Origin of the sequence: uncultured Draconibacterium sp., from assembly GCF_913060805.1 — a bacterium.
GTDB lineage: Bacteria > Bacteroidota > Bacteroidia > Bacteroidales > Prolixibacteraceae > Draconibacterium.
Window position 1 is genome coordinate 1 of the sequence record NZ_CAJXTC010000042.1, and the last position, 44,798, is coordinate 44,798.

General features: G+C 41.3%; 45 protein-coding genes. 18 read left to right on the plus strand and 27 right to left on the minus strand.

Annotated elements, in window-relative coordinates; translation table 11 throughout:
• Positions 1-210: 210 nt before the first annotated feature.
• Entirely contained in the window at positions 211-558 is a 348-nt protein-coding gene (locus QZ576_RS19285) for a hypothetical protein (protein ID WP_297100178.1), read from the plus strand.
• A 407-nt stretch (positions 559-965) separates the two neighbouring features.
• On the opposite strand, the gene QZ576_RS19290 is transcribed toward QZ576_RS19285, so the two are convergent.
• Positions 966-1,682: a DUF6261 family protein gene (locus QZ576_RS19290; protein WP_297100181.1), complete on the minus strand. Its 717-nt coding sequence runs from the start codon at positions 1,680-1,682 to the stop codon at positions 966-968.
• Positions 1,683-2,244: 562 nt separating this feature from the next.
• On the opposite strand from QZ576_RS19290, the gene QZ576_RS19295 reads away from it, so the two are divergent.
• The 6 genes from QZ576_RS19295 (at position 2,245) to QZ576_RS19320 (ending at position 9,372) form a co-directional block, all read left to right on the plus strand.
• Positions 2,245-3,312: a two-component regulator propeller domain-containing protein gene (locus tag QZ576_RS19295; protein WP_297100183.1), complete on the plus strand. Its 1,068-nt coding sequence runs from the start codon at positions 2,245-2,247 to the stop codon at positions 3,310-3,312.
• Between the two features lie 198 nt (positions 3,313-3,510).
• Positions 3,511-3,888 carry a hypothetical protein gene (locus tag QZ576_RS19300; protein WP_297100185.1) on the plus strand — a complete coding sequence of 126 codons (378 nt, stop codon included), beginning with the start codon at positions 3,511-3,513 and terminating at the stop codon, positions 3,886-3,888.
• A gap of 103 nt (positions 3,889-3,991) precedes the next feature.
• A complete protein-coding gene (locus QZ576_RS19305; RefSeq protein ID WP_297100187.1) occupies positions 3,992-4,216 on the plus strand; it encodes a hypothetical protein in 225 nt (74 codons plus the stop codon).
• A gap of 345 nt (positions 4,217-4,561) precedes the next feature.
• Complete coding sequence (locus QZ576_RS19310; RefSeq protein ID WP_297100189.1) at positions 4,562-7,612, plus strand: beta-L-arabinofuranosidase domain-containing protein; 3,051 nt, start codon at positions 4,562-4,564, stop codon at positions 7,610-7,612.
• A gap of 443 nt (positions 7,613-8,055) precedes the next feature.
• Complete coding sequence (gene tnpA, locus QZ576_RS19315; RefSeq protein WP_297100191.1) at positions 8,056-8,508, plus strand: IS200/IS605 family transposase; 453 nt, start codon at positions 8,056-8,058, stop codon at positions 8,506-8,508.
• A 357-nt stretch (positions 8,509-8,865) separates the two neighbouring features.
• A complete protein-coding gene (locus QZ576_RS19320; RefSeq protein WP_297100193.1) occupies positions 8,866-9,372 on the plus strand; it encodes a hypothetical protein in 507 nt (168 codons plus the stop codon).
• A 124-nt stretch (positions 9,373-9,496) separates the two neighbouring features.
• Here QZ576_RS19320 and nifJ read toward each other — a convergent pair whose 3' ends face one another.
• The 11 genes from nifJ to QZ576_RS19375 all read right to left on the minus strand — a co-directional run bounded on the left by nifJ (position 9,497) and on the right by QZ576_RS19375 (position 22,729).
• On the minus strand, positions 9,497-13,063 hold the full coding sequence (nifJ, locus tag QZ576_RS19325) for a pyruvate:ferredoxin (flavodoxin) oxidoreductase (protein WP_297100194.1): 3,567 nt from the start codon (positions 13,061-13,063) through the stop codon (positions 9,497-9,499).
• 114 nt (positions 13,064-13,177) lie between these two features.
• Entirely contained in the window at positions 13,178-14,359 is a 1,182-nt protein-coding gene (locus QZ576_RS19330; protein ID WP_297100196.1) for an AAA family ATPase, read from the minus strand.
• 147 nt (positions 14,360-14,506) lie between these two features.
• Positions 14,507-15,079 (minus strand): electron transport complex subunit RsxA, encoded by a 573-nt coding sequence (gene rsxA, locus QZ576_RS19335; protein WP_163345682.1) that lies wholly within the window; start codon positions 15,077-15,079, stop codon positions 14,507-14,509.
• An 11-nt stretch (positions 15,080-15,090) separates the two neighbouring features.
• Entirely contained in the window at positions 15,091-15,675 is a 585-nt protein-coding gene (gene rsxE / locus QZ576_RS19340) for an electron transport complex subunit RsxE (protein WP_297100200.1), read from the minus strand.
• 9 nt (positions 15,676-15,684) lie between these two features.
• Positions 15,685-16,302 (minus strand): RnfABCDGE type electron transport complex subunit G, encoded by a 618-nt coding sequence (locus QZ576_RS19345; RefSeq protein WP_217642974.1) that lies wholly within the window; start codon positions 16,300-16,302, stop codon positions 15,685-15,687.
• Entirely contained in the window at positions 16,289-17,266 is a 978-nt protein-coding gene (locus tag QZ576_RS19350) for an RnfABCDGE type electron transport complex subunit D (protein ID WP_297100205.1), read from the minus strand. The genes QZ576_RS19345 and QZ576_RS19350 overlap by 14 nt, the downstream gene beginning before the upstream one ends.
• A gap of 78 nt (positions 17,267-17,344) precedes the next feature.
• Positions 17,345-18,676: an electron transport complex subunit RsxC gene (gene rsxC, locus QZ576_RS19355; RefSeq protein ID WP_297100208.1), complete on the minus strand. Its 1,332-nt coding sequence runs from the start codon at positions 18,674-18,676 to the stop codon at positions 17,345-17,347.
• Between the two features lie 6 nt (positions 18,677-18,682).
• A complete protein-coding gene (locus QZ576_RS19360; protein ID WP_297100212.1) occupies positions 18,683-19,549 on the minus strand; it encodes a Fe-S cluster domain-containing protein in 867 nt (288 codons plus the stop codon).
• A 3-nt stretch (positions 19,550-19,552) separates the two neighbouring features.
• Positions 19,553-19,993, minus strand: coding sequence for a SoxR reducing system RseC family protein (locus QZ576_RS19365; protein ID WP_367270508.1), 441 nt, complete (start codon positions 19,991-19,993; stop codon positions 19,553-19,555).
• 254 nt (positions 19,994-20,247) lie between these two features.
• On the minus strand, positions 20,248-22,140 hold the full coding sequence (locus QZ576_RS19370; RefSeq protein WP_297100215.1) for a monovalent cation:proton antiporter-2 (CPA2) family protein: 1,893 nt from the start codon (positions 22,138-22,140) through the stop codon (positions 20,248-20,250).
• Positions 22,133-22,729 (minus strand): NAD(P)H-dependent oxidoreductase, encoded by a 597-nt coding sequence (locus QZ576_RS19375; RefSeq protein ID WP_297100217.1) that lies wholly within the window; start codon positions 22,727-22,729, stop codon positions 22,133-22,135. The genes QZ576_RS19370 and QZ576_RS19375 overlap by 8 nt, the downstream gene beginning before the upstream one ends.
• A gap of 302 nt (positions 22,730-23,031) precedes the next feature.
• Between QZ576_RS19375 and QZ576_RS19380 the strand changes: the two genes are divergently transcribed.
• The 4 genes from QZ576_RS19380 (at position 23,032) to QZ576_RS19395 (ending at position 27,869) form a co-directional block, all read left to right on the plus strand.
• A complete protein-coding gene (locus QZ576_RS19380) occupies positions 23,032-24,258 on the plus strand; it encodes a bifunctional 3,4-dihydroxy-2-butanone-4-phosphate synthase/GTP cyclohydrolase II (RefSeq protein WP_297100220.1) in 1,227 nt (408 codons plus the stop codon).
• Positions 24,259-24,338: 80 nt separating this feature from the next.
• The gene (locus tag QZ576_RS19385; RefSeq protein WP_297100223.1) at positions 24,339-25,886 is read left to right on the plus strand and encodes an arylsulfatase; all 1,548 of its coding nucleotides are present in this window, start codon (positions 24,339-24,341) and stop codon (positions 25,884-25,886) included.
• A gap of 9 nt (positions 25,887-25,895) precedes the next feature.
• Complete coding sequence (locus QZ576_RS19390; RefSeq protein ID WP_297100226.1) at positions 25,896-27,449, plus strand: sulfatase; 1,554 nt, start codon at positions 25,896-25,898, stop codon at positions 27,447-27,449.
• A gap of 129 nt (positions 27,450-27,578) precedes the next feature.
• Positions 27,579-27,869, plus strand: a complete 291-nt coding sequence (locus QZ576_RS19395) for a hypothetical protein (protein WP_297100229.1) — start codon at positions 27,579-27,581, stop codon at positions 27,867-27,869.
• Between the two features lie 55 nt (positions 27,870-27,924).
• Here the strand turns inward: QZ576_RS19395 and QZ576_RS19400 are convergent, their stop codons facing one another.
• The 4 genes from QZ576_RS19400 to QZ576_RS19415 all read right to left on the minus strand — a co-directional run bounded on the left by QZ576_RS19400 (position 27,925) and on the right by QZ576_RS19415 (position 30,260).
• The gene (locus tag QZ576_RS19400) at positions 27,925-28,407 is read right to left on the minus strand and encodes a hypothetical protein (protein ID WP_297100232.1); all 483 of its coding nucleotides are present in this window, start codon (positions 28,405-28,407) and stop codon (positions 27,925-27,927) included.
• Positions 28,408-28,413: 6 nt separating this feature from the next.
• Positions 28,414-28,824 carry a hypothetical protein gene (locus tag QZ576_RS19405; RefSeq protein WP_297100236.1) on the minus strand — a complete coding sequence of 137 codons (411 nt, stop codon included), beginning with the start codon at positions 28,822-28,824 and terminating at the stop codon, positions 28,414-28,416.
• A gap of 93 nt (positions 28,825-28,917) precedes the next feature.
• The gene (locus QZ576_RS19410) at positions 28,918-29,466 is read right to left on the minus strand and encodes an RNA polymerase sigma factor (protein ID WP_297100239.1); all 549 of its coding nucleotides are present in this window, start codon (positions 29,464-29,466) and stop codon (positions 28,918-28,920) included.
• A 47-nt stretch (positions 29,467-29,513) separates the two neighbouring features.
• Entirely contained in the window at positions 29,514-30,260 is a 747-nt protein-coding gene (locus QZ576_RS19415) for a hypothetical protein (RefSeq protein ID WP_297100242.1), read from the minus strand.
• Between the two features lie 167 nt (positions 30,261-30,427).
• Here QZ576_RS19415 and ychF point away from each other — a divergent pair, with 167 nt between their 5' ends.
• The gene (ychF, locus tag QZ576_RS19420; RefSeq protein WP_297100244.1) at positions 30,428-31,528 is read left to right on the plus strand and encodes a redox-regulated ATPase YchF; all 1,101 of its coding nucleotides are present in this window, start codon (positions 30,428-30,430) and stop codon (positions 31,526-31,528) included.
• 107 nt (positions 31,529-31,635) lie between these two features.
• On the opposite strand, the gene yajC is transcribed toward ychF, so the two are convergent.
• From yajC to QZ576_RS19445, 5 genes are all read right to left on the minus strand, one after another.
• Positions 31,636-31,959 carry a preprotein translocase subunit YajC gene (yajC, locus tag QZ576_RS19425; protein WP_297100247.1) on the minus strand — a complete coding sequence of 108 codons (324 nt, stop codon included), beginning with the start codon at positions 31,957-31,959 and terminating at the stop codon, positions 31,636-31,638.
• An 11-nt stretch (positions 31,960-31,970) separates the two neighbouring features.
• A complete protein-coding gene (locus tag QZ576_RS19430) occupies positions 31,971-32,402 on the minus strand; it encodes a DUF1573 domain-containing protein (protein ID WP_297100250.1) in 432 nt (143 codons plus the stop codon).
• On the minus strand, positions 32,402-33,349 hold the full coding sequence (nusB, locus tag QZ576_RS19435) for a transcription antitermination factor NusB (RefSeq protein ID WP_297100252.1): 948 nt from the start codon (positions 33,347-33,349) through the stop codon (positions 32,402-32,404). The genes QZ576_RS19430 and nusB overlap by 1 nt, the downstream gene beginning before the upstream one ends.
• Before the next feature lie 174 nt (positions 33,350-33,523).
• Complete coding sequence (locus tag QZ576_RS19440) at positions 33,524-34,267, minus strand: rhomboid family intramembrane serine protease (protein WP_297100255.1); 744 nt, start codon at positions 34,265-34,267, stop codon at positions 33,524-33,526.
• 137 nt (positions 34,268-34,404) lie between these two features.
• Positions 34,405-35,430, minus strand: coding sequence for a low specificity L-threonine aldolase (locus QZ576_RS19445; RefSeq protein WP_297100258.1), 1,026 nt, complete (start codon positions 35,428-35,430; stop codon positions 34,405-34,407).
• Positions 35,431-35,606: 176 nt separating this feature from the next.
• Between QZ576_RS19445 and QZ576_RS19450 the strand changes: the two genes are divergently transcribed.
• Together QZ576_RS19450 and QZ576_RS19455 are read left to right on the plus strand one after the other, a co-directional pair.
• Complete coding sequence (locus QZ576_RS19450; protein ID WP_297100261.1) at positions 35,607-36,281, plus strand: GPP34 family phosphoprotein; 675 nt, start codon at positions 35,607-35,609, stop codon at positions 36,279-36,281.
• Between the two features lie 9 nt (positions 36,282-36,290).
• Positions 36,291-36,611, plus strand: a complete 321-nt coding sequence (locus QZ576_RS19455) for a hypothetical protein (protein ID WP_297100262.1) — start codon at positions 36,291-36,293, stop codon at positions 36,609-36,611.
• Here QZ576_RS19455 and QZ576_RS19460 read toward each other — a convergent pair.
• Positions 36,601-37,131: a glutathione peroxidase gene (locus tag QZ576_RS19460; RefSeq protein WP_297100265.1), complete on the minus strand. Its 531-nt coding sequence runs from the start codon at positions 37,129-37,131 to the stop codon at positions 36,601-36,603. The two genes, QZ576_RS19455 and QZ576_RS19460, sit on opposite strands and share 11 nt — an antisense overlap.
• Positions 37,132-37,245: 114 nt before the next feature.
• Here QZ576_RS19460 and QZ576_RS19465 point away from each other — a divergent pair, with 114 nt between their 5' ends.
• Together QZ576_RS19465 and QZ576_RS19470 are read left to right on the plus strand one after the other, a co-directional pair.
• Positions 37,246-38,349: a DNA polymerase III subunit gamma/tau gene (locus QZ576_RS19465; RefSeq protein WP_297100267.1), complete on the plus strand. Its 1,104-nt coding sequence runs from the start codon at positions 37,246-37,248 to the stop codon at positions 38,347-38,349.
• Between the two features lie 248 nt (positions 38,350-38,597).
• Entirely contained in the window at positions 38,598-38,999 is a 402-nt protein-coding gene (locus tag QZ576_RS19470; RefSeq protein WP_297100271.1) for a hypothetical protein, read from the plus strand.
• Between the two features lie 7 nt (positions 39,000-39,006).
• On the opposite strand, the gene pdxH is transcribed toward QZ576_RS19470, so the two are convergent.
• A complete protein-coding gene (pdxH, locus tag QZ576_RS19475; protein WP_297100274.1) occupies positions 39,007-39,642 on the minus strand; it encodes a pyridoxamine 5'-phosphate oxidase in 636 nt (211 codons plus the stop codon).
• Positions 39,643-39,856: 214 nt separating this feature from the next.
• Between pdxH and QZ576_RS19480 the strand changes: the two genes are divergently transcribed.
• A complete protein-coding gene (locus QZ576_RS19480; RefSeq protein ID WP_297100277.1) occupies positions 39,857-40,465 on the plus strand; it encodes a redoxin domain-containing protein in 609 nt (202 codons plus the stop codon).
• 56 nt (positions 40,466-40,521) lie between these two features.
• On the opposite strand, the gene rsmD is transcribed toward QZ576_RS19480, so the two are convergent.
• From rsmD to QZ576_RS19495, 3 genes are read right to left on the minus strand one after another with little or no spacing between them, the layout of a single operon-like run.
• On the minus strand, positions 40,522-41,055 hold the full coding sequence (gene rsmD / locus QZ576_RS19485) for a 16S rRNA (guanine(966)-N(2))-methyltransferase RsmD (RefSeq protein WP_297100280.1): 534 nt from the start codon (positions 41,053-41,055) through the stop codon (positions 40,522-40,524).
• A 5-nt stretch (positions 41,056-41,060) separates the two neighbouring features.
• Positions 41,061-41,873, minus strand: coding sequence for a DUF3822 family protein (locus QZ576_RS19490; protein ID WP_297100283.1), 813 nt, complete (start codon positions 41,871-41,873; stop codon positions 41,061-41,063).
• Between the two features lie 3 nt (positions 41,874-41,876).
• A complete protein-coding gene (locus QZ576_RS19495; RefSeq protein ID WP_297100285.1) occupies positions 41,877-42,509 on the minus strand; it encodes a hypothetical protein in 633 nt (210 codons plus the stop codon).
• Positions 42,510-42,601: 92 nt separating this feature from the next.
• Between QZ576_RS19495 and QZ576_RS19500 the strand changes: the two genes are divergently transcribed.
• Positions 42,602-44,035, plus strand: coding sequence for an ATP-dependent RecD-like DNA helicase (locus tag QZ576_RS19500; protein WP_297100288.1), 1,434 nt, complete (start codon positions 42,602-42,604; stop codon positions 44,033-44,035).
• Here QZ576_RS19500 and QZ576_RS19505 read toward each other — a convergent pair.
• A partial coding sequence (locus QZ576_RS19505) for a ribonuclease Z (protein ID WP_297100290.1) occupies positions 44,032-44,798 on the minus strand: 767 nt, incomplete at its 5' end. The two genes, QZ576_RS19500 and QZ576_RS19505, sit on opposite strands and share 4 nt — an antisense overlap.

Here is a 44,798-nt window from a genome sequence, read left to right on the forward strand (position 1 = left end):
CCATCAAAAAATATCTTCGCAAATCTAAGGTTCATGAAGAGAGGGACGATTGTGTCGAAGGCACAATCAGGGTGAGTTTAAAAATATTGACCCAAATTTTGCTTTTGATTCTTCCATCGTTCCCTCGTTACAAACGAGGGGTAGGGTTCGTGTCATAGTGGTTTATTCCCAAAATCCGGAAATTTGCTAAGTTTGCGCAAAATTACAACGATGAACATTTCAGGGAGCTGGACATACAACGAAGATTTTGAATACGGCAATTCGGTAGGAGAGGTGGAACTTACGCAAACCGGCAACGAGGTAAGCGGTGTGTTTTCGTTTTCCGAAGCAGTGGAAAACAACTACAGCATTCAGGTGACCGAAAAAGTAAAAGGCACTATTGCCGACGGAAAATTGCTGTTGGAAAGCGTTGAAGTAAAAGCCCTGCAAAACGACCGCGAAATCAGTTACCTGCCCAATACTTTCGAAACGCACCGCATTACCGAAAACCAAATCATCGGCTCAACATTCGACAGCGAAGACGTGTGTGGCGTTTTTGTGCTGACGCGGAAAGCCTAGGCGCTGAAACAATTCATTTATCGGACAATGAAAAATCCAACCCGCACCGGGTTGTTAATCCCATTGCATATTTCTGTACTATTAGAATCAAACTCCGATGGAGTTTATCCATTAAACTAAAAAAATTCTACTGCCCCTCGTTTGCAACGAGGAGTAAAGGGGAATAAAAGCGATTGGTTTTATTTTTTGCACCGTGGCTTTAGCCCGGTGGTAAAAATGTAGTTAAGGAAAGGGCTTTAGCCGTTAAGGCGATTAAAGGCTAAAGCCTGTTTCCTGTTTTCATCAGGAATCACCGCCCTAAAGGACGGTGCAAAAAAAAGGACGCGCACAAGGCAACGTCCTTCAGTTTAAATATTAATCATTTAAAACACGAGTTTCTAAAAATATCTACGGTGTAGATGAGTTGTTCACTCCACAACAGGTTCAGTTTTATTTAATCGTTTACGAACTACTTCGTTGTTGTCGACAATAATTTCGGCAACGGTGCGGGCAAAGGTTCCGAAGGTTTCCACATCAACCACTTCCATGGCGCGTAGGTAGATTACAATCTTTTCGTTTACCAGTTTTAGTACCTCCACTTTTATTTCCGAAGCGGTTTGTTCGGTGCTTTCCTGTGCTTTTTCTTCTTCGTAAGCTATGCGCGCCGTTTCGAATGCAGTTTGTGCGGCTTGCAGGGCTGCAATTATTTCGGCGCACCCCGACAGTAAAGCTATCGCTTCCTGCATTTCGGGCGACGACAGGTCGGTAAGCATCGAGGTAATCAGCGACGATTCAATAGCATAGCTCTCTTTTGTTATTCCCATGCCATAGCGTTCTATAACGGCATTTACTTTTTCGGCTGCCGCACGAATGGCTGCGTCGGGGTGATGCAGAAAGCCCGCAACCAGGTAGAATAACGAGCGCAAAGGCTCATCGCGCTCTTCGTCTTTTTCCTCCAGGTTACTTTCGGCCTTAATGCGGTTTATCGATGCCGAAAGGCTGACCGATAGTGGTTCGAGGGCCGTAAACATAGCAGCCAAATGTACATCGCTTCGTAGTGATGTGTTCTTGTATGCTCCAATAATACGCATACTTGTTGCGTCAACTTCACTGACGCGACTGGTGCCTAAAAGTTTTTCAATCATGATTTTAATTTTGTTTGTTAGTTAACCATTGCATTCTGCTTGGGTAAGTTAGAAGTGCTTTGGTAATTAATTGAAAAAAAAGATAATACAATAAAACATAATAAGCAAATGATTAATATACGCATCGTAGTGAGTACGATTGAAGAATACTGCGTTGGTGGAGCATCGTAATGAGTACGATTGACGAAAACTGTGTTAGTGGGGCATCGTACTGAGTACGATTGAAGAAAACTGCGGTAGTGGAGCATCGTACTGAGTACGATTGGAGAAAACTACGGTAGTGGAGCATCTTAGTGAGTACGAATGTTGCTTAACGATTATGTAAAAATAAAATAGGATAGTTAATGATAAGTAAGCTGAATTCTGTTAATTTTAAACAGTTAAAAACCAAAATTACTGAATACATTGAACCCGACTCTTGCAAAAATAAAAACAAAAACCGGCCCGCTTTTCAATGTTAATACAAACATTATTAAAGTTTTACAGCAGTGCAGACTAAAATAATATGTATGTTGCATTGCAACATACACGTACGTTGTGCGGCATATGACAAAAACTACAAATGAATAAAGAATTGAATTTGATTTACCTAATATTTTTATTGACTCTTAACTTTTCTTGCGTTACAAAGGAAGAAGCCGATAAAGAAAAAAGCAAATCTGAATTGGTTAGTAAGTCATACTCTGACACTTTAAAATTTACCTATGGAATTAGTTCAATTTTCCAAGATAGTAAAGGAAATTATTGGTACGGAAGTCGTCAAGAAGGAGTAGCTATTTGTGACGGACAAACCTATAAGTATTTTACAAATAAGGAGGGTTTGCCAGATAATCAAATTCGTTCAATAAAGGAAGATAACAATGGGAATATTTGGTTTGAAACAGCAACTGGAATTAGTAGCTATGACGGAAAGAAAATCACAAATCATACTATGATTGGAAATGCAAACTCTCAAAATGAGTGGAGGAAAACTTCTAATGACCTTTGGTTTAGTGCAGGAAATAAGGAAGGAGTATATAAATATGATGGTCAAAGATTGAATTATTTAGCATTTCCCAATCCAAAAGTCATTAACCCCAATAATTTATATTCCGTGACAAGTATTTCAGAAGGGAAAAACAATATACTTTGGTTTGGTACTTACGCAGGTGTTTTTGGCTATAATGGAAGTGACTTTATAATTATCAATGATGAAACTCTCGAACTTGATATTGAAACAGAACCACTACATATTCGAAGCATTTTTGAAGACTCAAAAGGCAGACTATGGATTGGAAATAATGGAATAGGCGTATTATTGAAAGACGCTGACACAATTATTAACTTTTCTGAAAAGAATAATCTAATTCACCCGACAAGTTCAAGAAGAGGAGATAAGTCACAACCAGGCACACTTGAACACGTTTTTGCGATTGAGGAGGATGGAAAGGGAAATATTTGGTTTGGAGATAGAGATACAGGAGTTTGGAAATATGATGGTGATACTATTAAGAATTACACCGACAGTTTAGGACAATCGAATGATTTTGTTCATAGCATATACAAGGACAACAATGATGCTTTATGGTTTATACAGACTAACGGTAATGTATTCAAATTCAATGGAAAAACGTTTGACAAGCAATTTTAAGAAATACGACCGCACAACATTGGCTATACGTAATGCGGGTAAAGTGCTTATATGAAAACAATTACATTCAACAAACTTTTCGGTAAGCGGACAGTGAAGTGCCTTGAAATCCCGCACTACGCATAGCCGGGACCGTTAGCACCCAAAGAAATAAAAGGCATATATCAATAAACACCTACCAGGCAAAAAACAAATTTTATGAATAAGAAACTATTATTGACCTTCATTTTATTACTGGCAATTATTGGCTTTTCAACTGGATTTTATTTAAAGTTTATCAGATCATATTCCGACAATAAACTTCAGGTGGAGCAAACTAAAATTACAGGAGAAAAATCACAGAGACAGCCACGACTGGGAGAAATGATTAAGCTTATGAGTGAACTTGAAGATGAAGTAAAAGATTCGCAGAATAATTTCAAAAAAGCTGTTGTTAGTAAAAGTGATGCGTCAGAAACGAATAAAGAGACGTTAAAAAGACTAAAGACCATAAACTACACCTCAATCATCGTGATGGTTGTTTCAATAGTAATTGCCGGACTTATATCAACGAATTTAGTATTGAAAAAGAACTGATTTAATATGGAAAGAATAAAATCAATTACGGTTGGTATCAGCTTGTATATTGCATTGCGGCCGTAGATATTAGCACCCACTTTCCAACAAACAACCCACAAAAATGAAACAACAAAATCAATCAGAAATAAAAGATACAGAACAGTTCCCCGATGCCAAAAAAGCAAAATCGGCAGCAATAATAAATGCGGTATTCATCGGGTTTATGATCGGGATTGTAATCTACAGTATTTTCAAAAACACCCTGGGGCTGTTAACACTGATTCCGTTGTTTATTGCCTTCAAACTGATCAATAATTCGAAGAAAAAGAAAGCCACCGAAAAATGACAGGCTGTTGTAACCTTCAAGCACTTGTAACTATGTTGCGCACCTTATACCAACGTTTACTGCAAACCCAAAATCGGAAATAAAACGCAAAACGAAACGATTGTTTTTAGAGAATATGACCTGCAAAAACCGTTTTTCAAGCAAACGATTCATAACAAGCCAAAACCCTGAAATATGAGTATTTAAGCGCCTTGCAGCCGGGCATGGAATATTTGTTATAATAATTTGAACATATAGTCAAGTATTGGTAAGCCCATTATATCGACCGTTGGCAAGATGTTATCTAATTTTGAATTCGGAAGTTGACGCAAAGTCTAACCTCGTTAAAAACTTAAAATAAGAAATATGAAACTATTTAAGCCGATCGTTGGAATAATACTTGGAGTTTGTGCCTGGGGGACAAGCAACGTATTTGCACAAAGCGGTGATCAGATTTTGGATGGAATTGGCGAAACGGGATTGATTGCCCGTTACACCCTCGAAGAAAATGCCAAAGACTGGTCGAGAAACAATTTACATGGAAGCATCGAAGGCTCCGGTTACGAATTTGTTGACGACGAAGTATTCGACAAAGTAATTTCATTATCCGGCGACGGAAAAACGTATATAACCATTCCCGGCGAGTTACTGGCAGGCGAGGAGTCGCTAAGTATTTCGGCCTGGGTTAATTTGCGTTCGGCCGAAGGTGGTGCGCCACTTTTCGATTTTGGCAAAGACGGAAAATCGACTTTTTATGCTGCTCCTGCAGGCGAAAACGGTTACGTGTCGCAAGTGCTTGCCGGCACCAATACTTACACCGCCGGTTCGGAAGCTATAGAATTAAATAAATGGAACCATATAGTTGTAGTTGTTGATGTTCCAACAAAAACCTTTGCTACCTTCCTTAACGGCGAACAGGTTAGCGAAGTAAACGATGTTGAGGTAGAACTTAAACAATTGTTCGACAGCCGTAAAGGTAACGACGATCAGTTTGTTATCGGAAAATGGCTAACTTCAGGCGATGCCTCTATTGATGCTAAACTGCACGATTTCCGCATCTACCGAATTCCTTTAAACAGAAGACAAATTGGGTGGATCAACTTCAGCGCTTTGCACAAAGAGGAAGCCGAAGAGATGATGCGTAACCGACAAGAAGCCGAACTTCAGGAGTTTCCTGAATCGACACCACAGTTGTATAACGAGTATTTAACCAGCGTTCCAACTGTTGAAGTGGAAACCGAAGTGGGTTTTCTGCCTCGTTTGCCACGTTTTGTAAAAGGTGTTTACAGCAACGATTTCGACGGACCTGAAGTGCGTGTGCTTTGGCCTGCTCCGGAAGATAACAGCGAAGTACAAACTGCCGGAAAATACACCGTAACCGGACGCGTTGCCGGAACCGATATTCAGCCAAAAGCTATTGTTACTGTGGTTGAGCACAATCACGATCATGATGCTCCGCACCGCACCTTGGAGGCTTTTGATTTGGATGAGGTACAGTTAACTGAAGATACGCATAACCACGAAACAAAATTTGTAGAGAACCGCGATAAATTCGTTGACGGTTTGTTGGAAACCAATCCTGATAATTTCCTTTACATGTTCCGCAATGCATTTGGTCAGGAACAACCCGCAGGTGCCGAGCCTCTGGGCGTTTGGGACAGCCAGGAAACGAAACTTCGCGGTCATGCCACAGGTCACTACCTGAGTGCTTTGGCACAGGCTTATTCAAGTGCTGCTTACGATCCTGCCATTCAGGCTAAGTTTGCCGAAAAAATGGAATACATGGTGAATACCCTGTATGAATTGGCTCAACTGTCGGGAACTCCTAAAACTGCAGGCGGTGAGTCGGTAGCCGATCCGTTGGCCGTTCCTCCGGGACCGGGAAAAGATGGTTTTGATTCAGACTTAAGCGAAGATGGTATTCGTACCGACTACCAAAACTGGGGTAAAGGATTTATCAGTGCTTATCCACCGGATCAGTTTATTATGCTGGAACACGGCGCAAAATACGGAACCGATAACGACAAAGTTTGGGCACCCTACTATACGTTGCACAAGATTTTGGCCGGTTTAATGGATATTTACGAAGTGAGCGGCAACGAAAAAGCGCTTGACATTGTAGAAGGAATGGGCGACTGGGTACATGCACGTTTGAGTGTGGTACCAACCGAAACGCTGATCGACATCTGGAATACCTACATTGCCGGCGAATTTGGCGGTATGAACGAAGCACTGGCAAGATTAAGCCGCCTTACTAACGATAAGAGTTACCTGGAAACAGCGAAGTTATTCGATAACATCCGCGTATTTTTTGGCGATGCCGAACACTCGCACGGTCTGGCTAAAAACGTAGATATGTTCCGCGGATTGCATGCCAATCAGCACATCCCGCAAATTATGGGTGCGTTGGAGATCTATCGCGATTCAAAAGAGTCGGAATATTTCGATATTGCCGATAACTTCTGGAACAAAGCTACAGGCGATTACATGTACAGTATTGGTGGTGTTGCAGGAGCCCGTAACCCTGCCAACGCTGAATGTTTTACTGCTCAGCCGGCAACACTTTACGAGAACGGTTTTGCAGTAGGCGGACAGAACGAAACCTGTGCAACATACAACATGCTTAAATTAAGTCGCAACCTGTTCTTGTACAATCAGCAAGCCGAGTTGATGGATTATTACGAGCGCGGACTTTACAACCATATTCTGGCATCGGTTGATGAGCATACGCCTGCAAACACTTACCACGTGCCTTTACGTGCCGGTTCGGTAAAGCATTTTAGCAATGCACACATGGACGGTTTTACTTGTTGTAACGGTACTGCTATCGAGAGCAACACTAAATTGCAGAACTCGATCTATTTCCGCAGCGCAGATAACAAGGCTTTGTATGTAAACCTTTATGTGCCATCAACATTAAAATGGACCGATAACGATATTACTGTTACGCAAACAACAGCTTATCCGAAAGAAGATAATACAACATTAACCATCGGTGGTAGCGGCAAATTCGATTTGAATGTACGGGTACCACACTGGGCTACCAAAGGATTTTTTGTAACCGTTAACGGTAAGAAACAAGATATAAAAGCTGAACCGGGAACTTACCTTACTATCAGCCGCAAGTGGAAAGACGGTGATAAAGTTGAGTTGCGCATGCCATTCCACTTTTATTTAGAGCCGGTAATGGACCAGCAAAACGTTGCCAGTTTATTCTACGGACCGGTTTTACTGGCTGCCCAGGAAGAAGAGCCACGCAAAGAATGGCGTAAAGTAACGTTGGATGCAGAAGACATCAGCAAATCGATTTCAGTCGATCCTGAGAAGCTGGAGTTCGAAATTGAAGGAGTAGTTTACAAACCGTTCTACGAAACTTACGGACGTCATTCGGTTTACCTGGATGTAACTTTGAAATAGTTCCATCGCAATGGCAAATGATCTGATCGTTCCATCGCGAAAAAGATACGCGCTTTCATAAAAACAATTTATTAGTTTAAAATACCTGATTTTGTGTTAGGTTTCAAAAAGCCGCTTCGTTTGAAGCGGCTTTTTTTATGGCTATCGCCATTGCATAGCCCTACGGACTATGTTTAATAACTACGCATAGCCCTGCGGACTATGCTAAGGGACTTTGCACCTTTGGCGCCTATGTGCATGGCCCTACGGACCATGTTAATGGACTTTGCACCTTTGGCGCAAATAATTTGTGAAATTCCGAGTCTTTTGACAAAATGGAGCTCCAAAGGAGCGTCGTCATAGAGCCATGCCCGAAGGGCATGGTATGAGATATGAATCAAAAATAAGCGCCAAAGGTGCGAAGTGGTTTACACATTTTGTATTTTAGAAAGAAAATAAATGTTATGCCACAATCATTAGTCAAAAACTATATTCATTTAACCTTTAGTACGAAAAACCGGGAACCACTAATTATCGATTCAATAAAGACGGAATTATTCGATTATTTGGGAGGCGTTTGTAAAGAGCTTGAATCGCAGCCAATAATCGTTGGAGGAGTAAACGATCATGTTCATTTGTTGTTTAATCTATCGCGAAAAATAGCCCTTATGAGCCTTGTTGAGAAGTTGAAAACACACTCTTCGAAATGGATAAAAGGGAAGGGAGATGAGTTTGTTGATTTTTATTGGCAACATGGTTATGGTGCCTTTTCTGTTAATCCGAAGCAGGTTGAAATTGTGCGGGATTATATTCGTAATCAGGAAACACACCACCAAACAATAGCATTTAAGGAGGAATACCAACAATTTCTGAAAGAGTATGCGGTAGATTATGATGAGCGATTTGTTTGGGACTGATCTGGTCTACTACGCACCTTTGGCGCTTTATGGCTATCGCCATTTTTCATAGCCCTACGGACTATGTTAATGGACTTTGCACCTTTGGCGCAGTTGATTTGTTTCGAGAGGTGAGGTTTTGGGATATTTGAGCTCCAAAGGAGCGAGGTCTCCTAGCCTTGCCCATAGGGCAAGGCTGATAGGTTGAATCAAAAAAAAAGCGCCAAGGGGGCGAAGTATTTTTATGTCCATTCCATATCCACAAATTGAAGGTACCGGGAAAACATTTTGGGGTTGATTCCGTAAACAGGCATATCTTTTTTATTCCCTCTAAAGTTGTGTGGCCAGGCACATATTTATTCACCAAAAATCAACGTTATGAAAAAATTATGCATTTTTCTTATTGTCCTTTTTGGAGTATTTGCCTGCGATGCTCCTTTCGAAGAAGAATCCGAAATGGATTTAAAATCCGGTAAAATGGTTGAACGAACCATTAAGTTTCAGAAAGCAAGTGGCGTTATGGAAGTGGTTGTTAACCCGGATGCCTGTACTGATACGGGCTTGGAAATGGTTATTACCGGAGGCGGTAATGCCACATTCCTGGGGAATTTTACTGTTTATAATTACCTCTGTATTGATGCTGACGCAAATCCCGTTTCTCCAATATTTGGAGAGTTAACAGCTGCCAATGGAGATATGATTTATACCTGGGTAATCACAGAGCCATGGGTAGATGAAGATGGTATGCACTATCTATACGAAATTAGGGAAGGAATGTGTACCGGAAGATTTGAAGGCGCTACCGGATATATTGATATGTATGGAGTAATTGATCATGAAACCATGACCTGGGAATTGGAAGGAGAAGGTTTAATTACCTTTTAGCGCTTATACGCATAGCCCTGCGGACTATGCTAAAAGAAAGACATTGCACCTTTGGCGCAAAGAAATAGGCACAAAAAAAGCCGCTTCAAAACGAAGCGGCTTTTCTATATAGCTTGAATAATTTCTATTCTTCACCTTCTTCTTCAGGTTTTGAATAATCCATAGCTGCCATACGCTGGTATGACGCGTAACGCCATTTTGCGTTTTCTTCAGCAGCTGCAAATAATTCATCAGCCTCAGCAGGGAACGATTTCTTCAATGAAGTATAACGAACCTCACCGTTCAGGAAGTCTTGGAATTGGCTCCATTCCGGAGTTTTAGAATCCAATTGGAATGGGTTTTTACCCTCGTCTTCCAATAGTGGATTGTAGCGGAACAAGTGCCAGTATCCTGACGATACAGCTTTTTTCTCCTCTTCCTGGGTACGTCCCATGCTGGCACGTAATCCGTGGTTGATACATGGAGAATAAGCGATAATGATAGAAGGACCTGGATAAGCCTCTGCCTCTTTCAGTGCTTTAAAGTACTGCGACTGGTTAGCTCCCATTGCTACTTGTGCAACGTATACGTAACCGTAGCTCATCATCATTGCGCCAAGGTCTTTTTTACGTACTTTTTTACCCGATGCAGCAAATTTAGCAACTGCTCCAACCGGAGTAGATTTAGACGACTGACCACCGGTGTTAGAGTAAACCTCGGTATCCATTACCAATACGTTTACATCTTCGCCGCTTGCCATTACGTGATCTAAACCACCGTAACCGATGTCGTATGCCCATCCGTCGCCACCGAATACCCAAATCGATTTTTTAACCAGGTATTGTTTCAACGACATAATGTCTTTTGCATATTGGCTGTCGCTGTCTTTAATTACATCCAATACTTTGTTGGTTGCAACAACTGATCCTGCAGCAATATCTTTTTTCTCCAGCCATTCGCCAAATACTTCTTTCTCAGCTTCAGAAGCACCATTTGAAAGGGCAGTAGTCATAATTTCTGCAATACGATCGCGTTGTGCGCTAACACCTTCAGCGAAACCAAAACCGTACTCGGCGTTGTCTTCGAACAATGAGTTAGCCCAAGCCGGACCATGACCAGACTCTTTGTGTTTACAGTATGGAGTTGACGGAGCAGAACCACCATAGATTGAAGAACAACCTGTAGCGTTGGCAACCATCATTCTTTCACCGTAAAGCTGAGTGATCAATTTAATGTATGGAGTTTCACCACAACCTGCACAAGCTCCCGAGAACTCGAACAATGGCTGAGCAAACTGTGAGTTTTTAACTGATTTTGTTTTGTCAACAACAGTCTCTTTAACAGTAACTTTTTTGTCCATGAAATCCCAACGACCAACTTCAGCCTGCTGAGATGCAAGTGGCTTCATTACAAGCGATTTCACTTTCGATGGACAAACATCGGCACAGTTACCACAACCTGTACAGTCGAGTGGCGATACCTGGATACGGAAATTCAATCCACCAAATACTTTTGCCGGAGTTGCTGTTTTTGTTTCGGTTCCTGCAGGTGCTGCTTCAACCTCTTCTTCTGTCATCAGGAACGGACGAATAGCCGCGTGAGGACAAACGTAAGCACACTGGTTACACTGAATACAGTTTTCCGACTGCCATTCAGGAACGTTTACTGCGATACCACGTTTTTCGTAAGCTGCTGTTCCAAGTGGGAATTGTCCATCTTCTGAACCTGCAAAAGTAGAAACAGGAAGATCATCACCTTTTTGTGCGTTGATTACGTCAACCACTTTAGTAATGTATTCCGGACGGTCGGCATCAACAGCTGCTTCATCAGCAACAACGATGTCTTTCCATTCAGCAGGAACTTCAACTTTCACTACGTTTTTACCACCGGCGTCAACCGCTGCGTAGTTCATGTTTACAATGTGCTCACCTTTTTTACCGTACGATTTTACAATGGCAGCTTTCATTTGCTCAACAGCCATTTCGTAAGGAATTACCTCAGTAATTTTAAAGAAAGCCGATTGCATAATAGTGTTGGTACGAGTTCCCAAACCAATCTCTTCACCCAGTTTTGTACCGTTAATGATGTAGAAATTAATTTCGTTCTCGGCCAAATACTTCTTCATTGCATCAGGCAACTGCTTTTTGGTTTCTTCTGCGTCGTTAATCGAGTTCAGCAAGAAAGAACCACCTTTTTTCAGGCCTTTCAGCACGTCGTACATATTTACATATGCCGGAACGTGACAAGCAACAAAGTCAGGAGTGGTAACAAGGTAAGTTGATCGGATTGGTTTATCCCCGAAGCGTAAGTGTGAACAAGTGAAACCTCCCGACTTTTTCGAGTCGTACTGGAAGTATCCCTGACATGATTTATCTGTTGAGTCACCAATAATTTTAATCGAGTTTTTGTTTGCACCAACAGTACCGTCAGAACCCAAACCGTAGAATTTAGCCTGGTAAGTTCCTTCCGGAGTCATGTTGATTTCTTCTTTCAATGGAAGTGATTTGAATGTCACATCATCAACGATACCAATTGTGAAGTTGCCTTTTGGCTCTTTCATTTCAAGGTTTTCGTAAACTGAAAGAATTTGTGAAGGAGTAGTATCTTTTGATCCTAAACCGTAACGACCACCAACAATTACAGGAGCATCTGCTTTTCCGTAGAATTGTGATTGAACGTCAAGGAATAATGGCTCCCCGGTTGATCCCGGCTCAGCAGCACGGTCTAATACAGCAATACGTTTTACTGAATCAGGTAATGCTTCAACAAAGTGTTTTGCTGAGAATGGACGGAACAAGTGTACCGAAATTAAACCAACTTTTTTGCCTTGAGCAGTTAAGTAGTCGATAGTTTCTTTAATGGTTTCAGTAACCGAACCCATAGCAATAATTACGTTTTCAGCATCAGGTGCACCGTAATAAGTGAAAGGACGGTATGTTCTGCCAGTAATTTTGCTGATTTCATCCATGTAGTCAGCTACGATATCAGGAACTGCATCGTAAAATTTGTTTGCTGATTCTTTTGCCTGGAAGAAAATATCAGGGTTTTGAGCTGTACCGCGGGTTACCGGATTTTCTGGATTTAACGCACGATTGCGGAATTCCTGAATAGCTTCCATGTCAACCAAAGGAACAATGTCTTCCTGAGCGATAGCTTCAATTTTCTGAACCTCGTGTGAAGTACGGAATCCATCAAAGAAAGCCAGGAAAGGAACTCTAGATTTCAATGTAGCCAGGTGAGCAACACCTGCAAGGTCCATTTCTTCCTGTACCGAACCTGAAGCCAACATTGCAAAACCTGTTTGACGGGCAGCGTAAACGTCGCTGTGGTCGCCAAAAATTGATAATGCGTGACCGGCTAAGGCACGTGCACTTACGTGAAATACTGTTGGTAATAACTCACCTGCAATTTTGTACATGTTAGGGATCATTAACAACAATCCCTGTGATGCAGTGTAAGTAGAAGTTAAGGCACCCGATTGCAGCGCTCCGTGAACAGCACCGGCAGCACCGGCTTCACTTTGCATTTCTGCCAAACGTACTGGGCGACCAAACATATTTTTCTTTCCAAAAGCAGCCCATTCATCAACGTACTCTGCCATTGTTGACGACGGAGTGATCGGATAAATACAGGCGACTTCGCTGAACATGTAACTCATATACGCTGCTGCGTAGTTACCGTCACATGTAACCATCTTTTTTTGTTTTGCCATCTTTATTCGTCTTTAATTTATTTAGTTTAAAATTGATATTTTTTCTCGTTACTCGATTCGCGACCAGGTATCCAGTTGAGCGAAGCGAAATCCCGACCGCAAGCGTCGGGGCATCTAGTACAGGAATCCAAAGAGCCATAAAGGAATTTTGTTTCCTTGCCCAACCTCAATTACATCCGAGGCAGCGTAAATTCCTTTTTCGGGTTTCAGTTTTCGTCCGCCAACATTGAATTTGTACTTTCCGTTGACGCAAAAATCGGCAACCGGCGATTTCGCCAGCTGGCATACATAGCCTACCTGGTTATAAAAGAACGTTTGTCTAACCGTGGCTTTATCAAAGTTATTCGGAGCAATAGCGTTTAGCAGGTTTGTATTTTGCATGTACACTTTGTCCGGTTTCTTCATCTGGTCATCATCACTTCCGCCGTTCTCATAAAGCAGGTTGATGAGTCGGGCGTGCTTCAAATATTTCAGGTAATTCATAATTGTTGCACGCGACGTTTCAACCGAAGTTGCTAATTTACTAACATTTGGAGTAAAAGGCGTTTCTGAAGCAATGATGTGCAACAGCTTTCTGAGTTTTGGAAGGTATTTAAATTCAATCTGGTTGATGTACGGAACATCGATCTCCAATGCCAGGTTGATATTCTTCAACAACTTATCGATATAAAAATTCGGATCGTGAATGTAGTAGGGGAAATAACCATGTCGCAAATAATCGTCGAAATAAGCCAGCGGCCTGATTTCGTCAACCACTTTCTGAGCAATTTCAATGTGGTTGTTCAGTATTTCCTCTAAAGTATATGTTTTAAAATTGCTTCCTGTTTCATGATTCAGGTACTCGCGAAACGACAATCCTTCGAGATGGTAAATGCTTGCCATTCCTTCTAAATCAGGATTGTCCTCGGTAATACGCAATACCGGCGACGAAGTGAAAATAATTTTCAGGTCAGGAATTTCATCCAGACATTTCCGCAAATCGGCCGACCAGTCGGGGTACTTTTGAATCTGATCGAGCAACAATAATTTTCCACCACGTTTTGCAAATTCGTCGGCAAACGAACTGATCTTACGTTTTGTGAAATAAAAATTATTCAGGTTAAGATAAAGTGCTTCGTTGCTGTCGGGGTGATGTGTTTTTATGTAGTCGAGCAAAAATGTTGTTTTTCCAACACTCCTGAATCCTTTGATACAGATAAGCCTTTGGTCCCAATCGATATTGTTCATCAGCTCTCTCTGGATGGTATCTTTCGAACCCTGAAGTAATGACTTATGTACTTGTTGAAAAAATTCCAATGTTTACGATTTTAGATTAAATTGAGTTGTGTCGATTTTGTAATCTCCACATAGCAAATTTAATAAATTAGTGTAAGGTCTGCATGTTTATTTTGTCTATGTGACAAAAATCATAAATGGTTAATATTGGGTTAATCTTCAGCTAACTTACACCAAGCCAGAGAATCCCATAAAAGCCATTGCAAGAATACCTGCAGCTATTAACGCAATTGGTGTACCTTTTAATCCTTTGGGTACATCTTGCAGATCGAGGTGCTCGCGAATACCGGCAAAAATGATCAGTGCCAGTCCAAAACCTATTGCATGCGATGTTGAAAATATTACGCCTTCCAAAAGGTTAAATTCGTTTTGCACAGTAAGAATTGCCACACCCAAAATAGCACAGTTGGTTGTAATAAGCGGCAGGAAAATTCCCAGCGCCTGGTAGAGTGGAGGACTTACTTTTTTCAGAATGATCTCCACCATTTGCACCAACGATGCAATTACCAAAATAAAGGCTATGGTTTGCAAAAATCCTAATCCGAATTTCTCCAACACATAGTTTTGTATCAGGTAAGTTACAATTGTTGCCAGAATCATTACAAAGGCAACAGCGCCGGTCATACCAATACCGGTCGACACTTTTTTGGAAACACCCAAAAACGGGCAAATTCCCAAAAACTGCATTAAAACAATGTTGTTTACAAGTATGGCGCCTATTACAATTACTAAATAGTTCATTTTCTATCCTCCTAATTCTTTTTCATTCGGTTGATTAGTGCGATCAGGTATCCAAGAACAATAAATGCTCCCGGAGCCAGCACAAATACAAGGGTTACGTAATTCTCGGGGTAAATGGTAATGTTGAACAATTTACCGCTTCCCAGAATTTCTCTGATACTTCCGAGTAAAACCAGGGCGAATGTAAATCCCAGTCCAATTCCCAGTCCGTCGACTGCTGAAGAGCCAACATTGTTTTTTGATGCGAAAGCTTCAGCACGACCTAACACGATACAGTTTACCACGATTAACGGAATAAACAGCCCCAGACTTTTGTACAAGGCAGGAACAAATGCCTGCATTAACAATTGTACAACCGTAACAAACGCAGCAATAATTACAATAAAACTCGGAATTCTGACTTTCTCGGGAATGGCATTTTTTACCAGCGACACTACAATGTTCGACATCAGCAAAACAAAAGTAGTGGCCAGTCCCATGCCAAGTCCGTTAATTGCCGACGAGGTTACACCCAATGTTGGGCACATTCCCAGCAGCAGTACAAATACCGGATTTTCTTTTAAGAAGCCTTTTGAAAAGTTTTTCCACTGATTCATAACACGAAATTATTGTCCGGAATCTCCGGTGGTTTTATTGTTTTTATAAGTACTGTACGCTCTTGTTAATGCATCAAGAAATGCACGTGAGCTAATTGTAGAAGCGGTAATCGCATCAATGTCTCCTCCGTCTTTCGACACGGTAAAATTGGTCGTTTCCGGATTTTTACCGATTACATACTGATTTGGTTTTTCAGGATTGCTGAACCAAACACCCATTTTTGATCCTAAACCCGGTGTTTCGGCATGTTCCAAAACTGAATAACCCGAAAAGTTACCGTCTTTATCGATACCCGCCATAATGGAAATAAATCCGCTGAAACCACTTTTTGTATAGGTTTTTATGGCTGTTCCTACCAATTCTCCGTTTTTATAAGCCGGAAAAAATTCTAATGAGTCTTGTCCTTCTCCCGGACTTAAAACCATTGTTTCTCCCAACTCGTCAAATTCGGGCAATACTGTTTTAATTGCCTCGGTTTGTGCTTTTAATTTTGCCACTTCGATAGGGCCTTTTGTAAAATCGTATACAAAACCCAAAACTGCTGCAGCAATACCTGTTACCAGAACAAGCGTAAGCACCATATTTATAAAACTCGATTCTCGTTTTGCCATTTTACTGTCCTCCAAATCGTTTAGGTTTAACATACATGTTGATCAGTGGCACAAACGCATTCATAATCAGAATTGCGAACGAAATACCTTCGGGATAAGCGCCAAACATACGAATGGAGATTGTGATCAAACCAATTCCAACACCGTAGATCAGTTGTCCTTTTCCGGTCATTGGAGAAGTTACCATATCGGTTGCCATAAATATGGCTCCCAACATTAAACCTCCGGTAAATATGTGGTAAACCGGGTTTACATACATTTCAGGGTTTGCCACCCAGAAAATACCCGAAACCACCATGACAGTAAGTATAATCGATACCGGCGTTTGCCAGGTAATCACTTTCTTCCAAAGCATATAAAGCCCACCGATGATCAACAATATTGCTGATATTTCACCCATCGATCCGTGATTGAAACCAATGGCCATGTCGGATAAATTAGGCAGCCCCTGAAGTTGCGAAACCGGAATGCCGTTTTTAATACCTTCTTTAATTACGGCCAGTGGTGTAGCTGCCGAAACAGCATCAACTTCCATCATTCGTGTTACAGGCCACGATGTCATTTGCACCGGGAACGAGATCAACAGGAAAACCCTGCCTACCAGCGCCGGGTTAAACACGTTCGATCCTAAACCACCAAACGAAAGTTTACCAACTCCCATGGCTGCAATCGCACCAATAATAATGATCCACCAGGGAAGACTTACTGGCACATTAAATGCCAAAAGTACACCGGTGATCAAAGCCGACCCGTCAGTAAGACTGGGCTTTACCTTCATTATATATTTCTGAATGAGGAATTCGATAGCCAGACAGGACAGGACTGATATTAATCCCACGCGAACGGCATCGAGGCCAAACATATAAATACCCCAGATCATGGCCGGAATCATCGCATAAACTACCCGAAGCATAATCTTCTGGGTTGATTCGCTCGAATGAACGTGCGGTGATGGTGAAACTGTTAATAATTTACTCATTACTCAGTTGTTTGTTTTTCTTTCTTCTTGTCATTCCGAATCGTTGGTTGACGAACAGGATGACGATTGGTTTGATTTTTATTTTTTACGTGAACGAATCATCGCTCCAACTTTTCCTTTTCCAAAACGGATATAATCGAGCAGCGGACGACTTGACGGACAAGTGTAACTGCATGAGCCACATTCAATACAATCCATTATGCGTTCGTTTTCTGCACGATCGAAAATTTGTTTTTCACCTAAAGTCATCAGTAAGTATGGCTCCAGTCCCATTGGGCAAACCGATGTACAACGCGAGCAGCGAATACAGGCTTGTATTTCTTCGCGTTTACTTTCTTCTTCCTGCATCAGAAGAAGTCCTGAAGTCCCTTTTGTTACGGGAACATCGAGCGAAGCAATAGCACGCCCCATCATTGGGCCACCACTGATAATTTTACCTGTGTTCTCTGGAAGACCGCCGGCTGCTTCAATCAATTCTGATGTCGCAGTTCCAACACGAACCATAAAGTTTGATGGTTTTTCAACGCCTTTTCCGGTTACGGTAACCACGCGCTCAAACAATGGTTTATTTTTCTGAATGGCTTCGTAAACGGCAAAAGCGGTACCTACGTTGCTTACAACAGCACCAACTGCAATTGGCAGAGCTCCCGAAGGAACTTCTTTTCCTGTAACCGCATTGATTAGCTGTTTTTCACCTCCCTGCGGGTACTGTACCTTAAGTGGCTGAACGCTCACGCCTGTATAAGCACTGCATTTTTCATTCAGCAGTTTAATGGCATCGGGCTTGTTGTTTTCAATACCGATAACCGCTTTGTCAACGCCCATCGCTTTCATCAGCAGCTGGATTCCCACCATAATTTCGTCGGCTTTTTCCAGCATCAAACGGTGGTCCGAAGTCAGGTAAGGTTCGCACTCCACGCCGTTAATCAACAGCACTTCGGCTTTCATTCCTTTTGGCGGCACCAGTTTTACGTGGGTAGGGAAGGTTGCGCCCCCCAAACCAACGATTCCGGCATCCTGAATCTTTTTCACGATATCAGGCCCGTCAACTGAAATTTCCTTAACCAAATCTTCCGAGCGGTCGATTCCTTCACCCCATTCATCGCCATCTACGGCAATAAAAATACCTTGTTTCGGGTAGCCCGAACTGTCGGCTGAAAAATCAACCTTGGTAACTTTTCCTGATACCGATGAGTGAATGTTTGTAGAAACAAAACTGCTGCTTTGTGCAATTACCTGTCCTACTTTTACCTCGTCGCCTTTTTTCACTACCGGAGTAGATGGAGCACCAATGTGCTGGGCAACCGGGATAAACACTGTTTTTGGAAGTGGCAGGACCTCGATCTTTTTATCTTTCGATAACTTATTTTCGGGAGGATGTACTCCGCCTATTTTGAACGTCTTCAACATCCTGTATTAATTTACTGGTTCAGTTTCTTTTTTTTCTACTGGTTTTACTTTCCGCGGAGGAAAGTTCTCTTCGATGATGGCACCGGTTGGGCAAACCGCCACACACTTGCGGCACAGTTTACACTTGTCGGAATCAATGAATGCCAGGTTGTTTTCCATGGTAATGGCGTCAAACGGACATTCTTTGAAACATTTGCTACAACCAATACAAGCAACCTTGCAGGCTTTACGCGCAACTCCGCCTTTATCCTCGTTACGGCACGATACCACTACCTTGCGGTTCTTTGGCATCTTTTTGCGCAACTCGATAAGGCTTTTCGGACAAGCATCAACGCAGGCTCCGCAGGCCACACATTTATCGTCGATAATTTCCGGAATTCCGGTTTCGGGATGCATTACAATCGCATCGAAATCGCAGGCATCGAAACAGTCGCCGTAACCCAGGCAGCCAAACTGGCAACCGGTTTCGCCACTGTAAACCGATGACGCAATGGCGCAGGTTGTTGCTCCATTGAAACTACTGGTTTTTGGGCGGTTGTCGCAGGTTCCGTTACAACGAATGTAAGCTACACGCGGATCTTTTTTAACGGCCTCAAGACCAAGAATAGAAGCCACGTTGTTCATGGTTTCGTTTCCGCCAACCGGACAGTTTAAATCGCCCAAAGCACTGGCTTTAACACAGGCTTCGGCAAAAGCTCTACAACCTGCATAACCGCAACCTCCGCAGTTAGCTCCCGGCAATGCTTCGTCAACATCGTCGATGCGCGGATCTTCAACAACTTTGAATTTCTGTGCCACAAAATATAGAATTACCGCTGCTGCGGCGCCAATTACGGCTAATGTGACAATTGTATATACAACCGTGATACTCATGTTTTAATTGGTTTCTTCGAGTTCGAATTTCAATACTTTTTTTAATAAATGCCTAAAAAAATATAATGTTATATAGTATGGTACCAGAATGAAAAGTGATAGAAGGCCCGATTTTAGCTCGTCTCCGGTAACTTCGAGTGCAATGATTAAGGTGCCCAACACTACAAAAAACGGAATTACATAACCCCAGATAAGTGCTGTAAAACCTTTTGATTGTTTAAAAAGAATGGTAACCTCGTCGCCAACTTTGTAGTTGCCTTTATATTCGGTTACCTCAATTTCCTTGTCCTGGAAATCGGAAACCGAACATGCTCCCTGTGCGTGACACGTTGAGCAGGCCGATTGGCTTACAATATTCACAGTAAGCGAGGCGTTTTTTATTGCCTTAACAAATCCCTTATGTCGAATTGTAGATTCCGTAGCTGTAAATTTTGCTATTTGCAGATGGCAAAACTATATAATAAATTGAATCTCGATATGACAAAAAACTAATTTTTCTGAAAACGGGACTATTTATAAGTAGTCTAATTTAGATTGTCGAACGTTTCAATAATTGGTTCGAAAAAGTGCGGCGGTACGTTCTGAATTTAAGTTCAGATTTAAATTATAAAGTGGCCGTTAATGCTTGGTTTTGTGTAATTAAAGTGTCGTTTGCTTATTGCCTGTTGATCTTGTTTTAGCGAAAAATGCAACAAAAACTACTCTTCCTTTTTGGCTTCATCTTTCAACGAATCTACATCCCATGCACAATCGGTGTCGTGAATCGAGTAGTTTTTTTCGGCTTGTAGGGTTTCTTTTACCTGTTCTTCAAATCGGCGGGTTTCCTGAATGAATTTGCCCTGATCTTCTAACCAGTGACGGTACAATTCTTCGGTAACCTGGTCTTCGTGGTGTTTAAATGTTCGGGTGGCACGGTAAGCTTCGTATTTCGTGAAACCCAGTTCAACCAGTGCCGTATTTCCCAACTCGGCAGCCGAATGAAAGTTTTCCCGCTCGGCATTATTAATGTTCATATTCAGGTATTCAAACACGTGGAAGATGTCTTTGGCACGCGCCAGTATTTTTACATGCGGGTATTTTTTGCGCACAATTTCGGCCACTTTCAAGGCATTTTCGTGTTCGGCCATACTTAATATTAGCAGGCGTGCTTTTTCAATACCGGCTTTTTCGAGCATGGTAGGGCGGGTAATGTCGCCAAAATACAGTTTGAAACCATATTTACGCAGTGTTTCCACATTCGACGGATTGTTATCGAGGATGGTAACTTTAAATCCATTCGCTAATAAAATCCGGCCTACGGTTAATCCAAAGCGTCCGAATCCCGCCAGAATTACCGGCGTTTCTTCATCCTCAATCTCGTCGTATTCTAATTTGTTTTGCCAGCGCGCCAAAATCGGACTCACTGCTTTGTCGTTAAAAATTAGTAACAGTGGCGAAATGGCCATCGATAAGGTAACTACCAGTAATAACATTCCCGAAGTTTGCTCGTCGAAAAGTTTATTTTGTTTCGAGAAGGAGATGAGCACAAAAGCAAACTCGCTGGCTTGTGCGAGCAAAAAGGCAAAAAGAAATTCGAATCCCTTTTTTAGCCGGAATATCCTTCCTAAAATTAGGAGTACTACAAATTTTATAAATATCAGGAGTAGCACAAATCCAATAATTAACCAGGGATTTTCAATCAACAGGTTAAAATTTATACCGGCACCAACCGAAATGAAAAACAGGCCAAGTAGTAATCCTTTAAACGGATCGATGGTTGTTTCCAGTTCGTGACGGTATTCGCTATCGGCTAAAACAACACCGGCGATAAAGGTTCCCAATGCCGGAGAAAGCCCAATGGCATCCATGCCCAGCGCTATGCCAATTACCATAAGTAGTGCGAGCGCTACAAATACCTCGTGTAAACCGGTTTCGGCAACCAAACGAAAAATATGACGGGCTGCAAACCGACCAATGATTACCATAACGGTAATGGCGCCGATGATGATTAATAACTGTAACCATCCGGGAAGTTGCGCTACCTCGCCAATGCTTTGCATCGATGTTTCGGAAAGTGTGGCCGGAGTCCCAAGTGTTGCAATTAGAGGCAATAACGCAAGAATAGGAATAACCGCCATATCCTGAAATAGCAAGACCGAGAAGGCTGAACGACCCGCAATATTGCGCATTAATCCTTTTTCGCTTAAGGTCTGTAAAACAATTGCAGTTGATGAAAGTGCAAGTATGAGCCCGATGGCCACTGCCCGGTTTAGCTGGAAGTTAAAAAGCAGGGCAACGCCGGTAATTATTCCGGCAGTTAAAAGCACTTGCAAGCCTCCCAAACCGAAAATGTTACGCCGCATTTTCCATAAAAGTTTGGGCTCAAGTTCCAGTCCAATAATGAAAAGCATCAGCACAACTCCAAACTCGGCAAAGTGCATAACTTCTCCGGCTTCGTTACCTACCAATCCTAAAACAAATGGGCCAATAATAATTCCGGCAAGTAGGTAGCCCAACACCGAACCAAGACCCAGTTTTTTGGCAATTGGAACAGAAACCACAGCTGCACCAAGGTAAATTAAAGCGTTTAAAAAGAATTCCTGATTATGCATCGTGCTCAATTATTTCGTTCATGTATTCAATTGTATTTAATCGTTGGGCGTCGATCTTATTGTCGCGAAGCAACTCGATAACCGTTCGATAATCGTCGGCATGTTTTTTTATCTGTTCACTGTTTAATAAATGCGAACCGTGCACAACATAAGGCGGCAGGTATTTCATCCGGCAAAGATTGGCCGATTGAATATAAGGTGTCAAAAACTGGTTAATAGTGTACCTGTTTTTCCCTTCGGCGCTGTATACTTCTTTTCTTCCGCCGGTTGAAATACACGACATGGCCCACTTTCCCTGCAGCGCTCGACCGTTTGTTCCGTAGGCAAAATTGTGTTCCAATACCAGATCCATCCACTCCTTAATAATAGCCGGAGCGCTGTACCAGTAAAACGGGTGGTGCCAGATAATAATATCGTGCTCGGTCAGTAGTTTTTGCTCGGCAGGTACATCAATAAAAAAATCGGGGTACTTTTCATACAAATTATTAATGGTAACGCCCTCCAAGTCTTTAATCGCCTCCATCAGCGTTTTGTTGATGAGCGATTTTTGAAAAGCCGGATGTGCAAAAAGTATTAGTATTTTTTTCATTGGTAAATTCTGTTGCTAACTAAAAAATGGTGATTAAAAATATCAAACATTTTTCAGAGTGGCTAAGTTGTCAGGTACTAATATCAGCTTTTATCAGCAACTATAAAAGCATAAAAACCCGGAAAGTGAAAAAGTTTAGATTTTCTGTTCGAATTTTATATTCATTAATACAATCGTTTAATAAATGCCGTATTTACGTGTTTCGTTAATGTCGTTTATGTTATTTCACGCAAATGATATCAAAAAGTCATGAAACCGTTTCAGAAAACTTTGTAATTTTGCCGCTGATTTAAAGGACAGATATGACAGATATTAAGCTTAACACAATTCCTGAAGCCATTGCTGCCATTCAGAAAGGTGAAATGGTAATTGTTGTTGATGATGAAGATCGTGAGAATGAAGGTGATTTAATTGTTGCCTCTGAATTGATCACCACCGAAATTGTAAATTTTATGGCTTCGCAGGCTCGGGGTCTTATTTGTGTATCGTTAACAGAGGAACGTTGCAAGGAGCTGGAGCTTGAGTTGATGGTGGGTAAAAACACCTCTGCCAACGAAACGGCTTTTACCGTTTCGGTTGATGCGATACATCCTGAAGTTACTACAGGTATTTCGGCCGCCGACCGTGCAATTACCATTAAAATGCTGGTTGACGGAAAAACCCGCCCGGAACAATTGGGTCGTCCGGGACATATTTTTCCTTTAAAAGCAATGGAGCGTGGTGTGTTGCGTAGAACCGGACACACCGAAGCCGCTGTTGACCTGGCTCGTTTAGCAGGTTTAAAACCATCTGGAGTTCTGGTTGAAATTATGAACGAGGATGGAACAATGGCGCGTTTGCCTCAATTGTATGAGTTCGCTCAAAAACATAATCTGAAGCTGGTTACCATTAAAGACCTGATTTCGTTCCTTTTCCAGAGCGAAAGTTTAATTGAAAGGGGAGAAGAAGTTGCTTTGCCAACCGATTACGGCGATTTCAGAATTATTCCTTTCCGTCAGAAATCGAATGGAGCCGAGCATGTTGCGCTAATAAAAGGCGAATGGGAGCCAAACGAACCAATCCTGGCTCGCGTGCATTCGTCGTGTATGACTGGCGATATTTTTGGCTCGATGCGTTGCGAATGTGGCGACCAGTTGCATGCTTCAATGGAAATGATTGAAAAAGCCGGTAAAGGTGTTATTGTATACATGATGCAGGAAGGCCGTGGTATTGGTTTGCTCAATAAAATTGCTGCCTACAAATTACAAGATCAGGGACTGGATACTGTTGAAGCGAATATTCATCTTGGTTTTAAAGCCGATGAGCGCGATTATGGTGTTGGTGCTCAGATTTTAAGTAATTTGGGTGTTACAAAAATGCGATTGCTTACCAACAACCCGGTAAAACGTGTTGGTTTGGAAGGTTATGGTTTGGAAGTAACCGATATCGTTCCGATTGAAATTGCGCCGAACGAGCACAACCAGCGTTACATGAAAACCAAGCGCGACCGAATGGGGCATCATCTCAGAAAATTTAACTACGACAAATAAATTCAGACTTTGTAAAAAATTTATAAAGTTGTCTTGATAGATGAAATTTCATGATTAGATTTGTAGCATAAATCTAATCTATGAAACATCTGTTTGTACTCATTTTTTTGGTTCTGGCAGTGGCAATCAACGCTGCCGAAAAAGGATCACAGCCCAACATTATTTTTATTATTACTGACCAGCAACGCGCCGATGCACTGGGATGCATGGGTAATGCAGCGGTAATATCACCTAATATCGATAAGCTTGCTGAGACCGGGGCTACCTTTGTAAATGCCTATTCGTCGGTGCCCAGTTGTACGCCGGCTCGTGCAGGTTTGCTTACCGGTTTGTCGCCATGGCATCACGGAATGTTAGGCTACGGCCGTGTAGCTCGTAAATACAAATACGAAATGCCACGCATGCTTCGCGAAGCCGGTTATTACACTTTTGGTATTGGTAAAATGCACTGGTTTCCACAGAAAGCTTTACATGGATTTCACGGAACTTTGGTGGATGAAAGTGGCCGCGTTGAGCAGGATGGATTTGTTAGCGATTACCGCGATTGGTTTAAGTTGCAGGCTCCGGGCGAAGATCCTGACAAAACAGGAATTGGTTGGAACGAACACCGCTCAGGTGTTTACCAGCTCGATGAAAATCTGCACCCATCCTACTGGACCGGTCAAACAGCGGTTGAGTTAATAGAAAATTTCAATCAGGATAAACCACTTTTCTTAAAAGTATCATTTGCACGTCCACACAGTCCGTACGATCCGCCGCAACGTTTTCTCGATATGTATAAAGATGCTCCGATTCCGGCGCCGTATCTAGGTGACTGGGATGAAAAGTACGAAGGTGTTGCAGGTGATAAAGAAGCTGCTTTTGGCGATTTTGGTGTTGAACATGCCATTGAAAGCCGTCGACATTATTATGCCAACATAACTTTTATTGATGAAATGGTTGGAAAGATCATTCAAACCCTAAAAGATAAGGGGATGTATGAAAATACACTTATTTGTTTCACTTCCGACCATGGCGACATGCTGGGTGACCACTACCACTGGCGAAAAACTTATGCCTACGAAGGCTCGTCGAATATTCCTTTTATTGTGAAATGGCCCGAATCGCTTGAAGGGAAATTGGCGCCCGGATCGAAATTGGAACACGTTACTGAACTACGCGATTTCCTTCCAACATTTTTAGATGCTGCCGGAGAAGAAATTCCTGATGATATGGATGGTTTATCCGTTTTGGAGTTGATAAAAAATCCGCAAACAGCATGGCGAAACTACATCGACCTTGAACATGCAACAACATACAGCGATGAGAACTACTGGTGTGCTTTAACTAATGGCACCTGGAAATATATCTGGTTTTTCAGAACCGGGCAAGAGCAGCTTTTTAACCTGAAGTCGGATCCCGGGGAGCAAAACGATCTGTCTTCTTCAAATTCAGCAGAAATAGAAAACTGGCGCCAAAAGATGGTCGATCATTTAAGCGAAAGGGGAGAAGGTTTTGTAAAAGATGGGAAACTTGTTCAGCGATCAGAGACTTTGTTGTACAGCCCGAACTTTCCGAAGGATGATCGTACATCAAATGAGTTGATCAAAGATTGGAGACTGGAATATAAAGGAGTGGACGAAAACTAAAACCTAATTATGAAAAAACTACAATACCTTATAATATTACTTGTTTTGTTCTCGGCATGCAAAACGGAGAAAGCAAAAGAGGAGCAACGCCCCAATATTTTATTTATTCTGAGTGACGACCATACTTCTCAGGCTTGGGGAGTTTATGGCGGAATTTTAAAAGATGTGGTTCACACGCCAAATATCAGTCGATTGGCCGACGAAGGTGTTGTACTCGACAATTGTTTTTGCACCAATTCCATTTGTACGCCAAGTCGCGCAGCCATTTTAACGGGGCGTTACAGTCAGCACAACGGTGTTTACACGCTAGCTGATGCCTTGTCGCCCGACAGTATGAACATTGCCAAGGTTTTGCAGAAAAACGGCTATCAAACGGCAATAATTGGCAAGTGGCATTTGAAAACACAGCCTGCAGGTTTCGATTATTTTAATGTGCTGCCGGGGCAGGGGCGTTACTGGGACCCGATTCTAAAAACAAAAGAAAATTGGGGAGACGGTTACGGCGGCGGAAAAGAATACAAAGGTTTTTCGAGCGACGTAATTTCGCAGTTGGGAATCGACTGGATGAAAAACAGCGACAAAACAAAACCGTTTATGCTGATGTGCAATTTTAAGGCCACGCACGAGCCATTTGATTTTCCCGATCGCTTCAAGCACTTATTGGATAGCGTGGAAATTCCTGAGCCCGAATCATTGTATGATGCCGGACCCCAAACAACAGGCAGAACTTTCTCCGGGCAAACTCTTGAATCGTTGCGCGACCGATATTTGGAGAATACGCGTAATGCCGATTACTGGGCACAATACCCCGAATTGCCATTTTCGATTGACGGTTTAAATGAGAAAGAGCAGCGACAGAAAACCTATCAAAAGCTGGTAAAAGATTTTATTCGTAGTGGCGCCGCCCTCGATGATAACATTGGAAAACTTCTTAATTATCTGGACGAATCCGGATTGGCTGAAAACACAGTGGTTATTTACACAGCCGACCAGGGATATTTTTTGGGAGAGCACGGATTTTTTGATAAACGCCTGATTTACGAAGAATCGCTTCGTATGCCGTTTGTAATTCGCTATCCGAAAGAATTGAACGGTGGAAACAGGATCGACGATATTATTCTAAATATTGATTTTGCGGCTTTACTAGCCGATTATGCAGGTGTTGAAACTCCCGAATTTGTAGAAGGAGAAAGTTTCCGTGAGAACCTGAAAGGCAACACTCCTGAAAACTGGAGAACCTCGATGTATTACCGTTACTGGTTGCATTTGGTAAAACGGCCGGGGCATTTTGGCATCCGAAACGAACGTTACAAACTGGCATTTTTTTATGGCCAGGGATTAGGGATGAAAGGTGCGGAAGAACAAACTACCGAACCTGCCTGGGAATTCTACGATTTACAGAAAGATCCGAAAGAACTGCACAATGCATACGCCGATCCGGAATATGCAAGCATCATAAGTCAAATGAAAGAGGATCTGCTCAGATTGCGCGATCAATACGACGATACCGATGAAAAATATCCGGTAATGCAAAACATTCTGGCTAACTATTGGTTGGAGTAGTGCAAATTCACAATACAGAAAACGAAACCATTTTAGCCACTTTGTCGAGGGAAAAACATCAGTTATCTATTTTGTTTTGTGAACGGAAAGAAATCCTTACATTTAATTACATTTTAAAACTCAAATAATATGGATGGAAAAACAAAAGCAATTGTTGCGCACATTACCTGGGTGGGCTGGATTATCGCACTGGTTTTAAACTCGAGTGACAGAGATGAACTGGCAAGTTATTATATTAGGCAAACATTGGGCATCTGGCTATTTTCGGCAGTTATTTCTTTTATTCCTGTAGTAAATATTTTTGGCTGGATTATAACTTTCGTGTTCTGGGTAATAAGTTTGATTGGTGCAATTAACGGCGAACAAAAAGAAGTTCCCTGGGTAGGAAGCTATTTTCAGGATTGGTTTAAAGGCATTTAATTCATAAATTATATTGCATAAAAAAGACAGGTTTTTGGCCTGTCTTTTTTTATGCTTAACTATCGTCGTTATTTCCCCGGTTCCGATCGCGGTATTTACGGAACATGTAAATTCGAAATTCATATTCCGCTTTGTAAAGTTTTATAACTTTTAGCGGTGGTAAAATTTTCAGAAATTCTTCGTTGTATTTCTCTCTTACCTCAGCCTCCGTTTTTCCGATCGCAACATGTTCGCGGGTTAGTTTTGTCAACTCCTTATTCGACAGGTTTTCATCCACATTCCGAACCTTATCTTCCAGCTCGTGGCGTTTCTGCTGAAATTCGCCCATTTCTTTTTCCATTTGATTATAAACCGGCCAAAACTTTTGCGCTTCTTCCGGAGTGAAATCAAGATTTGTGGTGAAAAAGGCTACCTTTTCGTTGCGGTAACGTTCCCAGCGATCGTTGTTGTCGTTGTTATTTCTGTTGTCTTGTGCTGTTGCCTGTGATTGGGAAAAGATCAACAATCCTAGTATTAGTACTGTAAATAGCTGTCTCATTTTACTCTACTCTTGGGTATATTCAAAAATTTCGTATGCGCTAAAATTGGAGCTAACGTATGCAATTAAGTCATCGTCGCTAAATGTTTCGTCGTTATCGTCGTTACTCAGTAATGAGAAGAATGACGATTCGTCGAGACCCTCCAAAATAGAATGCATTTCATTATCGGAATAGTTCGCTGAAGCCGTAGTTTCAATAACCTGTTCCTGTGGGATAAAAGTTTTTATTGGTATATATACCAGCATGAATATGATAGCAAAACTGGCAGCAAGACCAAGTGCAGGTTTTAAAATCGTAATAATTTTAAATTCCTTTTTGTCGGCCACATTTTTTTCCGCTTCAATTTGCATTTGTATGCGTGCGGAAAAATCGTCGAAATAATGCTTCGGAGTGCCAAAGGCGTTCTCCTTCTTCATTTTCGACAAATTTGGTGCTATGTTCTTTAATTCTTCCATTGCGGCATTTTAACTATTGACTATATCTTATTTAAAAGGTTTAAAAACAAACTATTAATCTGTGCTTTTTAAGTAATCTTCAATTTTTTTGGCTGCATGATGATAAGATGCTTTTAACGCTCCAACCGATGTGTCGAGGATTTCAGACATTTCATCGTATTTCAAATCATCAAAATATTTCATATTAAAAACAATACGTTGCTTCTCCGGTAAACGCAAAATTGCTTTCTGAAGTTTTAACTGAATTTCATCTCCTTCGAAATAAGGATCGGAAGTAAGATTATCCATTAAAAACTCGCTGGCATCGTTCATCGGCATAAAGCTCTTTTTCTTTTTCGAATTGATAAACGTTATCGATTCGTTGGTGGCAATGCGGTATAACCACGTAAAAAGGCTCGACTCTTCGCGAAAATTATCGATGCTGCGCCACACTTTTAAAAAGGTATTCTGCAAAACATCATCGGCATCGTCATGGTTCATCACAATTTTTCGGATATGCCAATACAATCGCTCCTGGTAAGTGGTTACCAGCTGATGAAAAGCAAGATCGCGCTTGTTTACATCCTTTAGTTCGGCGATGATATTTTTATCAGTCCCTTGCATGAAGCTACCAATCAGACATTATCTGCCGGTAAAGGTTTAAAAAATTTTCAGATTCTGAAGTTTAATCCTTCTTCTTTTAATTTGTTGTAAACATCAAGATCGAACGAATACAGTTTTGCCGCCCGGTGTGCAACGTTGGTTTGTTTTTCGCCGGTATCGATCAGCAATCCCATATTCTGAATTTTCTTTCTGAAATTGCGCGTGTCGAGCGTGGTATCCAGAATTACTTCGTACAAGGTCTGCAGTTCGGTAAGTGTAAATTTGTCGGGTAACATCTGAAATCCAACCGGATGATATTTTACCTCGGCACGTAATTTTTTCAAAGCTTCTCCGATAATTAGTTCATGGTCGAAAACCAGTTTCGGAAGTTTATCGATTTCGAACCAGTTTAGCACTTTTGCCATTTCTGACTGGCGCAAATCGTGATATTCCGGGTTGATAATGGCGTAATAGGCTGTGGTTAAAACGCGCGAGAAAGGTACACGTTTTACTTTTCCGAAAGTTTTTACCTGGTTGAGGTAGACATTTTCGAGGCCCGTACTTTTCGATAAAATAAACTTGGCGTACTCGTCAATGTCTTCTTCTTCGGGTAAGTGAGATCCAATTAAACCCCAATAATTTTGTTCGGTATGCATTGGGTTTTCGGTAAACAGGACTTCAACGTCCTCGTAGTTGTCTTTTTCGCTAAAAAAACGCTTGGCAACTTCCGAATCCGATTGCCAAAGAAGAACACAAAGTTTGTTGTCTTTAAAGCCGAAAATTACACAGTCAATTGATAGATGTCGTAGTATCATAAGTTAAATGTTTACACAAATGTAATTACTGATTTTATAAAAAACGAATATTCACCTTGTAAAATATACAATAAGCCCCGTTTTATTAACGAAAAAGTATGCTAAAACATCAATCTTAAAATAGCAAAAAAAAATTACCTTTGCACCGCAATTTTTAAATAAGTAAAATGGCTTTGAAATGTGGTATTGTTGGTTTGCCAAATGTCGGAAAATCAACACTGTTTAATTGTTTGTCGAGTGCAAAAGCACAATCAGCAAATTTCCCTTTTTGTACAATCGAACCCAACTTAGGGGTGATAACTGTGCCCGATGATAGATTAACAAAATTAGAGGAATTGGTAAAACCGCAACGAGTGGTTCCAACAACGGTTGAAATTGTTGATATCGCCGGTTTGGTTCGCGGGGCAAGTAAAGGAGAAGGTTTAGGTAACAAATTCCTTGGTAATATTCGCGAAACCGATGCGATTATTCACGTGTTGCGTTGTTTCGAAAACGAAAATATTACGCACGTCGACGAAACAATCAATCCGGTGCGCGACAAGGAAACCATTGATATTGAACTTCAGTTGAAAGACCTGGAGACCGTTGAAAGCCGCATTGCTAAAGTTGAAAAACAGGCACGTACCGGAAACGATCCGGAAGCCAAACGTATGTTCCGCATCCTTTCGAAATACAAAGAGGTTTTGATGGAAGGAAAATCGGCACGTACTGTTGAGGTTGATCCGTCGGATGCAGCAGCTGTAAAAAGCCTTGAATTGCTGACAAACAAACCTATTCTGTATGTTTGTAATGTTGACGAACCTGCCGTTATTAAAGGAAATGCACACGTTGAAGCAGTAAAAGAAGCCATTAAAGATGAGAATTCGGAAATGCTGATGATTGCAGCAGCAACCGAAGCCGATATTGCCGAACTGGATGATTTTGAGGAGCGCCAAATGTTTTTGGACGACCTTGGATTGAAAGAAGCCGGCGTAAGCAAACTGATTAAATCAGCCTACAAATTGCTTCAGCTGGAAACCTATTTTACAGCCGGAGTAAAAGAAGTGCGCGCATGGACTTACCACAAAGGAAGTAAAGCACCACAGGCAGCGGGAGTGATCCACTCTGATTTTGAGAAAGGATTTATTCGTGCCGAGGTGATCAAATACAACGACTTTGTAACTTTAGGATCGGAGCTGGCTTGTAAAGAAGCTGGTAAAATGTCGATCGAAGGAAAAGAATACGTCGTAACCGATGGCGATATAATGCACTTCAGGTTTAATGTATAAAAAAGCCTGAAGTCAGAAGACCGAAGTTCGAAGAAAAATAAAAGGCGTGAAAGTAAATCTTTCACGCCTTTTATTTTTTCCTTCTTCTTGGAAGGTTACGGAGCGTCTTACTTTTGTGGTTGTACGTCGCTCATATCTTTTACAATACCGTTTTTGTCAACTTTAATTACAACATCTTTCGAAATTTCCAGTTGTATTACTGTTTCCTCAATCTTTACTACTTTTCCGTAAATACCACCGGTTGTAACTACTTTGTCGCCTTTTTGTAAGCTCTCGCGAAACTTACGTGTTTCTTTTTGGCGTTTTACCTGTGGGCGGATCATAAAAAAGTAAAATACTACGATGATCAGCAACAATGGCAAAAAGCTCATTAAAGGATTGGCATCAGCACCTTCTTGTGGCTGCATCATTAATAAAATCGAATTCAACATATCACTAATTTTTAATATTTAATATCAATAAGTTCGTTATCAACTTGGGCAAAAATAGCTAAATGTTTTAATTCTTTGCTATTTCCAAGTACTTCAATTGTTTTGTATTCTCGTCCAACCAATCCGGCGGTGTTAAATTCAACTTCAATTAAAGTGGTTTCTCCTGGTTTTACCGGTTGTTCGTTAAAATGTGTTGTTACGCAGCCACAGTCGGTTTCAAGGCTTTCAATTATAAAATCGCTATCGCCGGTATTCGTTAAAACAAAGGTGTGTAAAACAATTTCGCCGGCTTTTAACTGCCCAAAATTATGAACGGCTTCATCAACTGAAATTTCGGTTGGAGCCAATTTTTCAGTCGTTTGTTTTTGATCGTTACTATTGCCTTTGTTGGCTTCGCACGAAACCAAAACAATAATCAAAAATATGAAAGCCAGTTTGTGCATTATTCGCCAATCAATCCGCGTCCTTCTTTACTGATTTTTTCGGTACGTTTTAAGTCTTTCAGCGTTTTATCCAGAATTCCGTTGATAAAATTGCGGCTTTTTTCGGTGCTGTAAAACTTCGACAGTTCGATGTATTCGTTCAACGACACTTTTGTTGGAATCGTCGGGAAATACAGGAACTCGGTAATTGCCAGTTGCATAATCAGAATGTCCATAAAAGCAATGCGTTCCACATCCCAGTTACGCGAATGTTCTTTAATCAATTCGCGCAGCTCATCGTGATTGATGATTGATTTACGCAAAAGATCTTTAGTAAAATCGCGGTCTTCCTGGTCTTTAAACATCGGCATAAGCGACTGCTCCGAATCGGAAAGTTCGTTGAAACGACGCAGCGTTTTCGAGATCATCGAAATTACAAACTCCACATCATCGTTCCAGTAAATGCTTTGTTCTTCGAGAACCATATACAGATCTTCCGAAATAAGGATGATCTTATTGAAAAGTTTCTCAATGAACTTGCGGTCGTTCAGGTACGAACGATTTTTGTCGGCCATGTACTCTTCGTAAATATCCGACTCAATCATCATCAGGTACAATTCCTTAATTAGCTCCGGATGATCTTTCCAGCTCAGTTTTTTCTGATCCACATAAGTATTCAGTTTGTTGTTGTTACGCAACTGCTGAATAACCTGGTTGGTAATAAACTTGGTGTTGGGATTCAGATCTTCGTGTGTTGGCTGATGTTTATTTCTTCTGATTTCGATACGGCCCTCTGCATAATCTGCAATTTCGGGTACCAGCGCCAGCAGGTAGTGGTAAAGGTCGTAAGCTTTGTGGATACAAAAGAACAGTTCTTTCTCTGTGTTGTTGATCGATTTCTCGTCGGTGGAGTAATAGGCGTACAATACTTGTAAGACCTTTGTGCGGATAATCCTTCTGCTAATCATTTTTAATGAACTTCGTATAATTTCGGTGCAAAATTACATCTTTTTTTGAATCCCTGCACAGAAAAGAATGCAAATGAACTACGTTATTTTAATGTGAAGAGAGGGAACGCTGATGACGTTGATTTTGCGGATTTGCGCTGATTAAAAGTAATACCTTAATTCCTGCTTTGATTATTATTTTGGCTGATCATCATCTTTGTGGTCGTCACTTTGAGTAAAAGTTGATTCTGAAAAAACTATTTCTCCGGTGTTGTCGGTAAAATCATCATCCTCGTCATCGTCGGGTTCATCTTCCCAATCGAATTTCTCGCGCCTGACGATGTATTTCCGGTAATAAAAGGCCAGTGCCACGCCAAATATGGCTCCCGATAAATGGCCTTCCCACGAAATTTCGGGACGAATGGGCAGCAGTCCCCAAACCAGTCCGCCATAAAGAAAAACCACAATTGCTGAAAGGGTTAACAAACGCACATCGGAGCGAATAATTCCGCTAACAAAATGAAAGGCAGCCAATGCATAAACAACACCGCTGGCGCCAATGTGCCAGGCTTCGCGCCCCATAATCCAGGTGCTGATACCCGATAAAATATACAGCAGGAAAAAGATGCGGTACGAAATGCGGCGGTAAAAATAAATGAGCATAAAACCCAGTATAAAAAACGGCAGCGAATTGGAAATTAAGTGGCTAAAATCGGAGTGAATAAAAGGGGAGAAGAGAATTCCTTGCAGCCCGTTTATGTGCCGCGGGAAAATGCCAAATTCCACAAAACTCAATCCTGAGGTTAGCTCTATTATTTTCACCATCCATAAGAGCATAACAAAGATGGCCGGAAACAGGAGGCTGTGGAAAAAGATCTTTTTCTCCATCTCCGGATCCAGGTATTGCGGGTTGCTCGGATAGTATCGAAATAGTGGCATTTATGTATTTACATTAAATAATTTCTCTATATGAAGAGAACCGACAAATTGAGTTGTCATTTCGACGAAGAATGAGGAGAAATCTCCCTCAATTGAAACAGATTTCTCAGTCGTGCCTCCTTCGAAATGACAGAAAATTATTTCAGCAACTCTTTAATCAACTTCACGAAATCATAAATTTCATCTTCAGTAGTGTCAAACGATGTCATCCAGCGCACTTCCGACAACATTTCGTCCCACATATAAAAGAAGAAACGTTCGCGCAGCGGCTCAATAATTTCTTTCGGAACGATAGCAAAAATACCATTTGCCGAAACCGGTTGTGTAATTTTTATCTCCGGAATTTTGGCTACTTCAGCTTCCAGTAACTTCGCCATTTTATTCGAGTGCGATGCCGTTTCTTTCCAAAGGTCGTTTTCCAGGTAGGCAATAAACTGTGCACCTACAAAACGCATTTTCGAGTACAACTGCATGCTTTGTTTGCGCAGGTACTTGGTTTGTTTTGTCAACTCCGGATTAAAAAACAGGACTGCTTCTCCCATCATCATTCCGTTTTTTGTACCACCAAACGACAGCACGTCAACACCACAATCTACCGTAAACTCACGAAAATCCATATCGAGCGCAACGGCAGCATTGGCAATTCGGGCGCCGTCCATATGCAAATACATGTTGTGTTTATGCGCGAGCTCTGCCAGTGTTCTTATTTCTTCGGGCGTGTAGGCTGTTCCCATCTCAGTTACCTGCGAAATGGAAATTACTTTGGGCTGCGAGTGATGTTCAAAATCAAAACCTTTAAAATGGGGCAGTACGGCTTCGGGCGTAACTTTTCCGTTTACCGGCTCCACCGGAATGAGTTTGCAGCCGGTGAATTTTTCCGGCGCACCACACTCGTCTTCCTGAATATGCGCCGTTTCGGCACAAATTACCGAATTAAAACTTTGGGTAAGCGTTGATAAACTCAACACATTGGCACCGGTGCCGTTAAAAACAAAAAATACCTCGGTGGCGGCACCAAACTTCTCTTTGAAAATATCGATGGCTTTAGCCGTAAACGGGTCGTTGCCATAACCCACAACGTGTCCTTGGTTGGCGGCTTCCATGGCTTTTAAAATAGCCGGATGAACGCCTGAATTATTATCGCTTGCAAATCCTTTAAACATATCGTTGAATTCTCTAAAAGCTGACCGCTGCAAATTCGCTGATTCGCTACTTCCAACGAAGTTTATGGAAATTCAATCAGTCGGAATCGGGTAGCAACTTTGCAGAATCAGTTGGTTTATTTGTAACTTTAACTAAAATTATCGTACGAATTAAGCAAGAAAAAATTTAATATTATATGGATCAGCCAATTCCTTTAGCTCAAAAGATTTATTTTCTTGGTATTCATCCTGAAAAAGGAGGAATTCGTTCGGGATCAGTCTCGGCAATGCATTTTGTGGTTATTGGCACACTGCTGATGGATTTGTACCTGGAGAAGAAAATTAAATTTGAAGGAAAGAAGGTAGTAGTGCTTTCTACGAAATCGGATAACGAATTGCATCGGTTTGTGCTTGGGAAAATGAGTCAGGCAAAATCGCCCAAAAAGATTTCAACCTGGATTAGTAAACTCAATTATTCGCAAAAATATATCCGAAGCGAAGTGCAAAAAGGATTGGTTGCAAAACGACTGATACGATTGGAAGATAAAAGTTTCTTGTTTTTCAAATGGAAGAAACCGGTTGTTTTGAACAAGCAGGTGATGTACCGATTGATTTCCGAAATTGATAACCAGATTTTTAAAGGCACAACAGCCGAAGATGAATTGATCTTTCTGTCGTTTTTAGAATCTGCTGCCATATTGCGAATCATCTATCAAGATCGTAAAAAGCGGAAACAAGCCCGCGAAAGACTAAAACAAATGATGGTTAAAAACAGGGTGTCGGGTGCAGTTGCCGATGCTATTGCCGCGTCGCAAGCCATTGCTGCATCGGTGGCTGTTACTGCAGCTGCCAGTTCGGTTGCAACAAGTTAAATTCGTATCATGGAAAAGCTGAAAAAGATAGTACTAATCATTTCCGGACCGGTTGTTTTGTTTGTCGAACTGGTGGCCTTGTTCATTCATTTGTTTACGCCCGTTAACACCCGTCCGTGGCTAATTGGTGGACTGATCGTATTTTTTGTGGTTTTCATTCCGCTTTATTCATATGAATATTTCAGACAGGAATTTGGCAAAACGGACAAATCGATCAGCTTTAATAAACACAAAAGCCGCACCGAGTGGCGGGGTGGGAATATCCACGGAAAAGTACCAACAAAATCAAAAGCTCCCGGAAAGTATTTTAACAAAAATTCTACTCGTTAAGCCAGTTAATTATTTTGTCGCTTAACGGACTCTTAGGTGGTCCTACAAAATCAACCACTTTTCCTTCTTCGTCAATCATAAACTTTTGAAAATTCCACCAGACTTTTGCATCCAGCACCCCATTTTCTTCACTGCTCATTAACCAACGATAAACCGGAGGGGGATCGTCTTTTATCGAGATTTTTTCCATCAGTGTAAAACTGATCGGGTATTGCTCGCAAAATGTTTTTATCGTTTCGTTGTCGCCCGGTTCCTGCTTGCCAAAGTCGTTACACGGAAAAGCAACAATCTCAAAATCATCGCCGCCATATTCTTCGTAAAGTTCCTGCAGCTTTTCGTACTGAGGTGTTAACATACACTCCGATGCCGTATTTACAATCAGCACTTTTTTGCCTTTTAGGCTCGAAAAATGTAAAGTGTCGCCATCAATTGTCTGGGCCGAAAAGTCGTACAATGTTTTATATTGGGCCACAACCGAAGTGGTGCAAAAGAGCAGAACGAAAAAGATATATTTTCTCATAATTAGTAAGCTTTTCACTATCAAACCGTTCTAAAAATAACAGTTTCGATGTTAATAAAAAAACGCTGCTAAAAAGGCATATTTAATTATCTTTGGTCAACTTCTAAAGTGACTATGGAGAATTTTATTGTATCAGCACGAAAATACAGACCGGACTCGTTTCAGACGGTTGTTGCACAAGCATCGATTACCAACACGCTAAAGAATGCCATTAAAAGCAATCAGTTGGCGCATGCCTACTTGTTTTGCGGGCCGCGTGGTGTGGGGAAAACTACTTGTGCGCGTATTTTTGCTAAAACAATAAACTGCACGAACCTTACCGACGATACCGAAGCTTGCAACGAATGCGAGTCGTGTACTTCGTTTAACAGTAGTCGTTCGTTTAATATTCACGAATTAGATGCCGCCTCGAATAACTCGGTTGACGATATCCGAAACCTGACCGACCAGGTGCGTGTACCGCCTCAAATGGGGAAGTACAGCGTGTACATCATCGATGAGGTTCACATGTTGTCGTCGCAAGCTTTTAACGCTTTCCTGAAAACACTGGAAGAGCCGCCAAAACATGCCATTTTTATATTGGCAACTACCGAAAAACATAAGATTATTCCAACCATTCTTTCGCGTTGTCAGATTTTTGATTTTAACCGGATTGGCGTTGCTGATATTTCGGAGCATTTGGAATATGTAGCCAAAAGCGAAAGTGTTGAAGTGGAAGGCGAAGGATTGAATATTATTGCGCAAAAAGCCGATGGTGCCATGCGTGATGCACTTTCAATTTTCGACCAGATCGTAAGTTTCTCGGGGAAAAAGATCACCTACCAGGATGTAATTACCAACCTGAATGTGTTGGACTACGATTACTATTTCCGTTTGGTTGATGAGTTCCTGAAAAACAATGTAACCGAGGTAATGGTGATTTTTAATGATATCCTGAACCACGGTTTTGACGGACATCATTTTATTACCGGGCTGAGTAGCCATTTCCGAGATTTGCTGGTTTGCAAAGATGCGGTAACAATACAACTGCTGGAAGTTGGTGGCGATATTAAAGAACGCTACCGCTCGCAGGCTGCAGCTACCGAAAGCGACTTTTTGCTCGATGCAATGCAAATTGCCAACACCTGCGATATACAGTACAAAACGAGCCAAAACAAACGTCTGCTCATTGAGCTGGCATTGATTCGGATAGCACAGCTAACCTTAAAAAAAAAATAGCTGAAGGTCAGGATGACATTCTTGAGCCTATTTTTTCGGGCAAAGATCTGCCCGACGAAAAGCTTGCAGCTCAACCCAAAAGTCAGCCGGTAAAATCGCCTCAACAACAAAATACTCAAACGGAACAAGCGGTAAGTTCTGCTCCGGCAACTCCACCAAAAAGATTAGTAAAACGTTTAAGTCGCGGGCTGGGAACAACCTCGATAAAAAGAGCGCTGAAAGGCGACTTTGGCGATGAGAAAAAACAAATGTCGTCGAAAGAGCAGTTTGATCTTTATTCAAAGGCAGACGAAACAGAATCGTTTACTGCCGAGCAGTTGGAAGAAAAGTGGAAAGAATTTTTGCCGCGTTTGGATGATCGCCCGAGTTTGAAAGCCACTTTGTCGATTTTGCCTACTATTCAGGAAGACTGGACTTTGTTGCTGGAAGTTGATAACCGGATTCAGGATGAGTTGCTGGTAAATATAAAACCAGAATTAGTTTCGTACCTGCGAAAAGAATTGCGCAACTCGAATATCAACCTAAAAACAGTGGTTTCGGATATTAAGCGCGAGAAAGTGATTTATTCAGATATTGAAAAGTACCAGGAAATGGCTAAAAAGAATCCAAACCTGGCCTTGCTGAAACGGACTTTAAACCTCGACTTTTAATCGAAATTCAGGGAGAAAGGCGCTTTATTTTCCAATCGTTTTCAACCAGCTCGTAAACAATACGGTCGTGGAGGCGGCTTTCGCGACCTTGCCAAAATTCCATTTTTACAGGACGTACAAGATAGCCGCCCCAATTCTCGGGGCATTCAGGATGGTCGCCTTGTAAAGCATTTTGCAACGATTTAAACTGTTCTTCCAGTTTGCTGCGTGATGTTAATACGGCGCTCTGAGCCGAAGCACAAGCTGCAATCTGGCTTTCCAATGGGCGAGAATTAAAGTACTGTGCCGAAGCTTCTCTTGATACCTTTTCTGCAACACCATCAATGCGCACTTGGCGCTCCAGTTCCGGCCAAAAGAAATGTAGCCCAACTTTATTGTTGCTTTCAATGGCTTTTCCTTTTTGGCTGTCGTAATTCGTGAAGAAAGTAAAACCGTCAGCCGAGATATCTTTTAGCAGCACAATTCGCGATTGTGGAAAACCACCGGCTTCGGCGGTAATCAGACTCATGGCCGAAAAATCGTTTACGTTGGCTTGTTGCGCGTCGTTTATCCAGCCTTTAAACTGATCGATGGGCGATGCAGCTACACTTTGTTTGGTTAAAGCTGCGTATCGGTATTCTCTTCTTATGCTATCTAGTTTCATTGTCCTATGCGGTTTCTATTCGCGTAATTATGCCTAAAATTGTTTGCAGCATAACGACAAACGCCCTGTTTTGTTTACATGTTTTCCATCTACTGAACCATTTATTTATCGCGTTGTTCTAAAATAAAAGACAACTATGTCTTTTAAGTTAGTTAGATAACCTGTCTTCAACCGGCAGGACTACAAAACCGTTTTAACTTTAAATTATAGCCGTATGAAAAAATTAGCTTTTATTTTAGGAATTCTTTTGAGTGTGAATGTTGCTTTTGCCGGAGACGGAAAACAATTGGCAATAGGCGATAAAGCTGTTCACACCGATGTAAAAATGAAAGATGTATCAGGAACCGAAATATCATTAAGTGATGCCGCTGAGGAAAATGGACTTTTGGTGATGTTTTCGTGTAATACTTGCCCATTTGTTATGGCCTGGGAAGACCGTTTTAACGAGGTGAAAGAGTGGGCCGATAACAATGATGTTGGAATGATCGTGTTGAACTCGAATTATCAGAAACGCGACGGAGCTGACAGTTTCGATGAGATGAAAAAGAAGGCTGAAGCCGAAGGATACAACTTTAATTACGTGGTAGACAAAGAAAGTAAAATTGCCAATGCTTTTGGTGGGCAGACAACGCCGCATGTGTTTTTATTTGATGGCGATATGAAACTGGCTTACAAAGGGGCAATTGATGATAACTACAAAGATGCTGAAGGCGTTAAACAAGCGTATTTAAAAGAAGCGCTTGTAAGTTTAGGGAATGACAAAAACATTGCCATTGCCGAAACAAAACCTTTAGGTTGCGGGATTAAGCGTAAAGTAGACTAGTTTAAGCTTTGATTATTTAATAAGGCAACTCTCATCTGTAACGGATGGGAGTTTTTTTATTTCTCGAAGAAACTGAAATTTACTTTTCCGTAAGTTCGCAGCTCTTTAAAACAGTCGTGCGACGAGAAATCAAATTCTTTCGGGTGTTCCAGAATAAAAACTCCTTCAGGTGCCAAAATATCTGTATTCAAAACAGCATCCGGCACTTCTTTAAACTTTGGATGATCGAATGGCGGGTCGGCAAAAATAATATTGAAGCTATCGGGTGTTTTTTGTACAAACTTAAATGCATCGGCTTTAAAAACCTTCGCATTATCAATTTTAAGGGCCTCTATTACTTCCAAAATAAATTTATAGTGAGGAAAGTGCGTTTCAACCAACGTGGCGCTTAAACAGCCTCTGCTTAAGAATTCGTAGCCCATACTTCCCGTTCCCGAAAAAAGATCCAATACATTCTTATTCGAAAACTCATAACGGTTTTCAAGAATATTGAACAAGCTCTCTTTTGCAATGTCGGTTGTTGGCCGGGCTTTAAATTTCTTGCCCGGATGAAAAATCCTTCCTTTAAATGTACCTCCGATAATTCTCATATGAACTACAAAAATAGACTAATATTTTTTGTAATAAGCGCTTTGTCGATAAAAGGCGGAAATGCAATGCCGGCTTTTATTGGTGCCGATTGCGGGAAATGCTTTTGAAGTACAGCCTCCAGCCCGGCGTGGGCTTGTGTATTTCCAGCGTATTGCACCTTAATATCTTTTGCCGAAATACCAAACTGGCGCAGAACCGTAAGTACAAAATAAACCACATCGTTCGGATGTTTAAAACTGAAGTTGTTGATCAGTTTTAATTCGTTTTGATTGTACAGTGCCAATGAAAAATGATCGGTATCGAAAAGGAGCAGAAGTTTTGAGTCGGCTTCTGAAATATCGGTTTGCTCAATAATTCGATGTAGCGGATGAATGATTTGTGCTGAAGGCAATCGTTTGTTTATTGCCTGCTGAAAACTTTCAGGAATTGCAAAAAGTAATTCTCCCTCAAGTTGGGCAATTTTGTTGTTGATCCAGCTTGTCTGCTCGTTCTGTTCAAAAAGCAGGGGAGTAATGTCTTCGTCAATCCGGTTCTGAAACAGCTGTTCAGGAACCAAGGTGAAATTTTGGGAATGGTAAACGAGAAATATTTTCTCAAAGTTGTTCTGAAGAATGGTTTCCTCGGCAAACAACGATTCGAAATGCCTCGCCAATAAGTTCTCGTTACTTATTTTTAGCGAAATGTCTTTAAAATAGAGTAGTTTGTTTTGATTGGGGCAAACAATAGAAAAAGAAAATCCATTCAGGCTAGCCTGAATGGATAATATTTTTTCGCCGGAAGTTTCCGATTGAAACGTTTCGTCTACAAATTCATGCATGGTTTATTCCCAGTTACCCGCATTATTGTTTGTCTCAACCAACGATCCAACTTTTAAACCCGGGTATTTTTCGTTTGTTCTGCGCTGATCGTTCAGATTGATGATCAATTGTTCATCTAAACCTCTTAAAACAACGTTGTTATGTACTTTTGCTTCAAAAACAGGAACCTTAATACCAGAACCGGTAGTAATGATTGTAGCTCCCAGGTGGAACTCTGTTGGCTCGCCAGGAACAGGAACGTAACGCAAACTGTTTGCATCGTAGTTACCACCGAAAAGTGCGTCGATAACTCCAACTTTTACAGTATCACGAATGATAAGTCCCATTTCAATCGCTTTTTTCTCAGTAATTTTAGCTTCGATCATACTGTCAGTCAATTCGCCGATAGCTCTTACGTTTCTAACCGAGTCGTGTGTTACAAAAGAGATCAAAGTATCCCAACTTCCTGTAAACTGGCCATAAATATCTTTGTAGGCCAATTCAGCTTTACGAATATCTTTTAACTTTGCAACAGTTGCTTCGTAGCGCACATCTTTTGCTTTATCAAATTCTATTGGGCGCTGAATACTTTGGTAGATTAAATAAGTAAGCACAACGGCTACAAGGAAAAGTACAATCTGAATTACGGTTCTCATTTTTATTTTTTTATAAGTTCATTTTTCGTTTGCCTGCAAATTTAAAAAAAAAAATAAATTAGCTTCTTTTACCTTCTGTTATTTTAGCTGGTATGATCAAAAAACACTTAAAAGCCATATTAACCGAGAAATTGGGCTTCCCGCCAACAAAATGTCAAACGCGTTTAATCGACACTTTGGCTGAATTTATCTCCGTCGCTGAGCCCGATCGGATAATGTTGATTAAAGGCTATGCCGGAACGGGAAAAACAACCATGCTTTATTCGTTGACACAATGTTTGCTATCCCTCAAAATTCGTTCCGTTTTAATGGCGCCAACCGGACGTGCAGCAAAAGTTATGGCTTCTTACTCCGGAATGTCGGCTTTTACCATCCATAAAAAAATATACCGACAGCAGTCAGCATCCGATGGAATGGGGCGTTTTGTGTTGAATAAAAACTTGTACAAGAACACCTATTTTATTGTTGATGAGGCTTCAATGATATCGAACGAAATGAGTGAGAATGCTGTTTTTGGGAGCGGACGTTTACTCGATGATTTACTCCAATACGTTTATTCGGGCGAGAATTGTCACCTTGTTTTAGTTGGCGATACCGCACAGTTAACGCCTGTAGGATTAAATATAAGCCCTGCACTTGAAGCTTTTAGTTTGGAACAATATGGATTTTCGGTTTCCGAAGTGGAACTGAAAGAAGTAGTTCGCCAGGCAGAAGGTTCGGGCGTTTTAACCAATGCTACCGAAATGCGAAACCTTATTGCCGAGCAGCACTACGAAGGATTTTTCCCGATCGATACAGAAAATTTTCCTGATGTTGAGCGTATTTCGGGAGGTGATTTGATTGAAACAATTTCGTCGTGTTACGATAAATATGGTTTTTTCGATACAACTGTGGTTACCCGGTCGAATAAACGTGCCAATCTTTTTAATAAAGGAATTCGTGGCTCCATTCTTTACAAGGAGAATGAAATTGAGCGGGGCGATTTAGTGATGGTCGTAAAAAACAACTATTTCTGGCCCGGCGAGGATGATAAACTTGATTTTATTGCCAACGGCGATATTGCCGAAATCATATCGATTTACGGATACGAAGAATTGTACGGATTCCGGTTTGCTGATGTGTGTTTGCGTTTTGTTGACTACGAAGATGTTGAACTCGACTGTAAAATCTTTTTGGAAACGCTGAGCATTGAAACAGCATCTTTTTCTTCAGAGCGGAACCGCGAGTTATTCAATGCCGTTTCTGAAGATTACCTCGACATTCGGAATAAAAAGGAGCGTTGGAAAAAGATTAAGGAGAATCCGTATTTTAATGCTTTGCAGGTAAAATATGCCTATGCCTTAACTTGCCATAAAGCGCAGGGCGGGCAGTGGAAAGCTGTTTTTGTCGATCATGGTTACCTGGTGGAAGACATGCTGGACACCGAGTATTACCGTTGGTTATACACGGCTTTTACGCGGCCAACTGAAAAATTGTATTTGGTAAATTTCGATAAAGGATTTTTTGATGGGGAAGAAGGAAGTTAGATCATGTACTTTTTCCCTTCTATTGCCAGTTCTGTATTCTTAAAAACTTCCCGGGCCTCGGTTTTAAAGTCCTCTAAATTTTTAAAACGGCTTGAAAAATGACCGATCAGTAGTTTTGACGCCTTGCTTAATTTTGCCATTTCTGCTGCCTGGCGTGCAGTGGAGTGGAGAGTTTTTCCAGCCAAATCTTTTAGCTCTTCCAAAAATGTAGCTTCGTGGTACAATAAATCAACGCCTTCAATTATTTCTGCAAGGGGCGGATGAAAAGCCGTGTCGGTGCAAAATGCATACGATTTTGGTTTTGGTGGCGGAGTCGTCAGCTTTTCGTTTGGAATTAATCTTCCGTCTTCCGTTTCAAAATCGGCTCCTGCTTTAATATCCTTAATTTTTGCAAGAGGGATATTGTAGGCCTTAATCATTTCCTTTTTAATATTGGCTTGTTTGGGCTTTTCACGGAACAGGAAACCTACAGTTGGAATGCTGTGTTTTACCGGAAACGAAAGTACTTCGATGTTTTTATTCTCGAATACTGTTTGTGGTTTTTTCAGGTTTAGCGGATGAAAAATGGGTTTTATGCTCATTTCTCCGCGAATAAAATCGAGTTGAGGCTGTATGAGCGTTTTTAATTCCGATGGGGCATAAATGTGCACATCGCTTTTTACCCCCAGCAGATTCATAGTCGATAACAAACCAATTAATCCGTAATAATGGTCGCCATGTAAATGCGAAATAAAAATATGCCTGATTTTGCTGAAACTGATCT

Excerpts from the sequence above, each read along its gene's own strand:
- pdxH (WP_297100274.1), bottom strand. The coding sequence starts at position 39,642 with ATGAAACTAGATAGCATAAGAAGAGAATACCGATACGCAGCTTTAACC.
- rsxE (WP_297100200.1), bottom strand. The coding sequence starts at position 15,675 with ATGAATCAGTGGAAAAACTTTTCAAAAGGCTTCTTAAAAGAAAATCCG.
- QZ576_RS19445 (WP_297100258.1), bottom strand. The coding sequence starts at position 35,430 with ATGTTTAAAGGATTTGCAAGCGATAATAATTCAGGCGTTCATCCGGCT.
- yajC (WP_297100247.1), bottom strand. The coding sequence starts at position 31,959 with ATGTTGAATTCGATTTTATTAATGATGCAGCCACAAGAAGGTGCTGAT.
- QZ576_RS19470 (WP_297100271.1), top strand. The coding sequence starts at position 38,598 with ATGTCGTCGAAAGAGCAGTTTGATCTTTATTCAAAGGCAGACGAAACA.
- QZ576_RS19385 (WP_297100223.1), top strand. The coding sequence starts at position 24,339 with ATGAAACATCTGTTTGTACTCATTTTTTTGGTTCTGGCAGTGGCAATC.
- QZ576_RS19395 (WP_297100229.1), top strand. The coding sequence starts at position 27,579 with ATGGATGGAAAAACAAAAGCAATTGTTGCGCACATTACCTGGGTGGGC.
- QZ576_RS19405 (WP_297100236.1), bottom strand. The coding sequence starts at position 28,824 with ATGAAGAAGGAGAACGCCTTTGGCACTCCGAAGCATTATTTCGACGAT.
- QZ576_RS19440 (WP_297100255.1), bottom strand. The coding sequence starts at position 34,267 with ATGCCACTATTTCGATACTATCCGAGCAACCCGCAATACCTGGATCCG.
- QZ576_RS19480 (WP_297100277.1), top strand. The coding sequence starts at position 39,857 with ATGAAAAAATTAGCTTTTATTTTAGGAATTCTTTTGAGTGTGAATGTT.
- nifJ (WP_297100194.1), bottom strand. The coding sequence starts at position 13,063 with ATGGCAAAACAAAAAAAGATGGTTACATGTGACGGTAACTACGCAGCA.
- QZ576_RS19300 (WP_297100185.1), top strand. The coding sequence starts at position 3,511 with ATGAATAAGAAACTATTATTGACCTTCATTTTATTACTGGCAATTATT.
- rsxC (WP_297100208.1), bottom strand. The coding sequence starts at position 18,676 with ATGTTGAAGACGTTCAAAATAGGCGGAGTACATCCTCCCGAAAATAAG.
- QZ576_RS19430 (WP_297100250.1), bottom strand. The coding sequence starts at position 32,402 with ATGCACAAACTGGCTTTCATATTTTTGATTATTGTTTTGGTTTCGTGC.
- QZ576_RS19465 (WP_297100267.1), top strand. The coding sequence starts at position 37,246 with ATGGAGAATTTTATTGTATCAGCACGAAAATACAGACCGGACTCGTTT.
- QZ576_RS19295 (WP_297100183.1), top strand. The coding sequence starts at position 2,245 with ATGAATAAAGAATTGAATTTGATTTACCTAATATTTTTATTGACTCTT.
- QZ576_RS19360 (WP_297100212.1), bottom strand. The coding sequence starts at position 19,549 with ATGAGTATCACGGTTGTATATACAATTGTCACATTAGCCGTAATTGGC.
- QZ576_RS19310 (WP_297100189.1), top strand. The coding sequence starts at position 4,562 with ATGAAACTATTTAAGCCGATCGTTGGAATAATACTTGGAGTTTGTGCC.
- QZ576_RS19490 (WP_297100283.1), bottom strand. The coding sequence starts at position 41,873 with ATGCATGAATTTGTAGACGAAACGTTTCAATCGGAAACTTCCGGCGAA.
- QZ576_RS19305 (WP_297100187.1), top strand. The coding sequence starts at position 3,992 with ATGAAACAACAAAATCAATCAGAAATAAAAGATACAGAACAGTTCCCC.
- QZ576_RS19400 (WP_297100232.1), bottom strand. The coding sequence starts at position 28,407 with ATGAGACAGCTATTTACAGTACTAATACTAGGATTGTTGATCTTTTCC.
- QZ576_RS19450 (WP_297100261.1), top strand. The coding sequence starts at position 35,607 with ATGGATCAGCCAATTCCTTTAGCTCAAAAGATTTATTTTCTTGGTATT.
- QZ576_RS19375 (WP_297100217.1), bottom strand. The coding sequence starts at position 22,729 with ATGAAAAAAATACTAATACTTTTTGCACATCCGGCTTTTCAAAAATCG.
- QZ576_RS19455 (WP_297100262.1), top strand. The coding sequence starts at position 36,291 with ATGGAAAAGCTGAAAAAGATAGTACTAATCATTTCCGGACCGGTTGTT.
- rsxA (WP_163345682.1), bottom strand. The coding sequence starts at position 15,079 with ATGAACTATTTAGTAATTGTAATAGGCGCCATACTTGTAAACAACATT.
- nusB (WP_297100252.1), bottom strand. The coding sequence starts at position 33,349 with ATGATTAGCAGAAGGATTATCCGCACAAAGGTCTTACAAGTATTGTAC.
- QZ576_RS19290 (WP_297100181.1), bottom strand. The coding sequence starts at position 1,682 with ATGATTGAAAAACTTTTAGGCACCAGTCGCGTCAGTGAAGTTGACGCA.
- ychF (WP_297100244.1), top strand. The coding sequence starts at position 30,428 with ATGGCTTTGAAATGTGGTATTGTTGGTTTGCCAAATGTCGGAAAATCA.
- QZ576_RS19380 (WP_297100220.1), top strand. The coding sequence starts at position 23,032 with ATGACAGATATTAAGCTTAACACAATTCCTGAAGCCATTGCTGCCATT.
- QZ576_RS19495 (WP_297100285.1), bottom strand. The coding sequence starts at position 42,509 with ATGAGAACCGTAATTCAGATTGTACTTTTCCTTGTAGCCGTTGTGCTT.
- QZ576_RS19390 (WP_297100226.1), top strand. The coding sequence starts at position 25,896 with ATGAAAAAACTACAATACCTTATAATATTACTTGTTTTGTTCTCGGCA.
- QZ576_RS19370 (WP_297100215.1), bottom strand. The coding sequence starts at position 22,140 with ATGCATAATCAGGAATTCTTTTTAAACGCTTTAATTTACCTTGGTGCA.
- QZ576_RS19410 (WP_297100239.1), bottom strand. The coding sequence starts at position 29,466 with ATGCAAGGGACTGATAAAAATATCATCGCCGAACTAAAGGATGTAAAC.
- rsmD (WP_297100280.1), bottom strand. The coding sequence starts at position 41,055 with ATGAGAATTATCGGAGGTACATTTAAAGGAAGGATTTTTCATCCGGGC.
- QZ576_RS19285 (WP_297100178.1), top strand. The coding sequence starts at position 211 with ATGAACATTTCAGGGAGCTGGACATACAACGAAGATTTTGAATACGGC.
- QZ576_RS19500 (WP_297100288.1), top strand. The coding sequence starts at position 42,602 with ATGATCAAAAAACACTTAAAAGCCATATTAACCGAGAAATTGGGCTTC.
- tnpA (WP_297100191.1), top strand. The coding sequence starts at position 8,056 with ATGCCACAATCATTAGTCAAAAACTATATTCATTTAACCTTTAGTACG.
- QZ576_RS19415 (WP_297100242.1), bottom strand. The coding sequence starts at position 30,260 with ATGATACTACGACATCTATCAATTGACTGTGTAATTTTCGGCTTTAAA.
- QZ576_RS19350 (WP_297100205.1), bottom strand. The coding sequence starts at position 17,266 with ATGAGTAAATTATTAACAGTTTCACCATCACCGCACGTTCATTCGAGC.
- QZ576_RS19460 (WP_297100265.1), bottom strand. The coding sequence starts at position 37,131 with ATGAGAAAATATATCTTTTTCGTTCTGCTCTTTTGCACCACTTCGGTT.
- QZ576_RS19320 (WP_297100193.1), top strand. The coding sequence starts at position 8,866 with ATGAAAAAATTATGCATTTTTCTTATTGTCCTTTTTGGAGTATTTGCC.